We start from the raw sequence: 50,761 nt of genomic DNA, 5'->3' as shown, positions 1-50,761 counted from the left end.
AAGTTAAGGTCTAAGAAAAACGGGAAATTTTAAAAGGGTAAAATAAAATTGACCCCCAACACCAGGACTTTAAAGGGTCAATCATATTGTAGCCAAAGGTGGGCAAATACTGCTTGGCCAAAAGGGTCAAATTCGCGTGGCTTTTCCAACGGTTGCCAACAAACATCAAGTGACTACGATTATGCTCAATGAATTGTACCCGGAACTGGCTTTGACCGTCAAGGCATACGAGAAACTGACGGAAACGGTTGGTATGGATTCCACACTAACCATATTCTGGGAACAAGTCAATGTCGTTAGAAAGGATTTAAAAAAATCGAAGAAAATGAATTAAGAACGAATCAAAAAAGGTGTGGTCGATAAAACTTTTAAAACAACAACGCATATTCGGTGATTTGCATCTTGAGCTTTTCTTGTAACGAGAACGAAAGTATAGCCGCATAATGTCTTGTGAATTTTACTTGTAACAAAAAAGGGGTTGGCCAATAAGTAGACAGAGCCAACAGCGGAGTTTGACGATAATGGCAGAACGACGGTATGGCTGAGGATCAGATAGAAACATGCTGGAATACAACGATGTAACTGAGAAATTAAGCTGGATTCGCAATCTCGATTTCCTAAGGTGAAATGGTTTTACCCCCAGCATACAAATTTGCCACCATAAATATCGTCTGCCTTTTCGTCATCAAGGATTATGCATTCATCCTCCAAGCGACTCAAATCCAAACTCTCAGCAAGCTTGATTAAACCTTTTTCTTCCATATCGAAAATAGTTTACGGTTATTCCTACTCTTTTCAAGATTTTCGGATTCCTCTGTTTGATTATTTAAAATCTATTTTTCTCAGTTTGTCCTGCTCCACTACCACGGTAGCGGTCGCGAGTTGTATTGAAGTTATATTGGAAAGTCAATTGGAAAGAACGATTGTCAGCCTTGTTTATTTGGAAGAGCGTCACGTCCTTATTATAGAATGTAAAGTTCCTTCCGCTTTTGTTTAATATATCGTTGGCTTCAAATGTAATGCTAAACCTATTGTTGAAGAATGCCTTATAAAGTTTGACGTTTACATAAGAAGTCGGTTTTATCGCCATATTGTCTTCGTTTCCTTTGCTCATCCATTGCACATCAACATTCATCCAAATATCCAACGGCAAGTGTATGGCGTTTTGCCATTGTACAAGGGCTATCGGGTCATTCAGTTTTTTACGTCCGTCAGCGAAGTCAATCATAAACCATTGCTTCAATACACCAACATTCAACTTAGGCTGCCAGAAGCCGAATTGGAACTGGCACCCGATGAATGCTTCCAGCTTCTTTATACCCGACAGGTTGTCTTTTGTTATAAGCTTCACCTCACCGCTCTCATCGTATGGCACGGTAGTGTTAAGAAGAGGATTCTTGTTATAGGTGAACGACACTTGCGCAAAGATTTGCCGCCATGCACCCATCAGCTCGAAAGAGTGTATCTTTTCCGGCTTCAGGTATGGATTTCCACCCTCAAGGGTGAAGCGGTTAATATAATCCACTGTGCCGTCAAGGTCAGCGTAGCTTGGACGTTGTGTCTTATTAGTGTAGCTAAGTGCAAGTTGCACGTTCTTAATCATTGTTGACACCGACAACGATGGAAACAGGTTGTTGTAAGTCTTATCTTGTTCAGGATTCGTCACCCCGTTCTCGATATAGCTGAAATTCACATGCTCATACCTCAACCCTGCAGCAATCTCAACCATACCGAACCGTTGTGTCAGTTGGGTAAATCCGGCAATGTTATTCTCTTCAACTTGCGACGCTGCATCGCTAACCAGTTCAGCATCGGTGTTATAAATATTTTTAAAGCGTGACGATGTAAATTCTTCGCCGATTTCAAGTTGTCCTTTCCATACGGGATAACTCAAGGTAAGTTTTTGGGCGAACATGCGTCCGTGATTTACACTTGATGAATTAACCTGTGTATATCCAGAGGTTGTGCCCTGTTCTTCATTAAGTATGTTATTACGGTTTTTATTCCACATAAAATCAACGTTGAGGTCTATGCCGAGCTTACCGACAAGTCCGTTGTAATACAGGTTTGTATAATGTCTTGGATAATTATCTCTCTTGCTTTTTGCCGTTGATGAAATCTTGTCTTCAAGAATGTCATCTATCTTTATCTCACTGTCATAACCGCCGTTGTCTGTCTGTTTGGAGAACCCGTTGGAATAGTATGCGCCAATTGAATTGTTCTCATTGAACAAGTAAGAGAACCCCGCTTTCCCATAAAACTCATTATTGCGCATATTGCCTTTTGAGTCTATTTGCTGGTCGATAAGCCTGCTTCCATAAGTTACCATATCGTTGGATACATGGTTTTGAAACTTTCCATTCATATATCCGAAATTGGTGAACACTTCAAGACCGCCGGTGCGATACTTTAAGTTTGCTTGTTCTCTTGTTACGAAATAATGCTGAAAACCGTTCTGGCTGCGCAGCGTGCCGCTCCAACCGTCGCCCTGCGGCCGTTTCATCTGTATTCGGATAACTGATTTTACTGATGCGTCATATTTTGCTCCGGGATTTGTTATTACTTCAACGTTTTTTATGTCGGAAGAGTTGATATGCGAAAGTTCTGTCATATCCAAAATCTTCCTGCCGTTGACATAAATCAGAGGCGTCCCCTTGCCAAACACTTCAAAATTGCCGTCTCGCCCCGACACCATCGGGACTTGGCTCAACACGTCGTTTGCCGTACCGGCATGGGCAAGTACACTGTTTTCTACACTTGTTACAAGCGCGTTCCCTTTGATTGCCGTAACAGGACGGTTTGACTTAACGATAACCTCGCCAAGCATGATGTTATCCAGCGACATCGTAATCGTACCTAAATCGCCTGTTGGAGGAACAGGCTTTATTTGCTCAACATATCCTATTGAAGTAAGTCTTACCAACTTGGTTGTCGCGTCATGATTCTCAAACAAGAAACTCCCGTCGGCTTTTGTAACCGTTCCGGCAATATATGTAGAATCTTCACCGGAAAGAAGTATAACGTTCACGAACTCTATCGGAACATTGCTCGCATCAACGACCTTACCAGTGATACCTTGAGCAAGAGCAGTGCAAACGCTAAAAACATATGTCAAGAGAACTATTACTCTTTGGCTTATGCTCGTCTTCCAAAATTTGTGATTTATGGAAAGTCGTGCGCTTAATTGGGATTTACGTCTACTTTTTTTCATTTATGCACTATGAAGTGATTTAAACTTATTTCATTCTCTTAAAATCGTATCAAAATGTTAAAGCACAGCGTACAAATTGAATTGTTCCCTATATTATGGTGACCAAACTCATATATAGTGAAAGTCCAATGTACACTATGCTCGACAAAGATACGATAAAAAATGAAATATTGCCTCATCTTTCCAAGGCAAAACGTGGTTATGCCACTCAAAGTTGTCTCATAGAGGTGGTAAACGCCATCTTGTACAAGTTGAAGACCGGTTGTCAATGGGCGTTCCTTCCTGTGGAAGCCCAGTTTAGCGGCAAGGTACTGAGCTATGGTGCCGTGTATCATCATTACAACAAATGGAGCAAGTCGGGCGAGTGGAAATCCATGTGGGTCAGGTTGCTTGACAAACACCGCCATAAGTTGGACATGTCCAGCGTGGATTTGGACGGGAGCCACACGGCTGCACTCCGTGGCGGTGAAGAAGTCGGATACCAGGGACGGAAGAAACGGAAGACGACCAACGCACTCTACCAGACAGACAGGCAAGGACTTCCGATTGCCATGTCTTCTCCGAAATCTGGCGAACACCATGACGTACATGACATAGAAAAGGTCATCGGTGACATGTTCAACGACCTTGAGAAATCCCATATCCGGGTTGATGGTCTTTTCCTCAATGCCGATGCCGGATTCGATTGTGATGTCTTACGTGGTTTCCTGGGTGAAAAAGAGATCATCGCAAACATCTGCATCAATAAACGGAGAGAAAATGCCGATGACATCTTTGTTGATGATGAACTATATGCTGAAAGGTATTCCATCGAACGAACCAACGCTTGGATGGACAGTTTCAGGACGCTACTGAACCGGTTCGATACAACTGTTTCAAGTTGGATGTCTTGGAATTACTTGGCATTTGCAGTCTTGTTACTGAAGAAAATTTCACGAAAACAAAAAGTTTAAATCACTTCAATATCTTAATTGTTTATAAAATAATTTCGTTTGTAGTTTTCCTGTCTGTTGAAGATCCTAAATTCAACTGATAGTACGTAATAGCATAATTACCACAAGCAATTATACCCTCCACATTTTTATACCCAGAAATCAATCTTGCACTCATGTTTAGTATATGTTTGCGACATGTTTCTTTCTAAATTTCAATCTTTTTTTTCTCTCCTTCCATTGTTGTTAAATATAGAGTATTATCAACGAAAGTGAAATCTTCTATTAAGTCAAAAAACTCTTATTTATTTACTATCCCATTAATATTTACAACTTTCAGCTCTGCTTCTTCAAGAACAAGCAATTTTTCTTTCTTGTAATGTAACCCAATTAATGGTGTAAACAACTCTATTTTGGAAATAACATCACCTTTTGATAAAGAAATAAAATATAAAAATTTATCGACTTCTATTATAAGTCTATCATATTGGCCTAAAACAATTAAATTTAATTTGCTTGGATGTGTTTCAGAACTAAACCCTATGCAAAACTTAATTCTTTTTGATAATGAATCAACTAATTTAAGGACACAGTGATTATCTCCATATGTATCTTGTAGATATATTTTATTTGTACTTTTTTGATTAAAAAAGTACGTCTGTACTTCTGAATATCTTTCAGACGAAAAAGATTCAATTATTATATTGTCACAATTTATTATCATATTTTATCCTCCTTTAAGCATTATAGTAATTAACTTATCTCCTTCCCAAATACTCTCGACTTTAACACCTCCCCGTGGTCCCATCAATAAAGATTCTCTAAGCACTCTTCCATTAGTTAGGGGAATCCCTTCTGTATTATTGAACACTTGACATAAATGACTTTTCAATAAAGCTCGTCCCGCAGAATTATCTTGAATACCTATTCTATTCAGATTTCTAAGCATATCTGTATATCTTTGTATATTATGAATTCTGCCAGTTGCTTTCCCAAAAAGAAAATCTAATTTCCTCCCTAAATTCGGGATTATACTACTATTTTTATTTGTTTTAGAATAATTCAACCCAAACAGATCTATCTGCACATTAGTAGTTTCAACATATCCATATAACGTTGGATTATTTCCCACCAATCCAATCGGGTCCTGCGAGATATAACATCCCATATTGGGGGAATAGTACCTGAATCGGTTGTATGCCAGCTCGGTCTCATAGTCATAGTACTGCCCTTGGAAGAGGAACGGAACCGTCACGTTCTTATAGTAGGAAGTCCTTCTATGGCATTCCTCCTTGATAATCTTCCCGTTCATATCAAGCCGTCTGTACCATACTTCCTCGCCGTTCTCATCGTACATCTCAGTAGGGGTACCCAAATGGTCGGTCATGATGGAATAGGTATGCCCGTCCTGCAACAAAGCCAAAGGTACAAAGCTGCTTTCTTCAAAAATCCATGTCTTGAAGTCTTCCTCATAAGGTTTCCAGCCCTTGTCCTCATAACGTTGTCCGCTCGTCCATTCGTGTAGCGGTACGTTTCCGTTCCACAACCAGTTGGTCTGCTCAGATGCCGATTTACTCAGTCGTCTGCCAAGGGCATCATAAGTGAACTCCACCCAATGCCCGTGTCTGTCGGGACGCTGCACGCCCGCAAGACTTCCGTTTTGGTTCTTAAGAATGCGATTTCTTGCCATGGCAAAGCCTGAACAAGTTCCGCTTTGCTCATTTGGCTTAACGAAATCGTTCCATGCGTACTTCCAGTGCTCACGCTTGGCATCCCACCATTTGCCGCTTCCTTTGTAGCGTTCCACGAGGTTGCCGTCCTTGTCGTAGCCGTAACGCCATTCTCCGTCCGTTTCCATCCGGCTGTCTTCAATCTTTTCCTTGGAGGCGCAAGCATTGGCGGAAAGCAAACAAAGGAAAAATGCCATGTGCAGCATCCACAGCAAGTGCCAACCCAGCCGTGGGTGGGTCAAGGTGTCGGTGCGCTGCGTAATAACGGCTCTGCTCATGGATTTTTTAGGCTAATATTGTGATTGCAAATATAAGTTTATTCAGGCAATTTGCTATTGAAAATCTGTATAATTGTGATTTCTGAATTACATTTGGCATCAAAACGACCACTATAGTTTTAAGATTGAAGAGCCCGGCATGTTTGTATTCTACTTACGTTGCCTTATAGATTGCCCCGTTTGCTTCTTCTCATAGCCGTCTATGCTATTCCGCAATCACGTGCTTCTGCCTTGGTAGTCCAACTCAAGCCCGATGTTGATAAGACCAAGCCAGCTTCAGGGGGCATTCGCCAAGTAGGGTAGTGGACAATGTATTTTCACAGGTAAATCTTGCCGTCATGGCGACGAAGGTTGTGGATGGATGATTCACGGGTGTCGTGGCGGCATGAAATAAGGCCGTGGCACACCCCTGCACCACGCTCATTGCCTATATGGTGGTAGGGGTGTCCCGGCCCTGCGGCTTCCTGTCAGATGCTTATGGTTCGGTCGATGCCTATGTCTTGAATGAACTGTTTGTCGTGGCTTACAATGAGCAGCGTTCCGGTATAGGTACTCAGTGTGGCGGCCAGCACTCCATGCTTGATATGTCGATGTTGTTGGTAGGCTCGTCTGCGATTATCATGTCAGGGGCATCCTCGCATACAAGCAGGCAGCATAATGCCAGTTTCATTCTTTCGCCGCCGCTTAGAAAGGCGCATTTCTTGTTCCACGACGCCGCCGTCAGCGAGAAACGGTTCAATAGCATTTTCAGTTCGTGCTCAGGTCTCTTTCCGTTGTAAGCCTCAAGCTGTGTGTAAACAGTCTGTTTGTCATCAATCAAAGAATACTTCTGGTCGAGGCATACAATGTTTAGCGTTTGGCTTCGGCGCACATTGCCGCTTGTGGGATTCAATGCGCCGGTCAACAGCTTTATCAAGGTGCTTTTGCCGCATCCGTTGTCACCCCGGAGCCATACGCGCTCGCCGCTGTATAAGGATATGCTCAATGGCGAGCGTTGCCACAATGGTTCCCGGCCGGGATATCCGAATGTTACGTCTGTTGTTTCCACCAACAGTTTGTTGGCTGGCATGGTAGGGTTGCCAATGTCCAGTTTCATTTCCGGCAGTTTGTGCAGTTCGGTTTGTGCCGCGTTAAGGTCCTGCTTCATGGCCGCCAGCTTTTCCTGTTGCATCTTGTTGAGCCTTGACGCCGAGGCCTCCGATTTGTCGCGCATGTTGCCCATGGCTATTCGGGCCACGCATTTCTTCGCGCTTAGCTTCTCACCCCTTGATGCGTGCTTTTGTTGGCGCTCCATGGCCCGTTGTGCCGACATCTCGGCTTTCTTCAGTTCCTTCTGCCGGTTTTGCAGGCGTGCGGCCTTGGCGGCGTTTTCTGCGTCAACCGTTTCCTTGTACATGTTGTAGCTCATGGGATAGTATTTTATCCCAGAGGCAGACATCTCATATATTGCGGGCATCATGTCGAGCAGCGTCCTGTCGTGGCTTACCACGACCACCGTCCGGTTGGTCTGGCTCACAAACTCGTAGAGCAGGCTCCTGCCTGTTGCGTCGAGGTGGTTGGTAGGCTCGTCCATCAATACGACCGACGGTTGAAAGACATTCAGCCCGGCCAGGAACGCTTTGGTCTTTTCGCCTCCGCTGAGTTTGCCCATCGGCGTGCAGGGCGACATGCCGTTGAGGTGCCATCGGGCGAACGCTTCCGCCAGCCGGTCTTCTGTGTCCCACTCGTCGTTTAGCAGAGTGAAGTCGTGCTCCGTGCCCTGTCCGCCGAGTATTGCCTCCATGGCAGCCAGCTTTTCGGCCACGCCTAAGGCTTCGGCCACGGTCATGCTGTCGTACTGGCCGAAATGTTGCGGTATGAGGTAGGGTGTGCTGTCGCATGCCACCGTGCCGGCGGCACAGGCCGTCTTGCCGGCCATTATTGACAATAGCGTTGACTTGCCTATGCCGTTGTTTCCGATGATTGCGCATTTTTCGCCCTGTTGAACAGTGAAACTTATGTTTTGGAACAGGGGCTCTTTGTCGGGGTGGACATATGCCACCCCTTGAACTTGCAAGCTCATGGTTGTTTGTTGGGATTAAGATGTGTAAGTGTTGTTTGCGTGTAAAACGGTCTATACACCGGACTTGAACAGGCCCGTGGGTGGTTTTGTGGTGTATAGTGAGTTGTTTTTACATCGTGGAAAATAATTTCCTGCAAAGTTAATGCATTTGTTCGGCATTGCCAAGCACCGGTTGCTTGGCTTGCCGGTTTTTAACCTGTTTTTGCGAACTAACGGCTAACTGACGCCGGCAACGTCGCCCTGCGGCAGTGTGGTATGGCGCCTGCCGCTTTCCGTTGTCTCGGCCGGGATTGCAGGAAAAATCAAGCCACAACCCGGTGGCCGTTGGTGAGAGGCCCTCGGGTTGTGGCGGTGGAAAATTGTTGCGCTCTTTGCAACAGACATCTGATGTGCTTTGTCGTCAGTTGGCGGTATTGTTTTGGTGTGCTTCGCTTGTCGTTGTGGTTGGCCACCAAGGTTTATTTGTTGACGTCGAACCTCAGTCCGACGTTGAGGCTGAATGCGAGCGGGTTGTCAGAATAGAACGAAGTGACGTTGCTGCCGTTGTCGAAATGGTAGCTTATGCCCGGTTCGGCGTATATGGCCAACCGTGGCGCAAACCGCCACTCGGCGCCGATGGCGGCATTTGCCGACAGCTGCAGCGGCTTTATGGTCACCTTGTCGCGTGTGGTCGACTGCTCTGCGCCGTCTACTATGGTGCTGGTCTCGTCGCGCCCGCTCACCATCTTCTCGACCATTCCGCCTGCTGTGGCATATACGCCGAAGTGCTTGTTGGCCCAAAAGGTGTAGCTGGCAGCTATCGGCACCCCCACGTAGTGCAGTCGCCGGGTGGTCTGGGCTGCGTAGTTGTCGCCTATGGCGGTGAGCTCGGAGCGCTGGTAGCTGTATGACAGTCCGGCGCTTACGCTCCACCGGTCGTTTATGCGGTAGTTGAGGCTTGCTGAAGCTGTTATGGGCTGGTTGTGGCTCACGCTCGTTGTCGTGGGGTTGTCTTGCGCCAGGGTGGGCAGGCTGTTGTCGCCCCTAAACTGTGCCGCGTGCCATCCTATCGGGTCGGCCTTGGCCAGCAGTGCCGGCAGTGCCGTGGTGGCGCCCGTGGTCGTTGTCGACGAACCCATGGCCAGTGCGGCCCTCAGGCGTTGCCTTCGTGGCGTTAGTCCATGCTCTTGCGTGAGGCCGTATGGCTGTGGCTGCCTGGCGGCGTGCTGCTGCCGCTTGTCGTGCTGTTGCGTCTCTTGTTGCGGTGTTGCCACCTGTGCCGTGCCGTCGGTGGGGGTGGGGGCCGCCGCGTTAGTTTCGGCGGGCTCGGCCTGGGCTCGGCCATCTTGGGCCGGTGCCGGTCTGCGCCCGGTGCCCGCCAAGGCCATTAGGGGCTTAGGCTCGGCCTGGCCGGCCGTGGTGTTCAGCCCCGTCGTGGGTTGGGCCTTGTCGGGCCTGGCGGTGGTCGCCGTTTTCACCATGTCAGCCCCCCGGCCCGCGGTTGGCGGGGTGGTATCGCCCTGCCTTGTGAGCAGCGTCATGGCCGGTGGCAGCGCAATGGCGGCGATGGCTGCGGCGGCAACGAGCCTTCTGCCCCAGGCCAGTGTCGTCTTCATCCGTGCCATATGCGCGGCGTGCACCATCTGGCTGCGCAGCAGTGCCGGGTCGATGGTGGGCGGCTCTTCGGTGTAATTGGCGAGCTTGTCGCGTATGTCGTCTGTCCAGTCGTGGTTCATGGGCTGAGCTTCATTGTTGTCGTTGTTGTCGATATTCGTGTATCATGTGGGCAAGCATGTTCCTTGCCCTGTGGTATTGAGATGCCGATGATGCTTCCTTGATGCCGAGCATGTTGGCTATTTCGCGGTGCGACTTGCCCTCGATGGCGTAGAGGTTGAACACCGTGCGGTAGCCGTCGGGCAGTTTGCGTATCAAGCTGTGTATTTCTTCAGGTGTTATTTCCGTCACGTCGGGCGTCGGTTCGTCGGGTGTGTCCGGCATGTTGTCAAGCGAAGCGAAGTCGGTCTTTCGCCTTGCCCTCAGGAAGTTGACGGCCTCGTTGGCCACTATTCGTGTTGCCCATGACCTGAGCGAGCCCGGCCCCCTGTAGCTGAATTCCCCGGCGTGTTGCATTATCTTTACCATGGCGTCGTGGAACACGTCCTTGGTGTCGTCGGGTGAGGCCACATAGCGTGAGCACACCCCGGCGAGGTACGGGGCGTGCATGGTGTAGAAGCGTGCCACGGCTGTGGTGTCGCCACGGCGCAGACCGTTGGCCAGGTTCTGTTCGCTGTCTTCCTTTGTGTTCTCGTAGGGTGTGCTCACTTTTTCTTTAGGGCGGTGTCAGTCTTTCCGCGGCTTATACTTGAACGTGTGCGTCTTTGTGCCGCTGTATGAGTTCCACTGTAGCGTGATGTTTATTGTCGTGTCAGGTTCGTTGAACGTGCTGTCGAGCCTGAACGCCACGAGTCCGTCGGCCACGGGGCCTGCGGCCGACTCGGGGGCCGCGTCGTGGTAGAACTGCAGCAGGTATGGGGTGTTGACGTCGGTGCGGTGCACCAGGTTCACCCTGTGCGGCCTGCCCGAGGCCCACCGTGTGCGGAAGCGCAGCGTGAGGTAGCCGTCTTCGGCCACGGTCTCGAAGCTGTTTACTATCTCCACGGGGTCGTTGCCGTAGGCCGAGTCGTTTTTCTCGGCAAGGTTGGCAACGGTGGGCTTGGTCAGTATGCTGTCAATCCAGTTTATGGTCACCGTTTGCCCCTGGTGGGCCGTAGGGTTTTCCGTCGGTGTGCAGTTTACCAGCGCCCTCACCTCCTTGTTGCCGAAGGGCGACACCTTCATGTTGGTCGGTATGAACGTTGTCGAGTCGTCCACCTGCAGGTAGAACGAAGAGTTGTCGGCGTTGGGCTTCACGGTCACAATGGCCGTGGGCCTGGCGTAGGGATAGATGTAGTAGTCATCGTCGTCGTTGTCGCACGACTGCAGTGTGGCGGCCGTAGCCAAGAGCCACACGCTTAACAGGGCTGTTGCAATTTTTTTCATGTCAGTGTCGTTTTTGTCATTGTCATCTGCCTATATAACTCTGTTTGCGTGCGATGCTTGCTTCGTCTTGGATTAAATAAAGTTAACGTGGTTTTTGGCCGTGATGTTGCGGGTGGCATCACAGCCGTCCCTCTTCGCGGTATGAGTAGTAGCGTCCGTCGGTTATTATCACGTGGTCGGCAAAGAATATGCGCATGGTGCCGCAGGCGTCGTTGAGCTTTTGCGTTATCCTGTCGTCGTCTTTGCTCGGCCTCGGGCTCTGGCTCGGGTGGTTGTGGGCCAGCGCCACCACGGTGGCGTTGTTGAGCAGCGCCTCGCGCATGATGATGCGCACGTCGACGGCCGTCTCGCTTATGCCGCCGTGCGATATGCGCTCGCGCTTTATCAGCTTGAAGTTCTGGTTCATCAGCAGTATCCAGGCCTCTTCGGTGTCGAGGTCCTGCATGAGCGGGTGCAGGTGGTTGTAAATGGCAGTGGCCGACCCGAGGTCGGGGCGTTCCTCGGCTTTCTCCATCTGTCGCCGCTTGCCCAGTTCGCATGCCGCGAGTATCGTGATGGCCTTGGCCGGCCCCATGCCTTTATACCGTGTCAGATCGGCAATCGAGAGCTTGCCGAGCGTGTTGAGGTTGTTGCGGCAGTCGTTGAGCACTCTCTTGGTCAGCTCCACAGCGCTTTCTCCCGCCGAGCCCGAGCCTATGAGTATGGCCAGCAGCTCGGCGTTCGACAGTGCCGCCGGCCCCCTTAGTGCCAGCTTCTCGCGCGGCCTGTCGTCTTCGGCCCAGTCGGCTATGGTGAGCCTGGGCCGTGCCTCGTCCCTTGGGGTGTTGTCGTTGTTGTTTCCCATGCCCTTGCTTGCCCGGCCTGCGTGGCTATTTGTAGAAATTGCGCTCGAAAGCCTGGAACTCGTCTTTGCCCAATATGCACCGCTTCCACCATGCCTCGATGAATCCGAAGCCGTAGCCCATGAGCTGCACGAAGGCGGCGCCCACCGACAGCAGCCCTATCTTCAGGCTCCTGTTGCGCACGGCCGAGTCGGCCGCTATGATGGCGCAGTAGGCCAGTATGGGCAGCCACGGCGCGGCGCAGAGCCAGTACCAGCGGTGCGGGTCGTCGTAGTGCATGAGCAGCCTGCCGGCGGCCGACGTCAGCAAGAGGGCCATTACGCCCACCGTGAACACCGTGGGCAGCAGGTGGACGAGCTTGAGCGAGCCCGGGTGCCTTTTCTGCAGGTTGATGCGGGCTATGCCGCTGTTGTATACCTGGCGGAAAAACTTGCGCATGTCAGTGCGCCGCTTGTGCCACACCCATGCCCCGGGGAACAGGCGGCAGCGGCATCCCGCCTCGACAATGCGCAGGCTGAAGTCGATGTCTTCGCCGAAGCGCATCTTCGAGAAGCCCCCGAGCCGCAGGTAGACATCGCGGCGCACGCCCATGTTGAACGACCTTGGGTAAAACTTGTCGAGCTTTTTCTTGCCGCCGCGTATGCCCCCGGTGGTGAAGAAGCTTGTCATCGAGTAGCTTATGGCCTTCTGCGTGTCGGTGAACGACGGGTGGGCGCGGTCGGGCCCGCCAAAGGCGTCGGCCGGCGCGGAGGCCAGTTCGTCGGCAATGGCTTGCAGGTAGCCCGGCGGCACCACGACGTCGGAGTCGAGCACTATGAGCCACTCGCCCTTGGCGCGCTCGGCGCCGTAGTTGCGGCTGGGCCCCGGCCCGGAGTTCTTCTTGGCAAAGTATCTGACGTCGAGCTTGCCGGCATACTGCTCGGCCACAGCCCGGCAGTCGCGCTCGGAGCCGTCTTCCACTATTATGACCTCAAAGTCTTTCACTGTCTGCGCGGTGAGGCTCTCGAGCAGCTCGGCCACTTCGTCGGGGCGGTTGTATACGGGTACGATGATGGAGTATTCGCAGTTAGTCATGTCTGTTGGTCGGCTTGGCGCCGGGCTTTAGGGTTGTGGTGGTGGGCGGGCCCGCGCTTTGGGCCCTGCCCTTATCCTGAAAATGCACAGCCCATAATCCGCATAATCGGCAGATTATGGATTGTGCATTGCCATGAGTGCCGCCTTGCCTGTGGTGGCGGGCGGTATATGTCGCGCCGTGGCGCAGCCTTATTCCTTCACGCGGCTGAGGTAGCTGCCGTCGCGGGTGTCAACCTGTATGAGGTCGCCCTCGTTGATGAACAGCGGCACGCGTATCTCGACGCCTGTCTCGAGCGTGGCGGGCTTGGTGGCGTTGGTGGCCGTGTCGCCCTTGATGCCGGGCTCGCTGTGGGCCACGCGCAGGTTGGTCTTCACGGGCATCTCGGCGTAGAGTATGGTACCGTCGGTAGTGTCGGTGACAACCTCGACCACGTCGCCCTCTTTCATGTACTCGCTGCCTATTACAAGGTCGTTGGCTATGGGTATCTGTTCGAAGGTCTCCTGGTTCATGAATATGCGGCCGGTGGGATCCTCGTAGAGATACTGGTAGGGGCGGCGCTCTATGCGCACGTCCTCAAGCTTGAAGCCTACCTGGAAGGTGCGGTCGAGCACACGGCCGTCGGTGACGTTCTTCAGCTTGGTGCGCATCACGGTGTTGCCTTTGCCGGGCTTTACGTGCTGGAAGTCGATGCATACCCACACCTGGTTGTCCAGGCGTATGCAGGTGCCTTTCTTAATTTCCTGTGAGTTAATCATTGTTTTTATTGTTTTACTGTTTCGTTTAAACTTTCCTAAGCGGCTGCAAAGTTACTGAAAATCAAGTGAACAGCAAAGGAATTTTTGCGTTTTTTGATGCCACGCGCCACCTCGCGGGCACAAAAGAGCGGGCTTATGGCAAAAGTTTTGGCTAAAAAAGGCCCAAAGTTTTGTGGGTTCGAAAAAAATGACTACCTTTGCACCCCAAAGTGTACGAATAATAACAATAAATAAAAATAAGGACGATGAAAAGAACATTTCAGCCTCACAACAGAAGGAGAGTGAACAAGCACGGTTTCCGCGAGAGAATGTCAACAAAGAACGGCCGCCGCGTGCTGGCTTCACGCCGCGCCAAGGGCCGCAAGAAGCTGACCGTTTCTGACGAGCACCACGGAAAATAACAGTCCGTGGGCCGCAGCCGGGGCCGCTCCGGCTGGCTGCCGAAGTGGAGCATGGGCGTGTGCCTTTGCTCCACTTCGGCTTTTTTGTGCCGTGGCGCAAGGGGCGCCCGTGGTGGCGCGCCAGATAAATCCAGTGGCTTTGTGGGAGTTGGGGAGTTAGGGAGTAAAGGAGTTAAGACAATAGTTTTTGGGGTTTATTTTGGAGACGGGAGGCAGGAGACAGGAGTACAGACAATAGTTTTGGAAACATGGAATCTCTAGGAGCATTGGTAAGGTGTTGCAGGAAGACAGTCGAATACTATTGTCTTAACTCCTTTACTCCCTAACTCCCTAACTCCTAAAAAGCCCCCTATGTTTGTCGGGTGTCCCCTTTGTGTCGCGTTTTTTTTGTTGGCGGCCAACCCCCTCGCCGCCAGGGGCTAGCCGGCGGATGCCGTTTGGCCCGCCGGAACGGGCCGTTCGGGAGCGTGGCGGGGGCCGTTTTGCAAGCCAATACGGGCCATTTGGCAACGGCGGGTGGCCGCAGTGCCCCATTTGTCAATATTTGTTTCCAACATCGCATGCCCCAATCCGGCCAGCCGTAAGGCTGCGGCCACTACCCGTGGGGCTGCCCGCGGCGGCTATGCCGGCCACCGGGGCACTCCCGCACAGCCCGGCCACGCCCTTTTGGCAGCCGCCGAGGCACAAAAACAGCCAATTGTTTTGCTGTCAGAGCCAAAAGCATTATCTTTGCATGATGCAAGCCGTGAGCGACGGAGGCGGCGGGGGCAACGGCCCCGGTGGCCCGCCGGCAAGGCTCATGCGGGTTGATGGCCGGCAGCACAGGCCGTGAGGTGCGGGCCAACGGCAAGTGAAGTCACGGCAATGACACAGATATCAAGCAATGAAGTCAAAAGAGTTTTTCGGCAAGTTCCTCGACAGGCGGCTCTGGGGCAACCTATTGGCCATGGCTGTGGTGGTGGCGGCGCTGTGCTTTGGAGTGAAGTACGGCCTCGACGTCTACACCCACCACGGCGAGGAGATACCTGTGCCCAACGTCAGGGGCATGGGCTTCAACGAGGCCCGGGCGCTGATAGAGAGCAACGGACTGAGGGTGGCCGTGGCCGACACCGGCTACAACAAGCGCATGCCCGCCGACTGCGTGCTGCTGCAGACGCCCATGGGGGGCGCGCGCGTGAAATCGGGCCGCATGGTTTACCTTACGGTCAACTCGGAGTCGACGCCCACGCTGACGATACCCGACATAGCCGACAACAGCAGTGTGCGCGAGGCCGAGGCCCGGCTTAAGGCCATGGGCTTCCGCCTGACGCCGCCCGAAGAGGTGACAGGCGAAAAGGACTGGGTGTACGGGATAAAGGCCCGCGGACGGCGGGTAGGCATGGGCGACCGCGTGCCCATCGACGTGCCGCTGACGCTTATGGTGGGAAGCGGCACGTATGACGACAGCCTGATGGACATAAATTATGTAGACCCGGCCGAGGTGACAGTGACCTACGGCGGCGAAGACGACTTTGAGGTGGTGGGCGAACAGGCCGGCGAGACGCAGGCCCAGGGCGGCATCGCCACCCAGGCGGAGGCAGGGAAGGAGGGAGCGCAATGACATTCGACGACGAGATAGACTACCTTGAGCCGGGACAGGAGCCCGATGGCGACGCCGGGGCGGAGCAGGGGCAGCTCTACGAGCACTTCCGCGTAGAGGTGGATCGCGGGCAGGCGCCGGTGAGGGTCGACAAGTTCCTCTTCGAGAAACTGCAGCACTCAAGCCGCAACCGCATACAGAAAGCCGCCGACGCGGGCTTCGTCCACGTTGGCGGGCGCCCGGTGAAGAGCAGCTACAAGGTCAGGCCGGGCGAGGTGGTGACGCTGATGCTCGACCGCCCGCACTACGACACCACCATAGAGCCGGAGGACATTCCGCTCGACGTGGTGTATGAAGACGACGACCTCATGGTGATAAACAAGCCGGCGGGCCTGGTGGTGCACCCCGGGTGCGGCAATTTCAGCGGCACGCTCGTCAATGCCGTGGCCTGGCATCTGCGCGGGCTCGACTCATACGACCCCAACGACCCGCAGGTGGGGCTCGTACACCGCATCGACAAAGACACCAGCGGACTGCTGGTGGTGGCCAAGACGCCCGAGGCAAAGACATCGCTCGGCGCACAGTTCTACAACAAGACCACCCACCGGAGCTACAACGCCCTCGTGTGGGGCAACTTCACCGCCGACACAGGCACCATAGAGGGCAACATCGGGCGCGACCCCAAGGACAGGCTGCGCATGGCCGTGTTCCCCCCGGGCTCCGAAGTGGGCAAGGCCGCCGTCACCCACTGGCGCGTGATGGAGCGCTTCGGCTACGTCACTCTCGTGGAGTGCATCCTCGAGACAGGGCGCACGCACCAGATAAGGGCGCACATGAGGCATGAGGGCCACCCGCTATTCGGCGACGAACGGTATGGGGGCACCGAGATTCTGCGCGGCGAGCGCACGGGCAGCTACCGCCAGTTTGTGGCCAACGGCTTCAAGCTGTGCCCGCGCCAGGCGCTGCACGCGCGCACGCTGGGCTTCGTCCACCCACGCACAGGGCGGCAGATGGACTTCACCTCGGAGCTGCCCGCCGACATGGAGCAGCTTGTTGACAGGTGGCGCAGGTATATGAACGCTAACAATGACATAACAACAATATAACGATGAAACAAATAAAGAGAAACATCGCCATCGTTTGCGGCGGCGATTCGTCGGAACACGATGTGTCCATGCGCTCCGCGCAAGGGCTTTACTCATTCTTCGACAAGGAACGATACAATGTATATATAGTAGACGTGAAGGGCCTCGACTGGCACGTCGACCTCGGCGACGGCACCACGGCCTCCATCGACCGCAATGACTTCTCGTTTGTGAAAGACGGTAAAGCCGTGCTCTTCGATTATGCATACATAACCATTCACGGCACGCCGGGAGAGAACGGAGTGCTCCAGGGATACTTCGACCTGATTGGAATACCTTACTCCACGAGCGGCGTTCTTGTCGAGGCGATGACCTTCGACAAGTTCGTGCTCAACCAGTATCTGCGCGGCTACGGCGTGCTCGTGGCCGACAGCCTGCTCATACGCAGCGGCTACGAGGAGCTTGTGAGCGACGACGAGGTGGAGGCACGCATCGGCATGCCCTGTTTCGTGAAGCCGGCAGCCGACGGAAGCAGCTTCGGCATATCCAAGGTGAAGAACAAGGACCAGCTGGCACCGGCCATACGCAAGGCCATGCTCGAGAGCCCGGAGGTGATGGTCGAGGCCTGCATCAACGGCACGGAGATTTCGGTGGGATGCTACAAGACGCGTGAGCGGTCGGTGGTGCTGCCCGCTACCGAGGTGGTGACGAAGAACGAGTTCTTCGACTACGACGCCAAGTACAACGGGCAGGTGCAGGAGATAACCCCGGCGCGCCTCAGCGAGGACACCACGCGCCGAGTGAGGGAGCTCACAAGCCACATCTACGACATACTGCACTGCAACGGCATCATCCGCATAGACTACATCATAGGCCGCGGGCCGGGCAAGGACGGCAAAGAGGTAGACAAGATATACATGCTTGAAATAAACACCACGCCGGGCATGACCGCCACGAGCTTCATACCGCAGCAGGTGCGTGCCGCCGGCATGACCATGACCGAAGTGCTCACGGAGATTGTCGAGAACCAGTTTAATTAAGACAACAACGCGCCGGCTGCCCACCGGAGGCCGGCCCAAACACTTTATTCTGCCATGGATGATGAGTTGAGGCGCTATGACGCCATAAGGCCGTTTGAGCCCGAAGAGCTGCCTGAAGCGTACGACAGGCTGCTGGCCGACGGGCAGTTCAGGGCTGTGCTGGCCGCAGCCGTGCCGGGAGTGCCCTTCGAGGCGCTGGCCGGGGAAGTGAGGAAGTGCAAGTCGTGCCTCGACTTCCAGGTGAAGTTCTGCTATGGTTTCCTCAAGAGGCTTGTCAAGACTGCCAGCGACGGGTGCGACATGGACTGCTCGGCTGTCGACAGGGCCAGCCGCTACACCTTCGTGAGCAACCACCGCGACATCGTGCTCGACTCGGCGTTGCTCGACATGCTCTTGATTGACGCTGGCTTCGGGACCACTTGCGAGATTGCAATAGGCGACAACCTGCTGGCCGCTCCGTGGATAAAAGACCTCGTGAGGCTTAACAAGTCGTTCATCGTAGAGCGCAGTGCCGGGCTCAGGGAGATGCTTGCCAGCAGCAAGCGCATGGCCGACTACATGCACTACGTGATTGCCCGCAAGCACGACAACATCTGGATTGCGCAGCGCGAGGGCCGGGCCAAGGACAGCGACGACCGCACACAACCGTCTGTGCTCAAGATGATGGCCATGGGGGGCGACGGCTCTGCCATCGACAGGCTGCGGCAGCTGCATATCGTGCCGCTGGCCATTTCGTATGAATACGACCCGTGCGACTATCTCAAGGCCATGGAGTTCCAGCTCAGGCGCGACGTGCCGGGGTGGAAGAAGACCAAGGCCGACGACGTGATGAGCATGCAGACGGGCATCATGGGCCGCAAGGGGCGCATACACTACCACTGCTCGACGTGCATCGACGCGTTCCTCGACACGCTCGACCCGGCCATGCCTAAGGGCGAGCTGTTCGACACTGTGGCCAGGCACATAGACCGTGCCATTCACTGCAACTACAGGCTGTATGCCGGCAACTATGTGGCTGCCGACACATTGTGGCCCGGCGAGGGCTACGGCGAGCATTTCACCGAGGCCGAGCGCCGTGTGTTTGAAGATTACGTGGGCGGGCAGCTGGCCAGGATTGAGCTTGAAGGCAAGGACGAGCCGTTCTTGCGCGAGTGCATTCTAAGGATGTATGCCAACCCCGTGCGCAACAACAGGGCGGCATTAGCAGCTACAGTTTGAACCATCAGCGGCGGCACCTCGCTCCAAAGGCAAGGCGCCGCCGCAATGTTTCCACATTATTATGATTAAGAAGTCTATTCTCTTTTTGCTGGCAACCGTGCTCGCTGCTTGCCAGGTGGACAGCTACGACAGTGGCGACGGCGAATACTCGCTGCTCACTGCCGACTTTGTCGAGGCGCATACGTCGCAAGCCTCTGCCGTAGACTATGCCGTCACCGACGGCGGCGACTCGCTCGTAATGCAGCAGCCGCTGAGCGCCGACTGGGCCGACAAGGCCGACACGCTATACAGGGCCATACTGTATTACGACCATGCCGACGGCACAGAGGTGCGGGCAAGGAGCATTGTGCAGGTGCCGGTGCTGCGGCCAAACCCTCCGTCGGCTTTTGGCACGGTGCGCACCGACCCCGTCGACCTTGAGAGCGTGTGGCTCAGCCCGTCGGGAAAGTATCTCAACATCGGGCTTTACGTAAAGGTAGGCGAGGGCGGACCGCAGGGGGCAAGGCACACCGTGGGCCTTGTGTGCGACTCCGTCGGTGTGTCCCAGGCCGGGGGCCGCACCGCTTACCTGCGCTTTTATCACGACCAGGGAGGCGTGCCGCAGTACTATTCGTCGAAGACTTACGTCAGCATAGGCTGCGCCTCGTTGCGTGCCGACTCGGTGGAGCTGGCCGTCGAGACCTACGATGGCACGTCGGTGCGCTGCTTCCGACTGTCAGAGCAGTGACTGCAGCTGTTCGAGCTCGGCCTCGGTAGTGGCCCAGCTCGTCACGAAGCGGCAGACGGTGTGGCTTTCGTCGGCCTTTCCCCAATGGGTGAACAGCACGTCGCGCGACAGGCGCTCAACGTCGTCGTTGCCTATTATCACAAACTGCTGGTTGGTGGGCGAGTCGATCCAGAAGCGGTAACCTTTCTTTTCAAACATCATGCGCATTCTCTTGGCCATGTCTATGGCATGGCGCGAGATGTCGAAATAAAGCCCGTCGGTGAACAGGGCGTCGAATTGTGCGCCCAGCAGGCGTCCCTTGGCCATGAGCGCCCCGTGTTGCTTCTGTATGGTGAAGAAGTTGCGCGGGGCGTTTCCGTGCGTGAACACCACGGCTTCGCCGCATAGTGCCCCTGCCTTGGTGCCCCCGATGTAGAACGCATCGCAGTGGCGGGCAAGGTAGGGCAGCGTGATGTCGTTGCCGTCGGCGGCCAGGCCGTAGCCAAGGCGCGCCCCGTCGACATACAGCGGTATGTTGTTTCGGCGGCAAATGCGGTATATCGCGTCGAGCTCGGCAGCGCTGTAGATGGTTCCCAATTCCGTTGGGAGGGTGATGTAGACAAGGCCCGGGAACACCGAATGGGCGTTGTTTTCGTCGTTGTTGAAGCCTTCGAGGTATTTGTCCAGGTCTTCCGCCCTCATCTTTCCCCCGTGGCCGGGCAATGTTATCACCTTGTGCCCGGTGAACTCTATGGCTCCTGCCTCATGCACATTGATGTGGCCGCTGTCTGCGGCTACCACTCCCTCGTATTGGCTGAGCAAAGAGTCGATGACGGTGGCGTTGGTCTGTGTGCCCCCGGTCAGGAAGAATATCACGGCGTCTTCGTCGTCGCAGGCTGCCATTATCTTGGCCTTTGCGCTTTCGCAGAATTGGTCGGCCCCGTAGGGCAGTGTCCGCTCCTCGTTTGTCTCAACCAGTCGTTGCAACACCTTTGGGTGTGCCCCGTTGTTATAATCGTTTTCAAATGAAATCATAAGCTGTGTGTTAAGTGGGCCTTTGGCGGCCCTGTCGTGGCGGCGGGCGCTCCGCCGGTGCCGCCATTGCCGGTTTGGCGTTGCAGTGATGCAGCAAGAGAGCGGCAAGTGAGCTTGCTCTGAATCTTCCGGGTGCCGCTTATCTTATGCAAAGATACTTCAACTGCGAGAAAGTTCAAAGCAAAATCCATGATTTTTTCGTTTGCCGCGGCTCGCAGCATGGCGGATGCCCGGTGCCCTTGCCTGCGTTTTCCAACAGTCCGCCGACGGCGGTTGCCGTTGGCGTCGGCCCTGTTGGCGTGTGGTCGGGGCATGGATAGGCTAACGGTCTGGTTTGCAGCAGTTTGCAAAATGGGCCGTTCGGGCTCTTAAAACGTGCCGTTTGGACAGTCAATACGGCACGTTTCGCATTGCAAAACAGGCCGTATCGGCCATGAGGCGTGGCGAAGCATCGCCCCCGGGCCTTGCTTGAGCGCAAGTGCCCCGCATACGCCGTGGCGGCGGTATGCGGGGCACTCGTATTGGGTTGCTGTGGCGTCAGAGGCTCTCGAGCATCCGCTTGATGACCACCGAGGCCGAAATCTCACGGTTGGCGGCCTCGGGTATTACCAGCGAGTCGGGGCTTTCGATGACGTCGTCGGTTACTATCAGGCCGCGCCTTACCGGCAGGCAGTGCATGAACTTGCCGTGGTCGGTTACGGCCATGTGCGCCGCGTCGATGGTCCAGCCCATGTCGCGGCTCAGTATCTTGCCGTAGTCGGCAGGGTTGGTCACCCCGGGGCAACTCCAGTTTTTGGCGTAAACGAAGTCGGCGCCCTCGAGAGCCTTCATCTGGTTGTACTCTATGCGCGCGCTGCCGGTGAATTTCGGGTCGAGCTCATAGCCTTCGGGGTGGGTTATCACGAAGTCTACGTCGGCCGCATTCATCCATTGCGCAAACGAGTTGGGCACAGCCTGGGGCAGCGCCCTGCAATGCGGGGCCCACGACAGCACCACCTTGGGGCGCTTCTTCGTCTTGTGTTCCTCGATGGTAATGAGGTCGGCAAACGCCTGCAGTGGGTGTACGGTGGCCGTCTCCATGGCAAACACGGGCCTGCCGCTGTATTTTATGAACTGGTTGAGCACCGTCTCGGCATAGTCGTAGTCGCGGTCTTGCAGCCCGGCGAAGCTACGCACGCCAATCATGTCGCAGTAGCAGCCCATCACCGGTATGGCTTCGAGCAGGTGCTCGCTCTTGTCGCCGTCCATGATAACGCCCCGCTCGGTCTCCAGTTTCCATGCCCCGGCGTTGACATCGAGCACTATCACGTTCATGCCAAGGTTCATTGCGGCCTTCTGCGTGCTCAGCCTTGTGCGCAGGCTGTTGTTGAAGAAAATCATCATGAGCGTCTTGTTCTTCCCAAGGGCCTGGAATTTGAAACGGTCGTCCTTTATCTCGCGTGCCTCGGCGAGTGCCTTTCCAAGGTCGCCGATGTCTTCTACGTTGATGAATGTTCTCATGTCTTGTCTGTTTAAATGTTGTTTCCTGTTGTTTACTGTGGCTTGCCTGCGGCCCGTCCTACGGCCTTGTCTGCCCCTGTCCGTCAATCAACCACTTGTAGGTGGTGATTTCTTCCAGTCCCATGGGGCCTCTCGGGCCCAGCTTTTGGGTGCTTATGCCAATCTCGGCGCCCAGCCCGAACTGTGCCCCGTCGGTGAAGCTTGTTGGGGCGTTGACGTATACGCATGCCGCGTCGGCCTTGCGCCTGAATCTCTCGGCCACGGCTTCGCTTTCGGTTATGATGCACTCGCTGTGGCCCGAGCCGTAGGTCGCTATGTGCTGCAGGGCCTCGTCGGCAGAGTCGACCGTGCGTATGGCCATCTTGTAGTCCATGAACTCCGTGCCGAAGCTCTCTGTGGTGGCGTGGCAGAGCAGTCTGTCGGGATAGCGCCCGCTTAGCGCCGCGTAGGCGCGCTCGTCGGCGTAGAGCGTCACCCCCTTTCCGGCCAGCGGCTCGCACAGCTGCGGCAGGTCGGCAGTGCGCGCCGAGTGGACGATAAGGCAGTCGAGGGCGTTGCACACGCTGACGCGCCTGGTCTTGGCGTTGCACACTATCCGCCGCCCCATATCGAGGTCTCCCGAGGCGTCGAAGTAAGTGTTCACCACCCCGGCCCCGGTCTCTATCACCGGTATGCGTGCCGTGTTGCGCACAAAGTCAATCAGCTTGCGCCCGCCTCGGGGTATGCACAGGTCTATGTAGCCGGTGGCCCCGAGCATCTCGGCTGTGGCTTCGTGGGTCGAGGGCAGCAGCTGCACGGCGGCCGTGTCGACCCCGTGGCGTTGCAGTGCCTCGTGTATCAGTGCCACGCCTTCGCGGTTTGAGCTGTCGGCATCCTTCCCCCCTTTCAGTATGCAGGCGCTTCCGCTCTTGAAGCATAGCGCGAACACGTCGAAAGTAACGTTGGGCCGTGCCTCGTATACAATGCCGATGACGCCGAAAGGCACGCTGACGCGCCTTATGTGCAGCCCGTTGGGCAGTGTGCGGTCGTGGCTCGTGCGGCTCAGCGGCGACGGCAGCAGTGCCACGTTGCGCATGTCGGCGGCAATGGCGTCGAGCCTTTCGGCCGTCAGCCGGAGCCTGTCGTAGAGCGGGTTGGCCTTGTCCATGCGGGCCAGGTCGGCCTCGTTGGCCGCGAGCAGCCGCTCTTTGCCGGCCACGATGGCGTCGGCCACGTCGGCCAACACCGCGTTGCGTTCATCGTCGGTCATGTCGGCAAGTGTGCCGGCAGCCCTTCTCACGCTTTTGAATGTGTCTGTAAGAGTCATAGTCTTTGCTTTTTCGTGTCAGTGTATTGTGATGCCGGCAGGCGCGGTTGGCTTCCGGCGTGTCACTCTTGCGGGTCAAGGCACAGGTAGTCGTAGTGCACGAGCGGTTTCACGTCGTGCTTTCCTATGAGCCTCCGTGCGTCGTTGCTGCCGTAGGCGCTGCGGCCCACGCCCATGCGCCGGCCTTCGCCGTCGGCGATGGTCACGATGTCGCCCTCCTCAAACTCGCCTTCGATGGCGGTGACGCCCACCAGCAACAGGCTCACGGCGCGGTCGCCGCGTAGCACCTTGGCCGCCTTGTCGTTGATGTGCACCAGGCCCTTGGCGAAGCTCGCGCTGTGGGCGAGCCACTTTTTCATGTTTGATGCAGGCTCGGCGTTGGGCGTAAACTCCGTGTGCAGGGTGCCTTCGGGGTTCGACAGCAGGTCGGTAAGTATGTTGTCGCGCTTGCCGTTGGCAATGATTACCCTGATGCCTTCTTCTGCCACCTTCCTTGCAATGTGGCATTTGGTGAGCATACCGCCGCGCCCGAAGCCGCTCTTTTCCTGCCGTATGTATGTGCTGAGGTCACTGCCTGGCTCAACCCGCCTTATCACCCGGGCCCCGGGCGCGCCCGGCTCTCCGTCGTAGATGCCGTCGATGTTGCTCAATATGACGAGCGCGTCGGCGTCCATCATGGCCGCGATGAGCCCCGACAGCTCGTCGTTGTCGGTGAACATCAGCTCGGTGACGCTTATTGTGTCGTTCTCGTTGACTATAGGTATCACCCCGTTGGCTATCATCACCGTCATGCACGAGCGTTGGTTGAGGTACTCGCGCCTTGTTGCGAAGCTCTCTTTCATCGTCAGCACCTGGCCGACGGGTATGCGGTATTCGCGGAAAAGGTCGTAGTAGAGGTTGATGAGCTTGGCTTGCCCGAGGGCGGAGAACAGCTGGCGCTGCTCAACGCTGCCGAGCTTGTGGCCCACCTTGAGCTCACTGCGGCCGCAGGCCACGGCCCCGCTTGACACGAGAATCACCTCGTGGCCGCCGGCCCTGAGTGCCGCCACCTGGTCGACAAGGGCCGACATGCGGGTGATGTCGAGCTTGCCGTTGTCGCGGGTCAGCACGTTGCTGCCCACCTTTATTACTAAGCGCACGTTGTCGTTGGTCTTTTTGTGTCGTTGGCCTGTGCCTGTGGCGGCACGGGCCGGTTATTTCTTCTTGTCTTTCTCTCTTATCTCCACTCGGCGTATCTTGCCGCTGATGGTCTTGGGCAGCTCGTCGACGAACTCGATGACGCGCGGATACTTGTATGGGGCCGTCTCGTGCTTGACGTGGTTCTGCAGCTCTTTGACCAGCTCGTCGCCCGCCTTGTCGCGCCATGCCTTGCTCAGCACGACGGTGGCCTTGACCACCATGCCCCTTATCTCGTCGGGAACGCCCGTTATTGCGCACTCAAGCACGGCCGGATGGGTCATCAGTGCGCTTTCAACCTCGAACGGGCCGATGCGGTATCCGCTGCTCTTGATCACGTCGTCGATGCGCCCCACAAACCAGTAGTAGCCGTCTTCGTCGCGCCAAGCCTCGTCGCCTGTGTGGTAGACACCGTCGTGCCAAACGCGCCGGGTCAGCTCTTCGTCGCGGTAGTATTCCTTGAACAGCCCTATGGGCTTGCCCTTGTCGGTGCGTATCACTATCTCGCCTTTCTCGCCGTCTTCGCATGGTGTGCCGTCGGGCTTCACCAGGTCGATGTCATACTGCGGGTTGGGCAGGCCCATCGAGCCGGGCTTCGGCGTTGTCCAGGGCATGGTGCCCAGTGTCATGGTGGTCTCCGTCTGGCCGAAACCCTCCATGAGCCGTATGCCCGTAAGCTTCTCGAACTTGTCGAATACGGCCGGGTTGAGCGCTTCGCCTGCCGTGCAGCAGTAGCGCAACGACGACAGGTCGTACTTCGAGAAGTCTTCGTGTATCATGAACCTGTAGACCGTTGGAGGGGCGCAGAACGACGTGATGCGGTGCTTCTCTATCTGTCGCAGTATCTTGTCGGCGGTGAACTTCTCGTGGTCGAACACGAATACTGCCGCGCCGGCGAACCACTGTCCGTAGAGCTTTCCCCACACGGCCTTGCCCCATCCGGTGTCGGCCACGGTCAGGTGTATGCTGTCTTCTGCCAGGTTGTGCCAGAAAACGCCGGTTGTGAGGTGCCCCAGGGCGTAGAGAAAGTCGTGGGCCACCATCTTGGGCTCGCCGCTCGTGCCGCTGGTGAAGTACATCAGCATGGTGTCGTCGTTGGTGTTCACGTGTGCCGGGCGCACGAAAGCCGGTGCCACGGCCCACTCGCTGTGCCAGTCGTGGAAGCCTTCGGGCACCTTCGGCCCAACGCTCACGAGCACCTGTACCGAGGGGCTTTCGGGCATGGCCTGGCTTACCTGCTCGAGCACGTAGTCTTCGCCCACGCACACGATGGCCTTTATGCCGGCGCGGGTGTTGCGGTATACGATGTCGTGCTTGGTAAGCATGTGCGTGGCGGGTATGGCCACGGCCCCTATCTTGTGCAGGGCCAGCATGGAGAGCCAGAACTCATAGCGGCGCTTTAGTATTAGCATCACCATGTCGCCGTGCCCTATGCCGAGCTGCTGGAAGTAGGCTGCCGTGCGGTCGGTCTCTTCCTTGAGGTCGCCGAAGGTCGACTTGCGGCAGTCGCCCTCGTCGTTTGTCCATATCAGTGCCACCTTGTCGGGGCGTTCTTCGGCCCATGCGTCCATCACGTCGTATGCGAAATTGAAGTTGTCGGGCACGATGAACTCCAGGTTTTTCTTGTAGTCATCCTGAGAAACGAATGAAGTCTGCTTTAGAAATCTTTCTATCATCTCTTCTTCTTTGCTTGTTGCTTGGTGTATTTGTCTGTCCGTCGGCCGGGTCGGCCGTTTGGCCTGCGCCCGGCTGCGTAGCGTTTAGTTTGTTGTGGAGAGTGTGGCTGCGTCAGGCCGTGCCCGTCATATCACCACGACGAGAAACCTGACGGGCTTGCCGTCGAGCGCCCTCATGCAGTGGGGCTGTGTGGCATCGAAGTAGATGCTGTCGCCCTCGCCGAGCTCCATCACCTTGTCGCCGATGGTAATCTCCATCCGTCCCTCCACAATATAGTTGAACTCCTGTCCGTCGTGAGAGTTCTTGCTGTACTTGCGGTCGCCCGGCAGCGGGTCGACCTGGGTGAGAAACGGGTCTACCTTGCGCCCGCGGAACCCGCTGGCCAGGCTCTGGTACTTGTACTCCTTGCGCCTTTCGACGCTCAGCCCCTGGCCTTTGCGTGTCAGGAAGTAGGCGCTCATGCGCGGTTCTTCGCCAAACAGCAGCACGTCGAGCGATATGCCGTAGCGCTTGGCTATGCGCGAGAGGCGGTAAACCGACGGGTCGGCCTCGCCGGCTTCTATCTTCAGGTAGTGGTCGAGGGTGATGCCACACAGTTCGGCCACCTCTTCTGCCGGTATGTCGAGCACCTCGCGGAGTCCTTTAAGGCGTTGCCCGATTTGTTTGATTGCTTCGTCCATGTAGATTTTGTTTTAATTCGTGCAAAAATAACAATAATATCCGACATATTGAAACGTTCGTTCCATTTTATGGTTCGTTGTATTAATTATCTGAAAATCATTGCACACGCCGTCTTTTTGTGTGCAAGACTTGGCCCGCCATTGTTGAAAATATCATAAAAAACGGCCGGCGCGGTTAAACAGGCCGCCGGCCGGCGAGTCTAAAAAGCATACAGGAAAACGCGGCCCGGGGCGCATGCTGCGTGATGGTACCGGCGGTGCAGGGCGTTCGGCTGGCGTGGCCTGGCAGTGCATTACAGTAATGGTATAACTTAACTAAAGGTAAAGGAGACTACAGTCATGAAGAAAATTCTGATAGCGCTGGCCATGGTGTGCATGGCAGCGATGCCGTCTGTCGCGCAAGGCAACGGCAACAAGGACGCGAAGCCGACAAAGGAGCAGGTGGCCCAGCGCAGGGCCGAGGCAGTGGCCGACAGGCTTATGCTGGGCGACGGGGCCCGTGCCGAGTTCGTGCCCCTATACCAGAAGTATTTGGGCGAGCTCGCCGAGGCCCGCAAGTCGGGCCGCACAGGCACAGCCAAGGGTTCAGCCCAGACCGACAAGGAGATACTTGAGGGCATAGAGCGTGAGCTTGACGCACAGCAAAAGGTGATTGACGTGAAGAAAAGCTACTACAAGAAGTTCAAGGGCATGCTCAATGCGCGACAGCTGAAGCAGCTTTTCAACGAGAGGCGCGCTGCCCCCGGCTTGCGCATGCCGTTCGGCCAGCCGCACAACGCCCGGCTTGCCGGCCAGGGCGCCAAGCGCGGTTGAGCGCCGTCTGCGGCCCCGCCTGCCCGTGGGCTGCGGATGGCCGAAGGTCAATCTTTGCGGCGGGCCGTGGCTGTGGATGCCAGTATGGCCGCCGGAGGCACGAATAGTTACGCCATGTAGCTGCGCTGTCTTCCGCCCGCCTTTGCCGCGGTGGCTGCCACGGCTGTTTGCCCTCCGTTGGCAAACGGGCCGTTCGGTTCGCCAATACAGGCCGTTCGGGCTTGCAAAACAGTAGGTTTTGCATGGTCATATGGGCCGTTTTGCTGCCCGGGGCGCAAGGCGCTGATTGCCAGATGGTTGGCCTTGCTGTGCGGGTTGGCTTGTGCCGCGGTCGGATGCCGTCGGTGACAACGGCCGACGGCGCCGCATGTGGTGGCGGCCAGACGGCACATGGATATATGGCAATCCCTCCGGCCGGAATGCATTCCGGCCGGAGGGATTGCCTTTCTGCCTGGCATGTTGCTGCCGTGCCATGCCGCATAGGCAGCCTTATTGCAAGCCGGCCTTCAGCCCACGTATGACTGCGCTTGAGAATCCGGCGTGCTCCATCTCGTTGAGCCCGCGTATGGTGACGCCGCCGGGGGTGGTCACCGTGTCGATGGCCGCCTCGGGGTGGTCGCCCGACGCCTGCAGCAGTTCGACGGCCCCGCGCACCGTCTGCAGTACAATGTCGCGTGCGGCCTGGGCCTTGAAGCCCAGTTCGACGCCACCCTCGGTGGCGGCGCGCACGTAGCGCATGGCATAGGCTATGCCGCACGATGCCAGTGTGGTGGCTGCGGGCAGCAGCCGCTCTTCGGTTATCAGCGTGCGGCCCACGCTGTCGAGCACGGCGCATACGCTCTCGGTTTGTTGGCGGGTGGCCTTTACCGGCACGACAAACGTCATTGAGCACAGCTCGGCCACGGCGATGTTGGGCATGGCCAGCATCAGGGCCGGCGTGCGCCCCCCGCTGTCGGCCAGCCATCGGGCCATGTCGGCCGAGCCCACCCCGGCCGCTATCACCACCACGGTTTGTGCCGAAATGTCGAGCGAGCCTTTTATTTCGGCGAGCACGCCCTCTACCACCCATGGCTTGACTACCACAAACACCACGTCGGCCCCTGTGGCAGCCGCCACGTTGTCTGTGGTGGTATGCGCTCCAAGGTCGGCAAAGGGCCTTAGCGCGGCCTCCGTGCGGTTGGCCACGGTGATGTTTCCTGCCTGCCACCTGCCGCTTTTCAGCAGGCCTTTGGCCAGCGAGCCGCCCATGGCCCCGGCCCCTATGATTGCTATTTTCATTTCGATGTATTTGTTTTTTCTCTTGTTACTCGTTTTGTGCCATGCCGGACTTGCCGCGGTGCGGCCCGCCGGCGAATGCCGTCATTGTGCGTCGAGGCATTTTTTGAGCCTTGCCACAAACTCGTCGGCCATTGCCTTGGTAAAGCACAGCGGCGGCAACAGGCGCAGGGTGTTGGTGCCCGAGCATCCCGTGAACACATGCTCTTCGTAGACGAGCCTGTTGCGCACGTCTTTGTATGGCATGTCGAGCTCGATGCCAACCATCAGGCCGCGGCCGCGCACGTCGGTGATGTGGCTGCACGAGGCCTGCAGGGCCTTGAGCTGCCCCATCAGGTAGCTGCCCGTTTCGCGTGCGTTGTCGACCAGCCGCTCTTCCTCCATCACGTCGAGCACGGCCAGGGCGGCCGTGCAGGCCAGGTGGTTGCCCCCGAAGGTGGTGCCGAGCTGCCCGTAGACAGGCTTGAACTCGGGCGATATGAGCACGGCGCCCATGGGGAACCCGTTGCCGATGCCCTTGGCCACTGTGATGAGGTCGGGGCGTATGCCGAGCCACTGGTGGGCAAAGAAGCGCCCGCTGCGCCCGTAGCCGCATTGTATCTCGTCGCATATCAGCACCGCGCCGTGGCGCTTGCATGCCTCGGCCAGGCCCTGTGCAAACTCGGGCGTGGCCAGGCGAATGCCGCCAACGCCCTGTATGCACTCTATGATGCAGGCGCACACGTCGCCCTTGGCCAGCTCGGCCTCCCACGCCGCAAGGTCGTTGAGCGGCAGGTAGGTGGTGTGGCCGCAGTCGTTGATGGGCGCTATTATCTTGGGGTTGTTGGTCACCTCGACCGCCAGCGATGTGCGCCCGTGGAACGCTTTCTCGGCCGAGAGCACCCTTGTGCGCCCGTTTGTGAACGAGGCCAGCTTCAGGGCGTTCTCGTTTGCCTCAGCCCCGCTGTTGATGAGAAACAGCTGGTAGTCGTCATACCCGCAGGCGCGGCCCAGCCGTTCGGCCAGCTCGGCCTGCAGCCTGTTTATTACCGAGTTGCTGTAGAAGCCCAGCATGTCGAGCTGGCGCCCCACCATCTCGATGTAATGCGGGTGGCAGTGGCCGATGCTTATCACGGCATGGCCGCCATACAGGTCGAGGTATTCCTGCCCGTTGTCATCCCACACGGTGCAGCCCCGGCCCTTGACAATGTTTATGTCGAATAACGGATAAACGTCGAATAGTTTCATTTTGCTTCAGATTACTTTGAAAACGATGTATATCACCCCGCCTATCAATGCCCCGATGATGAACGAGTTGGCGAAGGTGTCGGTGTTGAACTTTGCCATGGCCGCTCTCCCCGTCAGAAGGCCGAGGCCTTTAGCCTCAGGCCCTCGGCCTCGTCGAGCCCGAACATGATGTTCATGTTCTGCACGGCTTGGCCCACGGCGCCTTTCAGCAGGTTGTCTATCGTTGAGGTCACAAGCAGCTTGTCGCCATGCTTGTCGCAGTGTACGAGGCACTTGTTTGTGTTCACAACCTGCTTCATGTCTATGGCCCTGTCGGTGTAGTGGGTGAACGGCTCGCCCTCGAAAAACTCTTTGTAGGCAGCCGTTATCTCGTCGGCGGGTGCATCGGTGCGCACCACGGCTGTGGCAAAGATGCCTCGCGTGAAGTTGCCCCTGTAGGGGATGAAGTCGATGCCTGCCGCCGGCGAGCCCTGCACCTGGCCCAGGCTCTGCCTTATCTCGGGCACGTGCTGGTGGCTGAAGGCCTTGTATATGCTCAGGTTGTCGGCCCGCCACGAGAAATGGGTGGTGGCGCCGGGCTTCTGGCCGGCCCCGGTGGAGCCCGTGATGGCGTTCACGGCCACGTCGTCGTGCAGCAGTCCCATCTTGGCGGCGGGCAGCAGCCCCAGCTGTATGCACGTGGCAAAGCATCCGGGGTTGGCCACGTGCCTTGCAGCGGCAATGCGGTCACGGTTGATTTCGGGCAGCCCGTAGACAAAGTCGTTGCCCGGGGCGGCCAGCCTGAAGTCTTGCGCCAGGTCGATTACCCTGAGGTGGGCCGGCAGCGGGTGTTCGTTGATGAACGCGGCGCTCTTTCCGTGGCCGAAGCAAAAGAACACCACGTCGACAGAGTCGAATGGCATGTCGGCCGTGAAGGCCATGTCGGTGTCGCCGACGAGCCCCTCGTGCACGTCGGCCACGGCGTTGCCGGCGTTGCTCTCGCTGTTGGCAAACACTATCTCGGCCCCGGGGTGCCCCATGAGCAGGCGTATCAGTTCGCCGCCGGTGTATCCGGCCGCCCCGAGGATTCCTATTCTCACTTTTTCCATCGTCAATTCTTGCTTGGTATTATCCAGTAAAGTATCGGGTAAAGAATGATGCCGCTGAAGGCTGTGAACGCGGTGAGCAGGGCGTAGGCTATGCGCACGAGCGTAGGGTCGAGGCCGAAGTATTCGGCCAGGCCGCCGCATACACCGCCGAGCATCCTGTCGTCAGAGAGCGTGAGCCGCTTTCCGCTGTACATGGCTCAGCGCTTTTCGTCGTTGTGTATGCCGTAGTACACCCTGAGCGGGGTGCTCAGCACCTTGATGAACCCCTTTGCCTCGTCGGCCGTCCAGCCGTGCTGCATCTCGCCATACTCGCCGAGCTTCGACTTGGTGAGGTCGTCGGCCGAGTCGACACCCACCGTCTCGAAGCCCATGGGCCTGAGCTTGAGTATGGCCGTGCCGTTGACATTGCGCTGCGACGAGGTGAGCATGGCCTCTATGTCGGGCATCACGGGCTCGAGATACTGGCTCTCGTGCAGGAACATGCCGTACCAGTTGGCCACCTGGTCTTTCCAATACTGCTGCCATTTGCTCAGCGTCGACTTCTCCAGCAGGCGGTGGGCCTCGATGATGAGCTTGGGGGCGGCGGCCTCAAAGCCCACGCGGCCCTTGATGCCGATGATGGTGTCGCCCACGTTGCAGTCGCGCCCTATGGCGTAGGCAGAGCCAATCTCCTCGATTTTCTGTATGGCGGCAACCTTGTCGGCGAACGCCTCGCCGTTGACGGCCACTATCTCTCCCTTCTCGAATGTTATCTTCAGCAACTCCTCGCCGTCTTTGGCGACATGCTTCAGGTATGCTTCCTCGGGCAGGCCCTGCGTCGGGTCGAGCAGCTCGCCGCCGCAGATGCTCGTTCCCCAGATGCCAACGTTGTACGAGTATTTCAGCTTCGCGAAGTCGGCGGTGAACCCGTTGGCATTGAGGAAGTCAACCTCTTCCTTCCTGCTGAGCGCCTTGTCGCGCGTGAGCGTGATTATCTCTACCCCCGGGGCCATCACGAGGAAGGTCATGTCGAAGCGTATCTGGTCGTTGCCGGCCCCCGTCGAGCCGTGGGCAATGGCGTCGGCGCCTATCTCGTTGGCATAGCGTGCTATGGCCATGGCCTGGAATATGCGCTCCGAGCTCACCGAGATGGGGTAGCAGTTGTTGCGCAGCACGTTGCCGAATATCATGTACTTGAGCGATTTCTCGTAGTACTCGTGCGTTACGTCGAGCGTTACGTATTGCTTGGCGCCCAGCTTGTATGCGTTCTCTTCGTTTTTCTGGAGCTGCGCGGGGCTGAACCCGCCAGTGTTGGCGCATGCGGCGTAAACGTCGTAACCGTCTTTTGCCAGTTTCATTACTGTGTACGAGGTGTCCAGCCCTCCGGAGAAGGCCACCACAACTTTCTTGTTTGCCATGTCGTTGTCGTTTTTTTACGGTTGTTGTTTCTTTGTTTGTTTTAGTCTGCCCTGTGCTGCCGGGCGGCTGTGGCGTAGTGGCCTGGCGTGCGGATGCGGGCGCGCCGCGCCGTGGGCGGGGATGTGTGGTGGCCCGGTGTGGCGCCTCCGACGCCACGGGCCGCCATGGGCGTCGGCCTCACCCCTTGGCTGCCGCAATGTCGATGGGGGGCTTTTCGCCCGGGTGGTCGGCCGGGTCGTAGAGCATGCCGGTGCAGATGCAGTAACGGCGGCCGGTGCGCTTGAGCACGTCGACATTGACGCAGCCTTCGCATCCGCGCCAGAACGCCTCGTCGTCGGTGAGCTCGGCGAATGTCACGGGCAGGTAGCCCAGGTGGGTGTTCATCTTCATCACGGCCGAACCGCTGGTCAGGCTGAATATCTTGGCATTGGGCCAGCGGGTGCGGGCCAGTGAGAACGTCAGGTCCTTGATGCGCTTTGCCACGCCGCGGTTGCGGTATTCGGGCGCCACGATGAGGCCGGATGTGGTGACGTACTGCTTGTTGCCCCATGTCTCGATGTAGCTGAAACCGGCGAAGGCGCCTCCGCAGAGTGCTATCACGGCCTTGCCCTCCTTCATCTTTGTGGCAATGTACTCATGGGTGCGCCTGGCTATGCCTGTGCCGCGCACCTTGGCTGCGGCTGCCATCGTGTCGAGTATTGTGTCTACGTAGCGTTCATGGCTTGCATCGGCCACCATTACCTTAATCTCTTCCATGTCTGTCAGTGTAACTGATGTTTCGTTTTATTGTCGTTTTTCTGTAGTCTCGTTCTATGCTGCTGCCGTCGCGGCGCGGCGGTTTCGGCGGCGAGTGCTGTTGACGGCTGGCGCCCGGGCGTCAGTAGTCGGCCTTCGCCATCTCCGGCACCACGGCTGCCAGGGCGCTGACAACGTCTTTCTGCTGGGTGCCTTCGGCCACGACGATGAATATTGTGTCGTCGCCGGCAATGGTGCCAAGTATGCAGCTTATGTGACTGGCGTCGATGTTGTATGCAATGCTGCTGGCATAACCCGGCCGTGTCTTTATTACGCCCATGTTGCCGGAGAAGTGTATCGACAGGAATCCGGGCACCTGCATCATTTCTTTCACCTGTGCCGGGGTGCTGACGCGCTTGTACATTGTCACGTTGGGCAGCACATAGATGTAGTTGCCTCGCATGGTGGCAGCCTTGGCCACCTTGAGTTGTTTGAGGTCTCGGCTGAGGGTGGCTTGCGTAACCACGTATCCTTCCTTTCGCAGTGCAGCAAGCAACTCTTCCTGATTGCCCATCTCTTGGCTTGAGATAATCAGTCTCAGCGTTTCAAGTCTGTCTTTCTTTGATTTCATGCGTGTGTATGTTTATGCGAGTTCGGCTGCAAAGATATACATATTTATGCGAACTACCAAAGAAAATGTGCATAAATTTCCAGCTTGCCCTGATTTTTTGATGTGGTTGTGTTAAACTGGTTGCTGTTCCGTGCGGTGTGGCTCGCGTGGCGGGGTGTCGGCTTTGCCTTGCCGGAATGTTGCGCCCTGTGCCTTGATCTGTTGCGGCATGTTGCGCCATGCGTGCCGTCGGTGGCGTTGGCGGGTGATTTCGCTTATGCCGCCATGGCCTTTGCCGGGGTGAATGGGGTGGCTGCCGGAGCTGTGGTGAGGGCCTTGCCGCGGGCTGCCGGCTGTGGTCTCGGGGGCGCTGTCTGCGGCCACTGCGTGCCGGTCAAGGCCATTCCAAAAGAAAGGCGGCACCCGGTGTAGTGCCGGATGCCGCCTTGTTGTTTGGCTTAAGCCTGTTGTTTACTTGATGACAACCTTCTTGCCGCCGATGATGTAGAGGCCCTTGGCCAGGCCGTCGAGCGACTCGCCTGCCTTGCGAACCATCACGCCATTGATGGTGTAGACGTTGTTGTTGTCTGTGTCAACGTTTGTGTTCACTTCGTTGATGCCAACGCTGATCAAGTCGGCATTGCCAACCTCGATGAGATAGATGTGGCAACCGCTGGTAGAAGTAACGAGCACATCAACAGGATCGGTGCCGAGGGTCTCGGGAACAATCCACTCGTAAGATGTCTTCTCCACAGGTATGCCTTCGCCAATCTCTGTTCCGTCGACGCTCAAGCGCACTCCGCGGGCATTGTCGCCGGTGTTCTTGTGCGACTCTATTTCCATCAGGATCTTCTGTCCGGGCTGTACTGCAGGTATGGTGAACTGCAGGTCTGTGCCGTTGAGCCAGAGGTATGAACCGCCGGCGTAGGTTCCGATGCTTGTCTGCGGGTAGTCGATGGCCAGGGCAACGGTGTTGTTCAGCTTGGTTACATTGTTGAAGAGCAGGCCTGCGGTCTCGGCAATGGTCTCGCCGTTGGCCTTCAGCTCTGTGGGCTCATTGATGTAGCTGCCATACCAGTAGATGGTGTACGGGTCTTTCAGGCCGTCTGCCTCTGTCCATTCGGCACCGTCTTTCTCGTAGCGGCGCCATCCGGTCTCTGTGCCTTCGGATGCCGGGCCGTCGATGTAGTTCTTGGCTTCAGCCTCGAGGTTCTCCTTCGTGGTCTCGCTCCATGTGGTGAAGTCCCACTTGCGGTACTCCTGCGGCTCTGCCTTGGCCACTGTCAGCTTGACGCCGTGTACTGCCACGTCGCCGCCACTGCCGTCGGTGTTGACGCCGGTGAAGTCGATCATGTACTTCTTCGACTTGTCGAGCTCTACCGTTGCCACAGCCGTGGTGTTCGGGGCGCTCTCAGCCGTTGCTGTGACAGCCTCGCCACCGTCGGCCGGTGTGGCTGTGATCACGAGCGAGCGTGACTCGCCGCTGCTTGTCGTAACACCGTATCCGGTCACTGCGTCTACGCCGGTCACGTAGATAACAAGCGTCTTCTCGCTGTTGCCACTCTTCACTCCGACGCCGGGGAATGCCGTAGCGCTCTCGAGGGTCTCGCCTGTTGCCGGGTCGATGTTGCCCTTCTTGTTGTCTACGCGTGCGGCAGCTCCGATGAGCCAGCCCTCTTGCTGTGCAGCTGCAACGTTTTCTTCAGTGGGCAGGAACACCTCGGTCTCGGTCACTTCCTTGTAAACCGTCTCGGGCTCGGCGCTTGCGATGGCGGTTGGCCAGAACTCATAAGTGTCGGTGTTTACGTCGTGGAAGACTATTCCGCTGATTGTTGTAGGCTCTGTCGGCAATACCATTGCGCCGTCGGCATACTCCATCTTCTGGAACTTGTCGACCAAAGTGATTGTCTCCTCGCCCTGTGCTATGGTATAGGTGGTGGTAGCCTCGTCGTAGGTGATGGTGACGTCGGCATACTGTATGAGCCTGAGTGAGTTCTCGGCTGCCTTCGACTCGGCAACGCCCATGACAGTGGCAACCGGCTCGGCGGCCTCTGTGGTAATCTGCGACGTAGCTGTCTTGTCGTTGGCGCCCAGGCTGATGTCGCCGTCGTTGTTAGAGAGCGTTGCGATGAGCGAGCCGTTGAGCGAGATGCCGTTGCCGGTGAATGTCTCGGCCAGGGCCTCGGCCACGCTGGCGTTGATTGCCACTGCGCCTGTAGCGTCCTCAATGATGATGGTGCGCTCGCCCTCTGCATACGGGTCTATGCCGGGCTCTTCGTCGCCGCCGGGCTCCTCGGTGCTTGCCTCGACGGTCTCGTCAACCGTAACCACGGCGCCCTCGAGCTTCAGCTCAACGTCGATGCCGGTTGGCATGTCCTTCAGTGCTGCAATGTTGGCAGCCACCTCCGGCTGTACGTTGGCTGCGTCAACGATGTCGTCGGCGCTTACGGGGTAAACCTCCTGGGCTGCTCCGTCAGAGCCGCCTATGGCAAGGATGCTGCCTATGTTGGCAGGCCATGAGTAGTCGGCCGGCAGCACTCCGAATGCGTCGTCAATCCAAACGGATGTGCCTCCGAACGAAAGCCAGTTGCCCTCTACAGACATTGAGCCGACAAGCTTGATGAGCCGGTTGGTGTATTGCATGCCGTTGAGGCCCTGCACAGTGGCCAGGGTCGGTGTGACGGTGGTCTGCTCTGCTGTGAATTCCGAGCTTGCGGTCTGGCCGTTGGCGCTGAGCTGGGGTATGCTGCCGCGTGCGTAGGTAGCGTAGAGGTTGCCGGTGAGGGCGGTGTTGGCTGTCAGTTCGAGTCCGATGTTGCTGAGCTTGATGGCTCCGGTCTCGTCTTCGATGAATGCGATGTCATCCTTTACGAATGTCACCTTTGCCCCGTTGAGCGCGAGGTTGATGTTTTCGCCGCTCTCAATTGTAGAAAGGGCGCCGATGTTTGCCACCTCGGTGGCAGGCTCAACATAGTCGCCAACGGTGAAGCCGGTAAATGTCGACTGGAAGACGCTGAACGTGAAGGTCACTGTCTCGGCGTCGCCTGTCCATGTCTTTGTCGTGCCGTCGAGTGTGCCTACGTCGGCCTTGACGATGCCCCATGTGCCTGTGCAGTCGAGAACAATCTTGTTGATGTGCTTGCCGTCGACGCCCTTGAACGTGAGCGTGCCGTTGGTGATGTCGAGATACCAGTTGCTGTTGTACGTGCGGAACTCGCCGTCGCCGTCAACGGTCACTGTGAACTCGCCGCCGTCGAGCACCGTGCCGTCGGCAATGCTGCCGGCCGTGATGCCTTCAATGTCGGCCAATACCAACTTGCCGGTGGCGTATGACGGCTCTTCGGGCTCGCCGCCGCCGTTGGCTTCGCTTATTGTCACGCTGAAGATGTTGTTGTAGCGGTCAAGCTTGACACCGAGATTGCCGTCGGCAATGATGTCGAATGTGTATTTTGTCCTGCTCACCTCGTTGCCGCTCGGGGTGGCATCTTCGGTGCCAGCGAGTGTTGCCACCTCAGGAGTCTCAAGGTTCAGGTTGCCGGCTGTGCCTGCAACGATTTCCACTCTCTGGCCGGTGGTAACACCCAGGATGCCCATCGTGCGGGCTCCGCCATTGTGGTTGCGCAGTCCGAAGCCTCCGGTGTCATAGCCGAACCAATTGTTTGCACCCTGCCATGCAAGCCCTTCGTACTCTCCTGTGCCCAGGTTGCAGTCAATCTTGTTGATTGTCACCACTTCGTCAGAGTAGGTCACACCCTCTTTGTTTTCGAGTGTGGAGAAATCCCACGACTTGACAACAGTGTATTCCTGTCCTTTTGCTGTGTTGACAGAGAACAGAGCGATGACTGCCAATAATAAGGAATAAACTTTCTTCATTATGTTATTTCGTCTGTTTTAGTAGCGCCTTGCGGTCCGTTTGCGCCTTTACTTGTTTTTGGTCTTTCTGTCCGATGCCGCGGGCCGTTCAATTCGTCCAGTCTCAGTGGTACGAACGGCAACGGGGATAGTCATTCTCCTTTTGCTGCTTGTTATTGGTCTTTTTTGTCGTTTTAGTTGTATAAAATGTACATTACGTGTTATCTTCCGGCCTCTAAGTTACTTATTATTTTATAAAATGAACGTCATAGTGTTATATATTTAATGTTTTTTAAACATATAAGAGTATTGATTTTGTCGTATTTATGGACAAAATACAGGACAAAGGTCATCGTTTTGCATTTCGTTGCATCATGGTTTGCCTGTGGTTTGAGGCCAGTGTTTAGGGCGTAGAGCACAAAAATGTTGGCGAAACGTTTGGTGTTTACGGGAAATAGTGATAACTTTGCACGCGGTTGGGCGAAAGCCCGGCTTCGACGGTTGCCGCAATGGTGGAATTGGTAGACACGAGGGACTTAAAATCCCTTGGCCAGAAATGGCTGTGCGGGTTCGAGTCCCGCTCGCGGCACGAAGCCCCGGCTGTGGTTTGGGGCATCGGTTTTATGGAAATGGGCTGCATCACTTAGCGTGGTGCAGCCCATTTCTGTTGCCCGCTTGTTGGCCGCGTGCCATGTGCGGCGTCGGTTTTGCGTCGTAGGGGCCATGCTCCAAGGCTCATGGCCACGGCTTCTTGTGGGTTAGAGTCATTTTTTCAGTTTTGAGAGAATCCAGTCGAGCTGCGCCCTGTCGGTGGCAGCCGACGTCCAGTGCTCGTTGATTGGCGTTACAAGGCATTCCTTGGGGCACGCCAGCGTGTTCCATACGGCATACGAAGTGGTGGGCGGGCAGGTGTTGTCGTTGTATCCCCACGTCATGAATGTGGTGGCTTTCACGTGGCGGGCAAAGTTGGCCACGTCGTAGTAAGCCATCGTCTCCAGCTTTTCGGGGGTAAGCATCCCGTCTTTTTCTGTGAAGTGCGGGTAGCCGCCCGTGAGCCCGGCGGCGGCCGCCGCCATGTCGCTCAGCGCCGGGTGGTTGGCCACGCACAGCGTCACCCGCGTGTCGAGGGCGGCTGCTATGATGGCCAGCGCCCCTCCCTGGCTGCCTCCCTGCGTGATTACGTTGCGTCCGTCCCACTCTGGCAGCGACGTAAGCAGGTCTATGCACCTGACGAGCCCGGTGTAGACGTGGCGCATGTAGTAGTTGTCGCGGTTGTCGAGCCCTTGGTACAGGTATCCCTTCACGCGGCCGTCGAAGGCGGCCCTGATGTCGTCGAAGGTGGTCTCGGGCAGTCTTGGGTCGAGTCCGTGTATCTCGGTCACGAGGCGTATGACGCCGTTTTCGGGGTAGTACATGCCTTCGGCCACCCTCTTGATGCGCTTGACGCCCGCTCCCGGCGGTGTGAGCACCACGGGGCATGAGCCCGGCTTGGCCCCGCGTGGCACGAGCAGGTAGGCGTAGAGCGAGTGGCCCTCGCGGTCTGTCTGTAGTTTTATGAGCCATGCCTCCACCCGGTCGGTGGTGTATTCGGGCGCCGGTTCGCGCGTGTATTTCAGGGGGAAGGCTGCCGCCCGGCTCAGGTTCGACTGCCAGAATTCCGTGAAGTCGGCCGGTTCGGCGGTGTAAGGCCTTATTTTGTCGGGGCTGAACCCCACTTTCACGTGGTGGGTGTATTTCTTTCCGTCGACGTTGGCCGTCAGCCTCAGGTCGCGGAATCCCGGTTTCCGGCTCGTGCCCATGTTGATGGTGGCCTTGCCCCGCTTCATGGTGGCCTTGCCGTGGGTGTCGTCGGGCAGGCAGTCGCCTCCGATGGAGTATTCTATCGTGGCGTCGCGCGGTATGCCGTATTTATAGAACTGTACGTCGATGATGGCCTCTTCGCCCACCTTGTACGTCCAGTTGTCATGGTCGGGCACGGTCACCCACAGGTAGTCGCTGTTTTCCGGGTAGTTCTTTGCTGCCCCGGCGTGGGCCAATGCCATGATGGCCAGCAGCGCGGTGATGATGGTTTTCTTCATAGTTGGTTTTAGTTTTGTTAGTGTCGTGATGGTTTGCCTGTCGTGCCGCCGCGGCGTTGTTGTAGCGCGGTGGCCCTTGTGGCGTTGCCGCGGGGGCCGTTTCGCCGTGTCGCGGAGGCCGTTTTGCCTTGCCGTTCGGGCCGTTTTGCCGGCCCGAACGGGTGGTTTGCCAATGCGCTGAGACTCAGCGGCTTGGCTTCATGCCCCGCGCTCGGCCCAGTCGCCGCGGTCAAGGTTGCGGTAGCCGATGGCTTCGGCCAGGTGCTCTGTGCGCACGTTGGCGCTCGAGTCGAGGTCGGCAATGGTGCGCGCCACCTTCAGTATGCGGTTGTAGGCCCTTGCGCTCAGGCTTAGCCGCTTCATGGCCATGCGCAGAATCTCTATGCCGTCGGAGTCGGGCTCGGCATACTGGTGTATCATCCGTTCGGTCATCTGGGCGTTGCAGTGCGTGCCGGGGTGGCTGCGGTAGCGCTCCTCCTGCATGCGGCGCGCCCTGACCACCCGTTGCCTGATGGCTTCGCTGGGCTCACCCGGTGCCGACCGTGAAATGTCGTCGAATGGCACGGGCGTTATCTCCACCTGTATGTCGATGCGGTCGAGCAGCGGGCCCGATATCTTGTTCATGTAACGCTGTATCTGTCCGGGCGAGCATACGCACTTGTGGGTGGGGTCTCCGTAGTAGCCGCAGGGGCATGGGTTCATAGAGGCCACGAACATGAACGAGCAGGGGTATTCCACTGTGTACTTGGAGCGCGATATCGTGATGCGCCTGTCTTCCAGTGGCTGCCGCAATACCTCAAGCACGCTGCGGTTGAACTCGGGCAGTTCGTCGCAGAACAGCACCCCGTTGTGGGCCAGCGATATCTCGCCCGGCTGGGGGTTGGTGCCGCCGCCCACGAGCGCCACGGGCGATATGGTGTGGTGGGGCGAGCGGAACGGTCGCTGCGATATTAGCGACGTGTCGCGGCTTAGCTTGCCCGCCACGCTGTGCACCTGTGTCGTTTCCAGGCTCTCGGCCAGCGACAGCGGCGGCAATATCGACGGCAGGCGCTTGGCCATCATCGACTTGCCGCTGCCCGGCGGGCCAATCATGATGAGGTTGTGGCCTCCGGCTGCTGCCACCTCGAGCGCGCGCTTCACGCTTTCCTGCCCGCGCACGTCGGCAAAGTCGTGCTCGAAGTGGTTTTGGTTGGCGTAGAACTCGGCCCGCGTGTCCACCACCGTGGGCTCGTATGCCCCGGAGCCGTTGAGAAAGGCTATCACGTCGGTGATGCTTTCCATGCCGTAGACGTCGAGCTTGTCGACCACTGCGGCTTCGCGCACGTTTTGCCGGGGCACAATCAGGCCCTTGAACTGTTCTGCTCGGGCTTTTATGGCTATGGGCAGGGCTCCGCGCACGGGTTGCATGCGGCCGTCGAGCCCCAGCTCGCCTATCATCATGTAGCTGCCCAGCCGGCTTGTCTCCACTTTTCCCGAGGCGGCCAGCAGGCCTATGGCCAGCGGCAGGTCGTAGCCGCTGCCTTCCTTGCGCAGGTCGGCCGGTGCCATGTTGACGGTGATGTCGGCCACGGGAAACTTGTAGCCGTTGTTTTGCAGCGCGGCCACTATGCGGTCGTGGCTCTCGCGCACGGCGTTGTCGGGCAGCCCGGTGAGGTGGAACAGCACGCCGCGCGACAGGCTCACCTCCACGGTTACGGTGGTGGCTTCGAGTCCGGTCACGGCTGCGCAGTATGTCTTTACAAGCATTGTGGTATGGGTTTTCGGTGGGATGGTGGTGGTTAGTAATGGCAGCCGGCGTTGGCTGCCGTAAGCGGCTTTGGGGTGGCTGCCCGTTGCGGCAGCCAGGCGTGGGTGTCAACGCTCGCGGCTGCCGCCGAAGTCAAGCTTGCCGAGCATCTTTTCCAGCTGTTCTCTCATCTCGCGCGTGCTGAGGTTGCGGGCCACTATGCGGCCGTCGGCGTCGGCCACGATGTTGCCCGGCACTGTTGCCAGGCCGAAGCGCGCCATCAGTGGCGTGTCCCACATGAGCCCGTCGCACACGGTGGGCCAGTTTATTGAGTCGGCCTTCAGCTCGCGCAGGCATGTGGCTTTGTCGCCGTCGAGGCACAGGCTGACCACGGCCAGGTCGTTGCCCTTGGCGGTCTTGTACCTCCTGAGCCAGCGCTGTATGTTCTGGCTGTCGTAGCTCCACGACGCCCATGCGCTGACCACGTTTACTTTTCCGTTGAGGTTTTTCAGGCTTATGGCTTTGCCGTCGGTGTCGGTGGCGGCAAACTGGGGCAGCTTGGCCCCTATGGCCGATGGCTTCAGCGTCTCCGTCTGCTTGAGCAGCAGGGCTGTGCGCCCGTTGGTCGGGTCGGCCTTGAGCATTGTCTTTAGCAGTTTGGCTGCCGCGGCGTAGTCGGGTTCGTCGGTGCGTATGTAGTAGCGGTCTACCAGGTACATGCTTACGGGCGACGCGGGGTGCTCGCCGACGAAGTCGGCCACGGCTTTTTTCACCTCGGGCGGGGCCATCCTGTTGGCCGACATGCGGAACTTGGTCATGAGCTCGTTGTCGTCGGAGCCCGACACCTCGATTTCCTTCATGTGCGAGACGTCGCCGCTGAGCTTGGCCACCTTGCCGTTGTCGCCGAACACTACAAGCTCGGAGAAGTTTGGGAATATGAGTATGAATGTTGCTTTGTCAGACAGTGGCACGTTGTATGAGAACCGTCCGTCTGCCACTTGTATCGTGTCGCGGCCCTGTGTGCCCCCGTCGGGGCTGTATACGTAGAACTCGCCGCGGTTGAGGTTGCGGAACCGCCCTTCAATGCGGAACCTGCCGTTGCCCGCCCCGCACGCCGTGAGCAATGTCACGGCTGCCATGGCAGCGATGGCATGGACTGATGGTGAAAAAAAAGAGAGGGAACGTAGCGATGGGATGTGCCTGGCCCAAGTGGCTGTCCGCCCGTTGGTGCCGGCTGTTGCCTGCTGTCCGGGCTTGCGCCTGGTGTCGGGCCCTGTTGTAAAGGCAAATCCCATTGCTCGTTCCCTCTCCTTATGTGAAGTGAAGTGTGCCGTTTTTACTTGCTGACGTTAGCCAGTTCGAGGTCGTTGGCGGCGTAGGCAGCCAGCGAGGCGTCCTTGCTCACAGCGCTGCGCAGAGCGTTGGCAGCCTCTGTGTTGTTGCCCTGGCGTGCATAGAGTATGGCCTTGAGGTAGTCGGTCATGCCGTCAGAGTTCTTTATGTTGTTGAGCGTGTTTGACGCAGCAGAGTAGTTCTTGTTCAGAATCTGGGCAAGCGCGGCGCTGTTTGAGTTGACTTTGGCGAAGTCCTGCTCTGCAAGGGCGTAGTTGCCCTGTGCCAGGTGCAGGTTGCCGAGCACTTCTGCCAGGCCGTTGGCGTTTGAAGCCTTCGATATGTAGGTCTCTGCTGTCTTGGCGTCGCCAGCCTGCAATGCCAGCAAGCCGAGGTTGGCGTTGGCCTCTCCGTTGTTTGCGTCGATGGCAAGGGCCTTCTGCAGGTAGTTCTTGGCTTCGTCGTAGTTGCCCTTTGCATACTCTATGGTGGCTACATTGTTATATGCGCGGCAGTCGTTGGGGTAAACCTCGGTCGTTGTCTTGTATATCTGCTCCTGCTCGTCGGCGTTGTCTTTGAGCGTTGCGGCATACAGAAGCTCCTCTACGCTGAGCTGCTTCGGGTCTTCCTTATACTGTGCCAGTATCTGGTCGTCGTCGCGGCCGATGACCTCATAGTTGATGGTCATGCGCGAACGGCGCAGCTGCGGCAGGATGCCGTCGGCCAGCTCGCGGAATCCGGCGCTCATGTTCTTGATCTGGCGCTCACGCTCTTCGGGGTCTTTGTACATCGAGAGGACGCGCAGGATGACATCCTTGTCCTGTATGTTCGATGCCTGCACGAGCTCCTGGAAGCCTTCCCAGTCTTGTGCGGTGTACTTGGCGTCGACGTTGGCGTCGGCCAGTTCTGCCTTCTTGAGCTGCTGGTCAACATACTTCTCGGTGTTCTTCTGGCGCTGGTTGGCAAGCTTGTCGTTCAGCTCCACACCTCCGTCAGGCGATGCATAAGCCGATATCTCTATGTTGTTCAGGTTGAGGCCTTCCTTGTCTGCGTTGATTTTCTTGAGCAACTCCACGAATTCTGTAACCGAGTTGTTCTTCAGCTCGCTCTTGCGCAGGTTGGCCTGCTGGATGAGGAACTTGATGTTGGCAACTTGCTTTGCTTCTGTCACGCGGCGGAACGAGTCGGGGGCAATGCAGGCTTGGGCGCTCTTCACAGTGCGACCCACCAGCTCTGAAGTGGCAATCACGCCGTCGGCCACCTTCACGGCAGGTATTTCCTTTTCTTTCTTGCCTATCTTGGCGTCGAAGGTGAGGTAGAGCTCGCTCTTCTGCATCTCGGGCACATACTTGAAGTTGGTCTTCATTGTGTAGTTGCCGCCTACCTGGTAGGAGATGGTCTGGTCGTTGCCTTCCACCTTCTCGCCCTGGAACGTGGCGCTTGTGCCGCGTGCCACTTGCCCGTTGCCGTAGCGCAGCTCCGGAGTAACGGTGACAACAGCCTTTTTCTTCATGTACTTCTCAGGGAAGGAGCCGTTGATTGTGGCAGGCACCTGTCCGGCGTGAGATTCCAGCGGGTTGGGAACCACCTTGAAGTCGTCGGCCGTCAGCGGGCCAAGCTTCGAACACGATGTCAGCAACAACAATGATGCGGCTGACAAGAAAACAAGATTCTTCTTTTGCATTTTATTAGATATTTACAAGGATATGCGTGCTGTTAGCCTGCAGCCTGGTTAGCTTGCAGCCTGCCTCCTTTCGTTTTACACTGCTGCAAAGATAAACATCTAATTCTGTATTAGAAGAAATTCCGACAAATTTTTATGTTTTATTAATCCTTCGCGCGCAATTATGGCATGCGGTGGCGCCGGTGGCGTGCCCTTTGTGGCGTTGGTCGGCGTTATTGTTCGGTTTGTCTGTTGCTGCCGTGCCGGGCTTTCGGCAGTGCCGCGGCGTAAAAATATCTGCTTTCCTTTCGGTTAATCGATAATTTGCATTAACTTTGCACCAAAATAAAAAGCAAACAATAGATACATCACTCGAATATGGAAGAGAAGCATTACAAGCGCACCACCGTCACGGCAGCACTGCCATACGCCAACGGGGGGGTGCATATTGGCCATTTGGCCGGTGTGTATGTGCCGGCCGACATATACGTGCGCTACCTCAGGCTCAAGGGTGAGGACGTGCGGTTCATCTGCGGAAGCGACGAGCACGGTGTGCCAATAACCATCCGCGCCAAGAAAGAGGGCATCACGCCGCAGGCTGTCGTCGACCGTTATCACGCCATGATAAAGAAGAGTTTCGAGGATTTCGGCATTTCATTCGACATCTATAGCCGCACCACGTCGGGCATTCACAGCCAGACGGCGTCGGATTTCTTCCGCAAGCTCTATGACGACGGCAAGCTCATAGAGCGCGAGAGCGAGCAATACTACGACGAGGAGGCCCACCAGTTCCTCGCCGACAGATACATCACGGGCGAGTGCCCGCACTGCCATAACCCCAAGGCCTATGGCGACCAATGCGAGAAATGCGGCAGCGACCTTGACCCGACGGAGCTCATCAACCCGCAGTCGGCCATCAGCGGCTCCAAGCCTGTGCTGCGGAAAACCAAGAACTGGTACTTGCCATTGAACGAATACCAGGACTGGCTCAAGCAATGGATACTCGAGGGGCACAAGGAGTGGCGCCCTAACGTCTACGGCCAGTGCAAGAGCTGGCTCGACCTCGACCTCCAGCCACGCGCCATGACGCGCGACCTCGACTGGGGCATACCCGTGCCCGTGGACGGGGCGGAGGGCAAGGTGCTCTATGTGTGGTTTGACGCGCCCATCGGCTACATATCAAACACAAAGGAACTGATGCCCGACGACTGGGAGAAATGGTGGAAAGACCCCGAGACCCGGCTCGTGCATTTCATCGGAAAAGACAACATTGTGTTCCATTGCATAGTGTTCCCGTCGATGCTCAAGGCCCACGGGGGCTACATACTGCCCGACAATGTGCCGGCCAACGAGTTCCTGAACCTTGAGAACGACAAGATATCCACGTCGCGCAACTGGGCCGTATGGCTTCATGACTACCTGCTGGAGATGCCGGGCAAGCAAGACGTGATGCGCTATGTGCTCACTGCCAACGCCCCCGAGACCAAGGACAACAACTTCACCTGGCGCGATTTCCAGGACAGGAACAACAACGAACTGGTGGCCGTCTATGGCAATTTCGTCAACCGTGCCCTCCAGCTTACCAAGAAATATTGGGACGGGGTGGTGCCTGCCTGCGGCGAGCTCACGCCAACCGACCATGCCGCGCTCGACGAGTTCAAGGACGTGAAGCAGAAGGTCGAGGCACTGCTCGACGTGTTCAAGTTCCGCGATGCCCAGAAGGAGGCCATGAACCTGGCCCGCATTGGCAACAGGTACATCACCGAGTGCGAGCCGTGGAAGATATGGAAGACCGACCCGAAGCGCGTCGAGACCATATTATATGTGTCGCTCCAGATTGTGGCCAACCTCGCAATAGCCTTCGAGCCGTTCCTCCCGTTCAGCAGCGCCCGCCTGCGCAAGATGATAAACATGGACGGGGCCGACTGGGGAAGCCTCGGGCGCACAGACCTGCTGGCCCCCGGCCACAAGCTCGGCGAGCCCGAGTTGCTCTTCGAGAAGATTGACGACGAGGCCATTGACTACCAGCTCAAGAAGCTCGACGACGCCAAGAAGGCCAACGAGGCCGCTGCCCACAAGGCCGACCCGGTGAAGGCTACGGTCGATTTTGCCGACTTCGAGAAGATTGACATACGTGTAGGGCACATCAAGGCCTGCGAGAAGGTGAAGAAGGCAAACAAGTTGCTCAAGTTCACAATAGACGACGGTAGCGGCACCGACCGCACCATCGTCAGCGGCATAGCCAAGTTTTACGAGCCCGAAGAGCTCGTGGGCAAAGACGTGCTGTTCATTGCCAACCTCGCGCCGCGCAAGCTCATGGGCATAGAGAGTCAGGGAATGATACTCTCGGCCGAGAATTTTGACGGCTCGCTGAGCGTGACCACCATACTGCGCAAGGTGAACCCCGGCAGCAAGGTGTGCTGACACAGCGCCCTGCAGGCTTATTGACAACACCACTCAATGGAATCGCTGAAGGAGAAAACGGCCAAGGGAATACTTTGGGGCGGGATGAACAACTTCATCCAGCAGGCGCTCGGACTGTGCTTCGGCATAATGATGGGGCGGTTGCTATCGCCCGACGACTACGGCATGATAGCCATGATAACCATCTTCCCGCAGATTGCCATAACGCTGCAGAACAGTGGTTTCACCGTGGCCCTTACCAACATAAAGCAACCAGGACACCGGGAGTACAACTCGGTGTTCTGGTTTAATGTCATCGTAGGCACGGCCATGTATGCGCTGCTCTTCTTTTGTGCACCGCTGATAGCCGACTATTACCATACCGACAAGCTCGTGCCGCTGTGCCGTTATGCCTTTCTCAACATACTTTTTGCCAGCTTTGCCACAGCCCAGTCGGCCTACCTGTTCAAAAACCTCATGGTAAAGCAGCAGGCGAAGGCCGGGATGACGGCCGTGCTCTGTTCCAACATAGTGGGCGTGAGCATGGCTTTCTCGGGCATGGGCTACTGGTCGCTGGCCACCCAGGGGCTTGTCTTCGTGGGTGTCAACACCGTGTTGCTGTGGCGGTGCTCGCCGTGGCGCCCGTCGTTGCGCATCGACTTCGGCCCTGTCTGGCGCATGTTCCGCTTCAGCGTCAAGGTGCTTGCCACCGGCATACTGAACAATGTGAACAGCAATGTGCTCAACATCTTGCTGGGACGCTACTTCTCGCCATACGCCACGGGGTGCTACAACCAGGCTTATCAGTGGGACAACAAGTGCTATTACCTCGTGCAGGGCACCGTGCAGCAGGTGACGCAGCCGGTGCTGGCCGACCTCAGCGGGCAGAGCTCGCGCCGCCTCGGTGCCATGCGCAAGATGGTGAGGCTCATCTCTTTCGTGTCGTTCCCGCTGCTATTCGGCCTCGGCCTTGTGGCCCGCGAGTTCATAGTGCTGGCCATAACCGACAAATGGCTGTTCTCGGCCGGGCTGATGCAGATACTGTGCATCAGCGGCGCGGTCATGCCTCTGCACACATTCCTGTCTAATGTGGTGCTCAGCTGCGGGCGCTCGGGTGTCAACCTGTGGTGCACGTGCGGCTTGGGGCTGGCCTCTATAGTGCTGATGGTGTGCATTTGGCCGCTCGGCATACGCTCGATGGTGGTAGGGTATACGGCGCTCAACCTGCTGTGGGTGCTTGTGTGGCACTTTTTTGTGCGCCGGCTCACTGGCTACGGCTTCGTGATGTTCATGCGCGACACGCTTCCTTTTGCCATCGCCGCCATGGCGGTGATGGCCGCCACCTACTTCGCCACGGCGTGGATAGGCAACATGGCCGTGCTGCTCGTGGCGCGCATAGCCGTGGCCGCCGTGCTGTATTACGCTGTTATGCGTGTGGCCCGCGTCCACATCCTCAATGAGTGCCAGCAGTTTATTGTCAACAAGTTGTTCAAACGCAAGCATTGATCATGGACACAAGCAAGACGGTGGATGTGGTGATGTGTACCTACAACGGCGAGCGCTACCTGCGCGAGCAGCTCGACTCAATCATCGGGCAGACCTATCCGATACACAGGCTCATTGTGCAAGACGACCGTTCGACCGACGGCACCGTGGCCATTGTCAGGGAATATGCCGCCCGTTACCCCTTCATCAGCCTCTATGTCAACGGGCGCAACCTTGGCTACAACCTCAACTTCAAGTCGGCCGTCATGCGTGCCACGGCCGACTTCGTGGCTATTTCCGACCAGGACGACGTGTGGTTTGCCGACAAGATAGCCCGCCAGGTCGAGGCCATCGGAGGCCACAACATCTGCTTCTCGGCCCACGTGCGCGGCAGCCGCCTTGAGGGTGCCCGCCGGGTGGAGCCGCAGCATTCGCTCAAGGCGTTGCTTTTCCACGGCTTTGCGGGCCACACCATGCTGCTGCGCCGCGACTATGTGCAGCGCGAGGGGGCGTGGCTCGACTGCATCATCTACGACTGGAGCCTTGCGCTCAACGCTTATTTCTATCGCGATAAGGCCATAACCTACATTGCCGAGCCGCTCAACTGGCACCGCACCCACCCGGACGAGGCGGCCAGGAGGGTGGGCGGTGGGCCTTCTGTCGGCGCCGCAGCTGCCGCCCTTGGCCCGCTTGCCCCTTATGTGGTGGGCTACCGCCATTACCGCCAGCTGCAGCACAAGGGCAAGTGGCGCCGCCTTTACACCCATGTCTGTGCCCAGACGGCATCGGATGCGTTGCGCACAGAGCACACCATGGCCCGTTGCATGCTCTCGCCGGGCGCATTGCCGTTGCTGCGCCTGTGCCTTTGTTGCATGAGGCATCGCCGTTCCACATATTATAATAAGGCAAAGGCCGGCGGACTGATGGGCGCGGTGCGCGGCTTTTTCTATCCGCTCATATTCGCTTACCGCAACTCCGACTTCGACGACTGAATGGCCTTGCAGGCCATGCGCAATCGCCTGGAGTTGCCATACAAGCCGTTTCGTCATTCAAGGCGTGCCGTTTTGCATGGTCATACGTGCCGTTTCGCAGTCTGATACGGCACGTTTCGCAACGTGCTTGTTTACAGGCTGTTGGGCGGCCATGGCCGTGGCTGCGCAAAGAGCCTTTGCCATCTAACTCCATCTAACTCCTCTTAACTCCCTAACTCCCGCAAGAAAGACTATTGTCTTAACTCCGAACAAAGAATTAAAAATAAACAATTAAAAATTAAGAGTTAAGAAAATATGCCATGCGCAGTGTCAGTCAAATGCAAAAGTCTGCACTCCTGAACTCCTGTCTCCTGCAACTCCTAATTAAGGGATGGGCTGTGAGGCGTCAGTCAAATGCTATTGTCCCCTAACTCCCTCTAACTCCTTATAACTCCATCTAACTCCTCTTAACTCCCTAACTCCCGCAAGAAAAACTATTGTCTTAACTCCTTTACTCCCTAACTCCTTAACTCCTAAAAAGCCCCTGGGATTTATCCAGTGGGCCCAAAAAAGCGCGCCTATTCCCATAGACGCGCTTTCTGCAATGTTTGGAGCGTTTACTCCTGGATTAATAATTTAGTAAAGGGGATTCTGCAGAATGTTCGGGTTAGCGTTGATTTCGGCCACGGGTATCAGCGGCAGGGCCTTCTTCGAGTCGCGGTTGAATGTGCGTGCCTCTTCCGTCAGCACGTCGTGCCACCCGCGGTTGTTAGAGTCGGTGTAGCGAACCACGGTCTCT

42 protein-coding genes, 1 tRNA gene and 2 pseudogenes (1 of these 45 cut by a window edge) are annotated in these 50,761 nt (G+C 57.0%); 13 read left to right on the top strand and 32 right to left on the bottom strand.

Annotated features, from left to right (window positions below):
• Positions 1 to 148: 148 nt before the first annotated feature.
• Positions 149 to 334 (top strand): annotated as a pseudogene (locus H6B30_RS16665) (hypothetical protein); the annotation flags it as partial.
• Positions 335 to 633: 299 nt separating this feature from the next.
• Here H6B30_RS16665 and H6B30_RS16535 read toward each other — a convergent pair.
• Positions 634 to 762, bottom strand: a complete 129-nt coding sequence (locus H6B30_RS16535; protein WP_262896795.1) for a hypothetical protein — start codon at positions 760 to 762, stop codon at positions 634 to 636.
• Between the two features lie 64 nt (positions 763 to 826).
• Positions 827 to 3,115, bottom strand: a complete 2,289-nt coding sequence (locus tag H6B30_RS04055) for a TonB-dependent receptor domain-containing protein (protein WP_205108171.1) — start codon at positions 3,113 to 3,115, stop codon at positions 827 to 829.
• A gap of 191 nt (positions 3,116 to 3,306) precedes the next feature.
• On the opposite strand from H6B30_RS04055, the gene H6B30_RS04050 reads away from it, so the two are divergent.
• Positions 3,307 to 4,164, top strand: a complete 858-nt coding sequence (locus H6B30_RS04050; RefSeq protein ID WP_205108169.1) for an IS5-like element ISBf6 family transposase — start codon at positions 3,307 to 3,309, stop codon at positions 4,162 to 4,164.
• Positions 4,165 to 4,444: 280 nt separating this feature from the next.
• Here the strand turns inward: H6B30_RS04050 and H6B30_RS04045 are convergent, their stop codons facing one another.
• From H6B30_RS04045 to efp, 9 genes are all read right to left on the bottom strand, one after another.
• A complete protein-coding gene (locus tag H6B30_RS04045; protein WP_205108168.1) occupies positions 4,445 to 4,867 on the bottom strand; it encodes a hypothetical protein in 423 nt (140 codons plus the stop codon).
• A gap of 3 nt (positions 4,868 to 4,870) precedes the next feature.
• Positions 4,871 to 6,151 carry an RHS repeat-associated core domain-containing protein gene (locus H6B30_RS16660; protein WP_205108166.1) on the bottom strand — a complete coding sequence of 427 codons (1,281 nt, stop codon included), beginning with the start codon at positions 6,149 to 6,151 and terminating at the stop codon, positions 4,871 to 4,873.
• Positions 6,152 to 6,704: 553 nt separating this feature from the next.
• Positions 6,705 to 8,213, bottom strand: coding sequence for an ATP-binding cassette domain-containing protein (locus H6B30_RS04035; RefSeq protein WP_205108164.1), 1,509 nt, complete (start codon positions 8,211 to 8,213; stop codon positions 6,705 to 6,707).
• 458 nt (positions 8,214 to 8,671) lie between these two features.
• Positions 8,672 to 9,928, bottom strand: coding sequence for a porin family protein (locus H6B30_RS04030; protein ID WP_205108162.1), 1,257 nt, complete (start codon positions 9,926 to 9,928; stop codon positions 8,672 to 8,674).
• 10 nt (positions 9,929 to 9,938) lie between these two features.
• Positions 9,939 to 10,514 carry an RNA polymerase sigma factor gene (locus H6B30_RS04025; protein WP_249084495.1) on the bottom strand — a complete coding sequence of 192 codons (576 nt, stop codon included), beginning with the start codon at positions 10,512 to 10,514 and terminating at the stop codon, positions 9,939 to 9,941.
• Between the two features lie 18 nt (positions 10,515 to 10,532).
• Entirely contained in the window at positions 10,533 to 11,231 is a 699-nt protein-coding gene (locus H6B30_RS04020; RefSeq protein WP_205108160.1) for a NigD1/NigD2 family lipoprotein, read from the bottom strand.
• Between the two features lie 118 nt (positions 11,232 to 11,349).
• Positions 11,350 to 12,075: a RadC family protein gene (gene radC / locus H6B30_RS04015; RefSeq protein WP_205108158.1), complete on the bottom strand. Its 726-nt coding sequence runs from the start codon at positions 12,073 to 12,075 to the stop codon at positions 11,350 to 11,352.
• A 25-nt stretch (positions 12,076 to 12,100) separates the two neighbouring features.
• Entirely contained in the window at positions 12,101 to 13,147 is a 1,047-nt protein-coding gene (locus tag H6B30_RS04010; RefSeq protein ID WP_205108156.1) for a glycosyltransferase, read from the bottom strand.
• Between the two features lie 189 nt (positions 13,148 to 13,336).
• Positions 13,337 to 13,903 carry an elongation factor P gene (gene efp / locus H6B30_RS04005; RefSeq protein WP_205108154.1) on the bottom strand — a complete coding sequence of 189 codons (567 nt, stop codon included), beginning with the start codon at positions 13,901 to 13,903 and terminating at the stop codon, positions 13,337 to 13,339.
• 245 nt (positions 13,904 to 14,148) lie between these two features.
• On the opposite strand from efp, the gene rpmH reads away from it, so the two are divergent.
• From rpmH to H6B30_RS03975, 6 genes are all read left to right on the top strand, one after another.
• Positions 14,149 to 14,304 (top strand): 50S ribosomal protein L34, encoded by a 156-nt coding sequence (rpmH, locus tag H6B30_RS04000; RefSeq protein WP_172206299.1) that lies wholly within the window; start codon positions 14,149 to 14,151, stop codon positions 14,302 to 14,304.
• 883 nt (positions 14,305 to 15,187) lie between these two features.
• On the top strand, positions 15,188 to 15,904 hold the full coding sequence (locus H6B30_RS03995; RefSeq protein ID WP_205108152.1) for a PASTA domain-containing protein: 717 nt from the start codon (positions 15,188 to 15,190) through the stop codon (positions 15,902 to 15,904).
• Positions 15,901 to 16,989: an RluA family pseudouridine synthase gene (locus H6B30_RS03990; protein ID WP_205108150.1), complete on the top strand. Its 1,089-nt coding sequence runs from the start codon at positions 15,901 to 15,903 to the stop codon at positions 16,987 to 16,989. The genes H6B30_RS03995 and H6B30_RS03990 overlap by 4 nt, the downstream gene beginning before the upstream one ends.
• Before the next feature lie 2 nt (positions 16,990 to 16,991).
• The gene (locus tag H6B30_RS03985; protein WP_205108148.1) at positions 16,992 to 18,008 is read left to right on the top strand and encodes a D-alanine--D-alanine ligase; all 1,017 of its coding nucleotides are present in this window, start codon (positions 16,992 to 16,994) and stop codon (positions 18,006 to 18,008) included.
• Positions 18,009 to 18,062: 54 nt separating this feature from the next.
• Positions 18,063 to 19,226: a 1-acyl-sn-glycerol-3-phosphate acyltransferase gene (locus H6B30_RS03980; protein WP_205108146.1), complete on the top strand. Its 1,164-nt coding sequence runs from the start codon at positions 18,063 to 18,065 to the stop codon at positions 19,224 to 19,226.
• Between the two features lie 61 nt (positions 19,227 to 19,287).
• Entirely contained in the window at positions 19,288 to 19,953 is a 666-nt protein-coding gene (locus H6B30_RS03975) for a NigD1/NigD2 family lipoprotein (protein WP_205108144.1), read from the top strand.
• Here H6B30_RS03975 and H6B30_RS03970 read toward each other — a convergent pair.
• The 6 genes from H6B30_RS03970 to H6B30_RS03945 all read right to left on the bottom strand — a co-directional run bounded on the left by H6B30_RS03970 (position 19,942) and on the right by H6B30_RS03945 (position 27,306).
• Positions 19,942 to 20,967 (bottom strand): threonine aldolase family protein, encoded by a 1,026-nt coding sequence (locus tag H6B30_RS03970; protein WP_205108142.1) that lies wholly within the window; start codon positions 20,965 to 20,967, stop codon positions 19,942 to 19,944. The two genes, H6B30_RS03975 and H6B30_RS03970, sit on opposite strands and share 12 nt — an antisense overlap.
• A gap of 537 nt (positions 20,968 to 21,504) precedes the next feature.
• Entirely contained in the window at positions 21,505 to 22,467 is a 963-nt protein-coding gene (locus tag H6B30_RS03965; protein WP_205108140.1) for a Rossmann-fold NAD(P)-binding domain-containing protein, read from the bottom strand.
• 58 nt (positions 22,468 to 22,525) lie between these two features.
• Positions 22,526 to 23,773, bottom strand: a complete 1,248-nt coding sequence (locus tag H6B30_RS03960; RefSeq protein ID WP_205108138.1) for a glutamate-5-semialdehyde dehydrogenase — start codon at positions 23,771 to 23,773, stop codon at positions 22,526 to 22,528.
• 62 nt (positions 23,774 to 23,835) lie between these two features.
• Complete coding sequence (gene proB, locus H6B30_RS03955) at positions 23,836 to 24,912, bottom strand: glutamate 5-kinase (RefSeq protein WP_205108136.1); 1,077 nt, start codon at positions 24,910 to 24,912, stop codon at positions 23,836 to 23,838.
• Positions 24,913 to 24,966: 54 nt separating this feature from the next.
• Entirely contained in the window at positions 24,967 to 26,625 is a 1,659-nt protein-coding gene (locus H6B30_RS03950) for an AMP-binding protein (protein WP_205108134.1), read from the bottom strand.
• A 126-nt stretch (positions 26,626 to 26,751) separates the two neighbouring features.
• Positions 26,752 to 27,306: a helix-turn-helix domain-containing protein gene (locus tag H6B30_RS03945; RefSeq protein WP_205108133.1), complete on the bottom strand. Its 555-nt coding sequence runs from the start codon at positions 27,304 to 27,306 to the stop codon at positions 26,752 to 26,754.
• A gap of 339 nt (positions 27,307 to 27,645) precedes the next feature.
• Between H6B30_RS03945 and H6B30_RS03940 the strand changes: the two genes are divergently transcribed.
• Positions 27,646 to 28,119: a hypothetical protein gene (locus H6B30_RS03940; protein ID WP_205108131.1), complete on the top strand. Its 474-nt coding sequence runs from the start codon at positions 27,646 to 27,648 to the stop codon at positions 28,117 to 28,119.
• 489 nt (positions 28,120 to 28,608) lie between these two features.
• Here the strand turns inward: H6B30_RS03940 and H6B30_RS03935 are convergent.
• The 8 genes and pseudogenes from H6B30_RS03935 to H6B30_RS03900 form a co-directional block, all read right to left on the bottom strand.
• Positions 28,609 to 29,409 (bottom strand): annotated as a pseudogene (locus H6B30_RS03935) (pyrroline-5-carboxylate reductase family protein); the annotation flags it as partial.
• Between the two features lie 69 nt (positions 29,410 to 29,478).
• Positions 29,479 to 30,621 (bottom strand): aspartate aminotransferase family protein, encoded by a 1,143-nt coding sequence (locus H6B30_RS03930; protein ID WP_205108127.1) that lies wholly within the window; start codon positions 30,619 to 30,621, stop codon positions 29,479 to 29,481.
• Positions 30,622 to 30,734: 113 nt separating this feature from the next.
• Positions 30,735 to 31,709 (bottom strand): N-acetyl-gamma-glutamyl-phosphate reductase, encoded by a 975-nt coding sequence (argC, locus tag H6B30_RS03925; RefSeq protein ID WP_205108125.1) that lies wholly within the window; start codon positions 31,707 to 31,709, stop codon positions 30,735 to 30,737.
• A 2-nt stretch (positions 31,710 to 31,711) separates the two neighbouring features.
• Positions 31,712 to 31,903 (bottom strand): PspC domain-containing protein, encoded by a 192-nt coding sequence (locus tag H6B30_RS03920; protein ID WP_205108123.1) that lies wholly within the window; start codon positions 31,901 to 31,903, stop codon positions 31,712 to 31,714.
• A 3-nt stretch (positions 31,904 to 31,906) separates the two neighbouring features.
• On the bottom strand, positions 31,907 to 33,106 hold the full coding sequence (locus H6B30_RS03915) for an argininosuccinate synthase (protein WP_205108121.1): 1,200 nt from the start codon (positions 33,104 to 33,106) through the stop codon (positions 31,907 to 31,909).
• A gap of 178 nt (positions 33,107 to 33,284) precedes the next feature.
• Positions 33,285 to 33,863, bottom strand: a complete 579-nt coding sequence (locus H6B30_RS03910; protein WP_205108119.1) for a GNAT family N-acetyltransferase — start codon at positions 33,861 to 33,863, stop codon at positions 33,285 to 33,287.
• Between the two features lie 121 nt (positions 33,864 to 33,984).
• Positions 33,985 to 34,473 (bottom strand): arginine repressor, encoded by a 489-nt coding sequence (locus H6B30_RS03905; protein WP_205108117.1) that lies wholly within the window; start codon positions 34,471 to 34,473, stop codon positions 33,985 to 33,987.
• Positions 34,474 to 34,923: 450 nt separating this feature from the next.
• On the bottom strand, positions 34,924 to 38,325 hold the full coding sequence (locus tag H6B30_RS03900) for a hypothetical protein (RefSeq protein WP_205108114.1): 3,402 nt from the start codon (positions 38,323 to 38,325) through the stop codon (positions 34,924 to 34,926).
• Positions 38,326 to 38,807: 482 nt separating this feature from the next.
• On the opposite strand from H6B30_RS03900, the gene H6B30_RS03895 reads away from it, so the two are divergent.
• A tRNA-Leu gene (locus tag H6B30_RS03895) sits at positions 38,808 to 38,893 on the top strand.
• A gap of 175 nt (positions 38,894 to 39,068) precedes the next feature.
• Here H6B30_RS03895 and H6B30_RS03890 read toward each other — a convergent pair.
• The 4 genes from H6B30_RS03890 to H6B30_RS03875 form a co-directional block, all read right to left on the bottom strand.
• Positions 39,069 to 40,382: an acetylxylan esterase gene (locus tag H6B30_RS03890; RefSeq protein ID WP_205108112.1), complete on the bottom strand. Its 1,314-nt coding sequence runs from the start codon at positions 40,380 to 40,382 to the stop codon at positions 39,069 to 39,071.
• Between the two features lie 198 nt (positions 40,383 to 40,580).
• On the bottom strand, positions 40,581 to 42,128 hold the full coding sequence (locus H6B30_RS03885; protein ID WP_205108110.1) for a YifB family Mg chelatase-like AAA ATPase: 1,548 nt from the start codon (positions 42,126 to 42,128) through the stop codon (positions 40,581 to 40,583).
• Between the two features lie 108 nt (positions 42,129 to 42,236).
• Positions 42,237 to 43,403, bottom strand: a complete 1,167-nt coding sequence (locus H6B30_RS03880; protein WP_205108109.1) for a TlpA disulfide reductase family protein — start codon at positions 43,401 to 43,403, stop codon at positions 42,237 to 42,239.
• Between the two features lie 41 nt (positions 43,404 to 43,444).
• Positions 43,445 to 45,124: a tetratricopeptide repeat protein gene (locus tag H6B30_RS03875; RefSeq protein WP_205108107.1), complete on the bottom strand. Its 1,680-nt coding sequence runs from the start codon at positions 45,122 to 45,124 to the stop codon at positions 43,445 to 43,447.
• A 357-nt stretch (positions 45,125 to 45,481) separates the two neighbouring features.
• Here H6B30_RS03875 and metG point away from each other — a divergent pair, with 357 nt between their 5' ends.
• From metG to H6B30_RS03860, 3 genes are read left to right on the top strand one after another with little or no spacing between them, the layout of a single operon-like run.
• Positions 45,482 to 47,527, top strand: a complete 2,046-nt coding sequence (gene metG, locus H6B30_RS03870; RefSeq protein WP_205108105.1) for a methionine--tRNA ligase — start codon at positions 45,482 to 45,484, stop codon at positions 47,525 to 47,527.
• 36 nt (positions 47,528 to 47,563) lie between these two features.
• A complete protein-coding gene (locus H6B30_RS03865) occupies positions 47,564 to 49,012 on the top strand; it encodes a lipopolysaccharide biosynthesis protein (protein ID WP_205108103.1) in 1,449 nt (482 codons plus the stop codon).
• Positions 49,013 to 49,014: 2 nt separating this feature from the next.
• The gene (locus H6B30_RS03860; RefSeq protein WP_205108101.1) at positions 49,015 to 49,983 is read left to right on the top strand and encodes a glycosyltransferase; all 969 of its coding nucleotides are present in this window, start codon (positions 49,015 to 49,017) and stop codon (positions 49,981 to 49,983) included.
• On the opposite strand, the gene H6B30_RS16735 is transcribed toward H6B30_RS03860, so the two are convergent.
• The 3 genes from H6B30_RS16735 to H6B30_RS03845 form a co-directional block, all read right to left on the bottom strand.
• The gene (locus H6B30_RS16735; protein WP_205108099.1) at positions 49,946 to 50,176 is read right to left on the bottom strand and encodes a 2Fe-2S iron-sulfur cluster-binding protein; all 231 of its coding nucleotides are present in this window, start codon (positions 50,174 to 50,176) and stop codon (positions 49,946 to 49,948) included. The two genes, H6B30_RS03860 and H6B30_RS16735, sit on opposite strands and share 38 nt — an antisense overlap.
• A gap of 203 nt (positions 50,177 to 50,379) precedes the next feature.
• Positions 50,380 to 50,550, bottom strand: coding sequence for a hypothetical protein (locus H6B30_RS03850; RefSeq protein WP_205108097.1), 171 nt, complete (start codon positions 50,548 to 50,550; stop codon positions 50,380 to 50,382).
• A 48-nt stretch (positions 50,551 to 50,598) separates the two neighbouring features.
• Positions 50,599 to 50,761, bottom strand: the 3' portion of a protein-coding gene (locus H6B30_RS03845; protein WP_205108095.1) for a RagB/SusD family nutrient uptake outer membrane protein. The gene runs 1,394 nt beyond the window's last position; only the last 163 of its 1,557 coding nucleotides appear in the window; the start codon falls outside the window, past its right edge; it ends in the stop codon at positions 50,599 to 50,601.

Origin of the sequence: Marseilla massiliensis (genome assembly GCF_016899955.1) — a bacterium.
Classification (GTDB): domain Bacteria; phylum Bacteroidota; class Bacteroidia; order Bacteroidales; family Bacteroidaceae; genus Prevotella; species Prevotella intestinigallinarum.
This window is presented reverse-complemented; position numbering and strand designations above follow the sequence as displayed.

Excerpts from the sequence above, each read along its gene's own strand:
- H6B30_RS16535 (WP_262896795.1), bottom strand. The coding sequence starts at position 762 with ATGGAAGAAAAAGGTTTAATCAAGCTTGCTGAGAGTTTGGATTTGAGT.
- H6B30_RS04050 (WP_205108169.1), top strand. The coding sequence starts at position 3,307 with ATGGTGACCAAACTCATATATAGTGAAAGTCCAATGTACACTATGCTC.
- H6B30_RS04045 (WP_205108168.1), bottom strand. The coding sequence starts at position 4,867 with ATGATAATAAATTGTGACAATATAATAATTGAATCTTTTTCGTCTGAA.
- H6B30_RS16660 (WP_205108166.1), bottom strand. The coding sequence starts at position 6,151 with ATGAGCAGAGCCGTTATTACGCAGCGCACCGACACCTTGACCCACCCA.
- H6B30_RS04035 (WP_205108164.1), bottom strand. The coding sequence starts at position 8,213 with ATGAGCTTGCAAGTTCAAGGGGTGGCATATGTCCACCCCGACAAAGAG.
- H6B30_RS04030 (WP_205108162.1), bottom strand. The coding sequence starts at position 9,928 with ATGAACCACGACTGGACAGACGACATACGCGACAAGCTCGCCAATTAC.
- H6B30_RS04020 (WP_205108160.1), bottom strand. The coding sequence starts at position 11,231 with ATGAAAAAAATTGCAACAGCCCTGTTAAGCGTGTGGCTCTTGGCTACG.
- radC (WP_205108158.1), bottom strand. The coding sequence starts at position 12,075 with ATGGGAAACAACAACGACAACACCCCAAGGGACGAGGCACGGCCCAGG.
- H6B30_RS04010 (WP_205108156.1), bottom strand. The coding sequence starts at position 13,147 with ATGACTAACTGCGAATACTCCATCATCGTACCCGTATACAACCGCCCC.
- efp (WP_205108154.1), bottom strand. The coding sequence starts at position 13,903 with ATGATTAACTCACAGGAAATTAAGAAAGGCACCTGCATACGCCTGGAC.
- rpmH (WP_172206299.1), top strand. The coding sequence starts at position 14,149 with ATGAAAAGAACATTTCAGCCTCACAACAGAAGGAGAGTGAACAAGCAC.
- H6B30_RS03995 (WP_205108152.1), top strand. The coding sequence starts at position 15,188 with ATGAAGTCAAAAGAGTTTTTCGGCAAGTTCCTCGACAGGCGGCTCTGG.
- H6B30_RS03990 (WP_205108150.1), top strand. The coding sequence starts at position 15,901 with ATGACATTCGACGACGAGATAGACTACCTTGAGCCGGGACAGGAGCCC.
- H6B30_RS03985 (WP_205108148.1), top strand. The coding sequence starts at position 16,992 with ATGAAACAAATAAAGAGAAACATCGCCATCGTTTGCGGCGGCGATTCG.
- H6B30_RS03980 (WP_205108146.1), top strand. The coding sequence starts at position 18,063 with ATGGATGATGAGTTGAGGCGCTATGACGCCATAAGGCCGTTTGAGCCC.
- H6B30_RS03975 (WP_205108144.1), top strand. The coding sequence starts at position 19,288 with ATGATTAAGAAGTCTATTCTCTTTTTGCTGGCAACCGTGCTCGCTGCT.
- H6B30_RS03970 (WP_205108142.1), bottom strand. The coding sequence starts at position 20,967 with ATGATTTCATTTGAAAACGATTATAACAACGGGGCACACCCAAAGGTG.
- H6B30_RS03965 (WP_205108140.1), bottom strand. The coding sequence starts at position 22,467 with ATGAGAACATTCATCAACGTAGAAGACATCGGCGACCTTGGAAAGGCA.
- H6B30_RS03960 (WP_205108138.1), bottom strand. The coding sequence starts at position 23,773 with ATGACTCTTACAGACACATTCAAAAGCGTGAGAAGGGCTGCCGGCACA.
- H6B30_RS03950 (WP_205108134.1), bottom strand. The coding sequence starts at position 26,625 with ATGATAGAAAGATTTCTAAAGCAGACTTCATTCGTTTCTCAGGATGAC.
- H6B30_RS03945 (WP_205108133.1), bottom strand. The coding sequence starts at position 27,306 with ATGGACGAAGCAATCAAACAAATCGGGCAACGCCTTAAAGGACTCCGC.
- H6B30_RS03940 (WP_205108131.1), top strand. The coding sequence starts at position 27,646 with ATGAAGAAAATTCTGATAGCGCTGGCCATGGTGTGCATGGCAGCGATG.
- H6B30_RS03930 (WP_205108127.1), bottom strand. The coding sequence starts at position 30,621 with ATGAAACTATTCGACGTTTATCCGTTATTCGACATAAACATTGTCAAG.
- argC (WP_205108125.1), bottom strand. The coding sequence starts at position 31,709 with ATGGAAAAAGTGAGAATAGGAATCCTCGGGGCGGCCGGATACACCGGC.
- H6B30_RS03920 (WP_205108123.1), bottom strand. The coding sequence starts at position 31,903 with ATGTACAGCGGAAAGCGGCTCACGCTCTCTGACGACAGGATGCTCGGC.
- H6B30_RS03915 (WP_205108121.1), bottom strand. The coding sequence starts at position 33,106 with ATGGCAAACAAGAAAGTTGTGGTGGCCTTCTCCGGAGGGCTGGACACC.
- H6B30_RS03910 (WP_205108119.1), bottom strand. The coding sequence starts at position 33,863 with ATGGAAGAGATTAAGGTAATGGTGGCCGATGCAAGCCATGAACGCTAC.
- H6B30_RS03905 (WP_205108117.1), bottom strand. The coding sequence starts at position 34,473 with ATGAAATCAAAGAAAGACAGACTTGAAACGCTGAGACTGATTATCTCA.
- H6B30_RS03900 (WP_205108114.1), bottom strand. The coding sequence starts at position 38,325 with ATGAAGAAAGTTTATTCCTTATTATTGGCAGTCATCGCTCTGTTCTCT.
- H6B30_RS03890 (WP_205108112.1), bottom strand. The coding sequence starts at position 40,382 with ATGAAGAAAACCATCATCACCGCGCTGCTGGCCATCATGGCATTGGCC.
- H6B30_RS03885 (WP_205108110.1), bottom strand. The coding sequence starts at position 42,128 with ATGCTTGTAAAGACATACTGCGCAGCCGTGACCGGACTCGAAGCCACC.
- H6B30_RS03880 (WP_205108109.1), bottom strand. The coding sequence starts at position 43,403 with ATGGGATTTGCCTTTACAACAGGGCCCGACACCAGGCGCAAGCCCGGA.
- H6B30_RS03875 (WP_205108107.1), bottom strand. The coding sequence starts at position 45,124 with ATGCAAAAGAAGAATCTTGTTTTCTTGTCAGCCGCATCATTGTTGTTG.
- metG (WP_205108105.1), top strand. The coding sequence starts at position 45,482 with ATGGAAGAGAAGCATTACAAGCGCACCACCGTCACGGCAGCACTGCCA.
- H6B30_RS03865 (WP_205108103.1), top strand. The coding sequence starts at position 47,564 with ATGGAATCGCTGAAGGAGAAAACGGCCAAGGGAATACTTTGGGGCGGG.
- H6B30_RS03860 (WP_205108101.1), top strand. The coding sequence starts at position 49,015 with ATGGACACAAGCAAGACGGTGGATGTGGTGATGTGTACCTACAACGGC.
- H6B30_RS16735 (WP_205108099.1), bottom strand. The coding sequence starts at position 50,176 with ATGGAGTTAGATGGCAAAGGCTCTTTGCGCAGCCACGGCCATGGCCGC.
- H6B30_RS03850 (WP_205108097.1), bottom strand. The coding sequence starts at position 50,550 with ATGGGAATAGGCGCGCTTTTTTGGGCCCACTGGATAAATCCCAGGGGC.